This window comes from Micromonospora sp. NPDC047521, assembly GCF_055587305.1.
In genome coordinates, this window is the sequence record NZ_JBVJGN010000001.1 from 516107 (window position 1) to 572375 (window position 56269).

At 72.2% G+C, this 56269-nt stretch carries 57 protein-coding genes and 1 tRNA gene (2 of these 58 cut by a window edge); 23 read left to right on the forward strand and 35 right to left on the reverse strand.

What is annotated here, in order from left to right; all coding sequences use genetic code 11:
• From msrA to ACZ6N8_RS02420, 3 genes are all read left to right on the forward strand, one after another.
• Positions 1–630, forward strand: partial view of a peptide-methionine (S)-S-oxide reductase MsrA gene (gene msrA / locus ACZ6N8_RS02410; RefSeq protein WP_466006987.1) — the 3' portion only. 33 nt of this gene lie to the left of the window's left edge; only the last 630 of its 663 coding nucleotides appear in the window; its start codon lies beyond the left edge, outside the window; it ends in the stop codon at positions 628–630.
• A gap of 372 nt (positions 631–1002) precedes the next feature.
• Complete coding sequence (locus ACZ6N8_RS02415; protein WP_466006988.1) at positions 1003–1932, forward strand: ribonuclease Z; 930 nt, start codon at positions 1003–1005, stop codon at positions 1930–1932.
• Positions 1929–2438, forward strand: a complete 510-nt coding sequence (locus ACZ6N8_RS02420; protein WP_466006989.1) for a GNAT family N-acetyltransferase — start codon at positions 1929–1931, stop codon at positions 2436–2438. Before ACZ6N8_RS02415 ends, ACZ6N8_RS02420 begins: the two co-directional genes overlap by 4 nt.
• A gap of 217 nt (positions 2439–2655) precedes the next feature.
• Here ACZ6N8_RS02420 and ACZ6N8_RS02425 read toward each other — a convergent pair whose 3' ends face one another.
• Entirely contained in the window at positions 2656–4026 is a 1371-nt protein-coding gene (locus ACZ6N8_RS02425) for a cystathionine beta-synthase (protein WP_466006990.1), read from the reverse strand.
• A 72-nt stretch (positions 4027–4098) separates the two neighbouring features.
• Complete coding sequence (locus ACZ6N8_RS02430) at positions 4099–4455, reverse strand: YkvA family protein (RefSeq protein WP_139584153.1); 357 nt, start codon at positions 4453–4455, stop codon at positions 4099–4101.
• Between the two features lie 150 nt (positions 4456–4605).
• Between ACZ6N8_RS02430 and ACZ6N8_RS02435 the strand changes: the two genes are divergently transcribed.
• The 3 genes from ACZ6N8_RS02435 (at position 4606) to ACZ6N8_RS02445 (ending at position 7803) form a co-directional block, all read left to right on the forward strand.
• Positions 4606–5658: an SGNH/GDSL hydrolase family protein gene (locus ACZ6N8_RS02435; protein ID WP_466006991.1), complete on the forward strand. Its 1053-nt coding sequence runs from the start codon at positions 4606–4608 to the stop codon at positions 5656–5658.
• Complete coding sequence (locus ACZ6N8_RS02440) at positions 5655–6467, forward strand: SGNH/GDSL hydrolase family protein (RefSeq protein ID WP_466006992.1); 813 nt, start codon at positions 5655–5657, stop codon at positions 6465–6467. Before ACZ6N8_RS02435 ends, ACZ6N8_RS02440 begins: the two co-directional genes overlap by 4 nt.
• A gap of 73 nt (positions 6468–6540) precedes the next feature.
• A complete protein-coding gene (locus tag ACZ6N8_RS02445) occupies positions 6541–7803 on the forward strand; it encodes an acetyl-CoA C-acetyltransferase (protein WP_364367928.1) in 1263 nt (420 codons plus the stop codon).
• Positions 7804–7810: 7 nt separating this feature from the next.
• Here ACZ6N8_RS02445 and ACZ6N8_RS02450 read toward each other — a convergent pair whose 3' ends face one another.
• The 4 genes from ACZ6N8_RS02450 to ACZ6N8_RS02465 all read right to left on the reverse strand — a co-directional run bounded on the left by ACZ6N8_RS02450 (position 7811) and on the right by ACZ6N8_RS02465 (position 10079).
• Entirely contained in the window at positions 7811–8131 is a 321-nt protein-coding gene (locus ACZ6N8_RS02450; protein WP_466006993.1) for a hypothetical protein, read from the reverse strand.
• A 46-nt stretch (positions 8132–8177) separates the two neighbouring features.
• Positions 8178–8936: a Bax inhibitor-1/YccA family protein gene (locus tag ACZ6N8_RS02455; protein WP_466006994.1), complete on the reverse strand. Its 759-nt coding sequence runs from the start codon at positions 8934–8936 to the stop codon at positions 8178–8180.
• Positions 8937–9073: 137 nt separating this feature from the next.
• Positions 9074–9889: a Bax inhibitor-1/YccA family protein gene (locus tag ACZ6N8_RS02460; protein ID WP_364367937.1), complete on the reverse strand. Its 816-nt coding sequence runs from the start codon at positions 9887–9889 to the stop codon at positions 9074–9076.
• A gap of 106 nt (positions 9890–9995) precedes the next feature.
• A tRNA-Leu gene (locus ACZ6N8_RS02465) sits at positions 9996–10079 on the reverse strand.
• A gap of 101 nt (positions 10080–10180) precedes the next feature.
• Between ACZ6N8_RS02465 and ACZ6N8_RS02470 the strand changes: the two genes are divergently transcribed.
• Entirely contained in the window at positions 10181–12016 is a 1836-nt protein-coding gene (locus ACZ6N8_RS02470) for a hypothetical protein (RefSeq protein ID WP_466006995.1), read from the forward strand.
• Positions 12017–12133: 117 nt separating this feature from the next.
• Here the strand turns inward: ACZ6N8_RS02470 and ACZ6N8_RS02475 are convergent, their stop codons facing one another.
• From ACZ6N8_RS02475 to ACZ6N8_RS02535, 13 genes are all read right to left on the reverse strand, one after another.
• Positions 12134–13465 (reverse strand): NAD(P)/FAD-dependent oxidoreductase, encoded by a 1332-nt coding sequence (locus ACZ6N8_RS02475; protein ID WP_364367942.1) that lies wholly within the window; start codon positions 13463–13465, stop codon positions 12134–12136.
• 103 nt (positions 13466–13568) lie between these two features.
• Positions 13569–14129, reverse strand: coding sequence for a hypothetical protein (locus tag ACZ6N8_RS02480; protein ID WP_466006996.1), 561 nt, complete (start codon positions 14127–14129; stop codon positions 13569–13571).
• On the reverse strand, positions 14126–15547 hold the full coding sequence (locus ACZ6N8_RS02485; protein ID WP_466006997.1) for a DUF58 domain-containing protein: 1422 nt from the start codon (positions 15545–15547) through the stop codon (positions 14126–14128). The genes ACZ6N8_RS02480 and ACZ6N8_RS02485 overlap by 4 nt, the downstream gene beginning before the upstream one ends.
• Complete coding sequence (locus ACZ6N8_RS02490) at positions 15547–16554, reverse strand: AAA family ATPase (RefSeq protein WP_139584142.1); 1008 nt, start codon at positions 16552–16554, stop codon at positions 15547–15549. Before ACZ6N8_RS02490 ends, ACZ6N8_RS02485 begins: the two co-directional genes overlap by 1 nt.
• Positions 16554–17138 carry a hypothetical protein gene (locus tag ACZ6N8_RS02495; RefSeq protein ID WP_466006998.1) on the reverse strand — a complete coding sequence of 195 codons (585 nt, stop codon included), beginning with the start codon at positions 17136–17138 and terminating at the stop codon, positions 16554–16556. Before ACZ6N8_RS02495 ends, ACZ6N8_RS02490 begins: the two co-directional genes overlap by 1 nt.
• On the reverse strand, positions 17135–17920 hold the full coding sequence (locus ACZ6N8_RS02500) for a DUF4129 domain-containing protein (RefSeq protein ID WP_466006999.1): 786 nt from the start codon (positions 17918–17920) through the stop codon (positions 17135–17137). The genes ACZ6N8_RS02495 and ACZ6N8_RS02500 overlap by 4 nt, the downstream gene beginning before the upstream one ends.
• A 20-nt stretch (positions 17921–17940) precedes the next feature.
• Entirely contained in the window at positions 17941–18681 is a 741-nt protein-coding gene (locus ACZ6N8_RS02505) for a uracil-DNA glycosylase (RefSeq protein ID WP_466007000.1), read from the reverse strand.
• Positions 18674–19360, reverse strand: a complete 687-nt coding sequence (locus tag ACZ6N8_RS02510; protein ID WP_466007001.1) for a dienelactone hydrolase family protein — start codon at positions 19358–19360, stop codon at positions 18674–18676. The genes ACZ6N8_RS02505 and ACZ6N8_RS02510 overlap by 8 nt, the downstream gene beginning before the upstream one ends.
• Before the next feature lie 198 nt (positions 19361–19558).
• Positions 19559–20092: an LppU/SCO3897 family protein gene (locus tag ACZ6N8_RS02515; protein ID WP_466007002.1), complete on the reverse strand. Its 534-nt coding sequence runs from the start codon at positions 20090–20092 to the stop codon at positions 19559–19561.
• Between the two features lie 130 nt (positions 20093–20222).
• Positions 20223–21203, reverse strand: a complete 981-nt coding sequence (locus ACZ6N8_RS02520; RefSeq protein WP_466007003.1) for an HAAS signaling domain-containing protein — start codon at positions 21201–21203, stop codon at positions 20223–20225.
• Positions 21200–21532, reverse strand: a complete 333-nt coding sequence (locus tag ACZ6N8_RS02525) for a PadR family transcriptional regulator (RefSeq protein WP_089017691.1) — start codon at positions 21530–21532, stop codon at positions 21200–21202. Before ACZ6N8_RS02525 ends, ACZ6N8_RS02520 begins: the two co-directional genes overlap by 4 nt.
• A gap of 87 nt (positions 21533–21619) precedes the next feature.
• Positions 21620–22549: a Ppx/GppA phosphatase family protein gene (locus ACZ6N8_RS02530; RefSeq protein ID WP_466007289.1), complete on the reverse strand. Its 930-nt coding sequence runs from the start codon at positions 22547–22549 to the stop codon at positions 21620–21622.
• A 22-nt stretch (positions 22550–22571) separates the two neighbouring features.
• Positions 22572–23576, reverse strand: a complete 1005-nt coding sequence (locus ACZ6N8_RS02535; protein ID WP_466007004.1) for an ArsR/SmtB family transcription factor — start codon at positions 23574–23576, stop codon at positions 22572–22574.
• A 97-nt stretch (positions 23577–23673) separates the two neighbouring features.
• Here ACZ6N8_RS02535 and ACZ6N8_RS02540 point away from each other — a divergent pair, with 97 nt between their 5' ends.
• Entirely contained in the window at positions 23674–24564 is an 891-nt protein-coding gene (locus tag ACZ6N8_RS02540; RefSeq protein ID WP_466007005.1) for a CE1 family esterase, read from the forward strand.
• Between the two features lies 1 nt (position 24565).
• Here the strand turns inward: ACZ6N8_RS02540 and ACZ6N8_RS02545 are convergent, their stop codons facing one another.
• From ACZ6N8_RS02545 to eno, 4 genes are all read right to left on the reverse strand, one after another.
• The gene (locus tag ACZ6N8_RS02545) at positions 24566–25087 is read right to left on the reverse strand and encodes an amino-acid N-acetyltransferase (RefSeq protein WP_364367976.1); all 522 of its coding nucleotides are present in this window, start codon (positions 25085–25087) and stop codon (positions 24566–24568) included.
• A complete protein-coding gene (locus ACZ6N8_RS02550) occupies positions 25084–25641 on the reverse strand; it encodes a DUF501 domain-containing protein (RefSeq protein WP_466007006.1) in 558 nt (185 codons plus the stop codon). The genes ACZ6N8_RS02545 and ACZ6N8_RS02550 overlap by 4 nt, the downstream gene beginning before the upstream one ends.
• Before the next feature lie 32 nt (positions 25642–25673).
• Entirely contained in the window at positions 25674–26315 is a 642-nt protein-coding gene (locus tag ACZ6N8_RS02555) for an FtsB family cell division protein (RefSeq protein ID WP_466007007.1), read from the reverse strand.
• A 78-nt stretch (positions 26316–26393) separates the two neighbouring features.
• Positions 26394–27677: a phosphopyruvate hydratase gene (gene eno / locus ACZ6N8_RS02560; protein ID WP_364367985.1), complete on the reverse strand. Its 1284-nt coding sequence runs from the start codon at positions 27675–27677 to the stop codon at positions 26394–26396.
• 213 nt (positions 27678–27890) lie between these two features.
• On the opposite strand from eno, the gene ACZ6N8_RS02565 reads away from it, so the two are divergent.
• Positions 27891–28583: a hypothetical protein gene (locus ACZ6N8_RS02565; protein ID WP_466007008.1), complete on the forward strand. Its 693-nt coding sequence runs from the start codon at positions 27891–27893 to the stop codon at positions 28581–28583.
• Positions 28584–28599: 16 nt separating this feature from the next.
• On the opposite strand, the gene ACZ6N8_RS02570 is transcribed toward ACZ6N8_RS02565, so the two are convergent.
• A complete protein-coding gene (locus ACZ6N8_RS02570) occupies positions 28600–30219 on the reverse strand; it encodes a DUF885 domain-containing protein (protein ID WP_466007009.1) in 1620 nt (539 codons plus the stop codon).
• Between the two features lie 104 nt (positions 30220–30323).
• On the opposite strand from ACZ6N8_RS02570, the gene ACZ6N8_RS02575 reads away from it, so the two are divergent.
• The 5 genes from ACZ6N8_RS02575 (at position 30324) to ACZ6N8_RS02595 (ending at position 32659) form a co-directional block, all read left to right on the forward strand.
• Positions 30324–30791: a YbaB/EbfC family nucleoid-associated protein gene (locus tag ACZ6N8_RS02575; RefSeq protein WP_466007010.1), complete on the forward strand. Its 468-nt coding sequence runs from the start codon at positions 30324–30326 to the stop codon at positions 30789–30791.
• Positions 30788–31129 (forward strand): WXG100 family type VII secretion target, encoded by a 342-nt coding sequence (locus tag ACZ6N8_RS02580; protein WP_466007011.1) that lies wholly within the window; start codon positions 30788–30790, stop codon positions 31127–31129. Before ACZ6N8_RS02575 ends, ACZ6N8_RS02580 begins: the two co-directional genes overlap by 4 nt.
• A gap of 3 nt (positions 31130–31132) precedes the next feature.
• Positions 31133–31627 (forward strand): WXG100-like domain-containing protein, encoded by a 495-nt coding sequence (locus tag ACZ6N8_RS02585; protein WP_466007012.1) that lies wholly within the window; start codon positions 31133–31135, stop codon positions 31625–31627.
• A 175-nt stretch (positions 31628–31802) separates the two neighbouring features.
• Positions 31803–32213 carry a hypothetical protein gene (locus tag ACZ6N8_RS02590; protein WP_466007013.1) on the forward strand — a complete coding sequence of 137 codons (411 nt, stop codon included), beginning with the start codon at positions 31803–31805 and terminating at the stop codon, positions 32211–32213.
• On the forward strand, positions 32213–32659 hold the full coding sequence (locus ACZ6N8_RS02595; RefSeq protein ID WP_466007014.1) for an SUKH-3 domain-containing protein: 447 nt from the start codon (positions 32213–32215) through the stop codon (positions 32657–32659). The genes ACZ6N8_RS02590 and ACZ6N8_RS02595 overlap by 1 nt, the downstream gene beginning before the upstream one ends.
• 24 nt (positions 32660–32683) lie before the next feature.
• On the opposite strand, the gene ACZ6N8_RS02600 is transcribed toward ACZ6N8_RS02595, so the two are convergent.
• The 3 genes from ACZ6N8_RS02600 to mfd form a co-directional block, all read right to left on the reverse strand.
• Positions 32684–33655 carry a nucleoside triphosphate pyrophosphohydrolase gene (locus ACZ6N8_RS02600; protein WP_466007015.1) on the reverse strand — a complete coding sequence of 324 codons (972 nt, stop codon included), beginning with the start codon at positions 33653–33655 and terminating at the stop codon, positions 32684–32686.
• Between the two features lie 2 nt (positions 33656–33657).
• Positions 33658–34446: a SurA N-terminal domain-containing protein gene (locus tag ACZ6N8_RS02605; protein ID WP_387111805.1), complete on the reverse strand. Its 789-nt coding sequence runs from the start codon at positions 34444–34446 to the stop codon at positions 33658–33660.
• A 67-nt stretch (positions 34447–34513) separates the two neighbouring features.
• Complete coding sequence (gene mfd, locus ACZ6N8_RS02610) at positions 34514–38143, reverse strand: transcription-repair coupling factor (protein WP_466007016.1); 3630 nt, start codon at positions 38141–38143, stop codon at positions 34514–34516.
• A gap of 535 nt (positions 38144–38678) precedes the next feature.
• On the opposite strand from mfd, the gene ACZ6N8_RS02615 reads away from it, so the two are divergent.
• Together ACZ6N8_RS02615 and ACZ6N8_RS02620 are read left to right on the forward strand one after the other, a co-directional pair.
• Positions 38679–39590 carry a cyclase family protein gene (locus ACZ6N8_RS02615; protein WP_466007017.1) on the forward strand — a complete coding sequence of 304 codons (912 nt, stop codon included), beginning with the start codon at positions 38679–38681 and terminating at the stop codon, positions 39588–39590.
• A 108-nt stretch (positions 39591–39698) separates the two neighbouring features.
• Entirely contained in the window at positions 39699–40619 is a 921-nt protein-coding gene (locus ACZ6N8_RS02620) for a helix-turn-helix domain-containing protein (RefSeq protein ID WP_466007018.1), read from the forward strand.
• A 280-nt stretch (positions 40620–40899) separates the two neighbouring features.
• Here the strand turns inward: ACZ6N8_RS02620 and ACZ6N8_RS02625 are convergent, their stop codons facing one another.
• Positions 40900–41940, reverse strand: a complete 1041-nt coding sequence (locus ACZ6N8_RS02625; protein WP_466007019.1) for a S66 family peptidase — start codon at positions 41938–41940, stop codon at positions 40900–40902.
• Positions 41941–42010: 70 nt separating this feature from the next.
• Between ACZ6N8_RS02625 and ACZ6N8_RS02630 the strand changes: the two genes are divergently transcribed.
• On the forward strand, positions 42011–43039 hold the full coding sequence (locus ACZ6N8_RS02630) for a hypothetical protein (RefSeq protein WP_466007020.1): 1029 nt from the start codon (positions 42011–42013) through the stop codon (positions 43037–43039).
• Between the two features lie 128 nt (positions 43040–43167).
• Positions 43168–45954, forward strand: a complete 2787-nt coding sequence (gene ppc / locus ACZ6N8_RS02635) for a phosphoenolpyruvate carboxylase (RefSeq protein WP_466007021.1) — start codon at positions 43168–43170, stop codon at positions 45952–45954.
• 70 nt (positions 45955–46024) lie between these two features.
• On the opposite strand, the gene ACZ6N8_RS02640 is transcribed toward ppc, so the two are convergent.
• Positions 46025–46843 (reverse strand): hypothetical protein, encoded by an 819-nt coding sequence (locus ACZ6N8_RS02640; protein ID WP_466007022.1) that lies wholly within the window; start codon positions 46841–46843, stop codon positions 46025–46027.
• Between the two features lie 54 nt (positions 46844–46897).
• Between ACZ6N8_RS02640 and ACZ6N8_RS02645 the strand changes: the two genes are divergently transcribed.
• Entirely contained in the window at positions 46898–48076 is a 1179-nt protein-coding gene (locus tag ACZ6N8_RS02645) for a DNA recombination protein RmuC (protein ID WP_364368034.1), read from the forward strand.
• Between the two features lies 1 nt (position 48077).
• On the opposite strand, the gene ACZ6N8_RS02650 is transcribed toward ACZ6N8_RS02645, so the two are convergent.
• Positions 48078–48515, reverse strand: coding sequence for a hypothetical protein (locus ACZ6N8_RS02650; RefSeq protein ID WP_466007023.1), 438 nt, complete (start codon positions 48513–48515; stop codon positions 48078–48080).
• 45 nt (positions 48516–48560) lie between these two features.
• Positions 48561–49538, reverse strand: coding sequence for a 4-hydroxy-3-methylbut-2-enyl diphosphate reductase (locus ACZ6N8_RS02655; protein ID WP_466007024.1), 978 nt, complete (start codon positions 49536–49538; stop codon positions 48561–48563).
• Positions 49539–49652: 114 nt separating this feature from the next.
• Here ACZ6N8_RS02655 and xseA point away from each other — a divergent pair, with 114 nt between their 5' ends.
• The gene (gene xseA, locus ACZ6N8_RS02660; protein WP_466007025.1) at positions 49653–50867 is read left to right on the forward strand and encodes an exodeoxyribonuclease VII large subunit; all 1215 of its coding nucleotides are present in this window, start codon (positions 49653–49655) and stop codon (positions 50865–50867) included.
• A 47-nt stretch (positions 50868–50914) separates the two neighbouring features.
• Entirely contained in the window at positions 50915–51136 is a 222-nt protein-coding gene (locus ACZ6N8_RS02665; protein WP_364368042.1) for an exodeoxyribonuclease VII small subunit, read from the forward strand.
• A gap of 42 nt (positions 51137–51178) precedes the next feature.
• Here ACZ6N8_RS02665 and ACZ6N8_RS02670 read toward each other — a convergent pair whose 3' ends face one another.
• From ACZ6N8_RS02670 to ACZ6N8_RS02680, 3 genes are all read right to left on the reverse strand, one after another.
• Entirely contained in the window at positions 51179–52030 is an 852-nt protein-coding gene (locus tag ACZ6N8_RS02670; RefSeq protein ID WP_466007026.1) for a hypothetical protein, read from the reverse strand.
• Positions 52031–52266: 236 nt separating this feature from the next.
• A complete protein-coding gene (locus ACZ6N8_RS02675; protein ID WP_466007027.1) occupies positions 52267–53088 on the reverse strand; it encodes a hypothetical protein in 822 nt (273 codons plus the stop codon).
• Positions 53089–53205: 117 nt separating this feature from the next.
• Positions 53206–53949: a DUF4245 domain-containing protein gene (locus ACZ6N8_RS02680; protein WP_466007028.1), complete on the reverse strand. Its 744-nt coding sequence runs from the start codon at positions 53947–53949 to the stop codon at positions 53206–53208.
• A gap of 156 nt (positions 53950–54105) precedes the next feature.
• Here ACZ6N8_RS02680 and glpX point away from each other — a divergent pair, with 156 nt between their 5' ends.
• Positions 54106–55137: a class II fructose-bisphosphatase gene (glpX, locus tag ACZ6N8_RS02685; protein WP_357992627.1), complete on the forward strand. Its 1032-nt coding sequence runs from the start codon at positions 54106–54108 to the stop codon at positions 55135–55137.
• Positions 55134–56105: a DMT family transporter gene (locus ACZ6N8_RS02690; protein ID WP_466007029.1), complete on the forward strand. Its 972-nt coding sequence runs from the start codon at positions 55134–55136 to the stop codon at positions 56103–56105. Before glpX ends, ACZ6N8_RS02690 begins: the two co-directional genes overlap by 4 nt.
• 49 nt (positions 56106–56154) lie before the next feature.
• Here ACZ6N8_RS02690 and ACZ6N8_RS02695 read toward each other — a convergent pair whose 3' ends face one another.
• Positions 56155–56269: the 3' portion of a hypothetical protein gene (locus tag ACZ6N8_RS02695; protein ID WP_466007030.1), read on the reverse strand. 1577 nt of this gene lie beyond the right edge of the window; only the last 115 of its 1692 coding nucleotides appear in the window; the start codon falls outside the window, past its right edge; its stop codon occupies positions 56155–56157.

A 56269-nucleotide genomic window follows, 5' to 3' on the forward strand; every position in this document is an offset into this window, starting at 1 on the left:
TCGCCCGACCAGGCCCTGCCGGGCCGCCCGATCGCCATGCCTGTCGCCGACCGGCACGAGGTCCTGGGCACCCCGCTCAAGGGGCCCTTCCCTGAGGGCCTTCAGGTGGCCGTGTTCGGGATGGGCTGTTTCTGGGGCGCCGAGCGGCTGTTCTGGACGCTGCCCGGCGTGTACACCACCTCCGCCGGCTACGCCGGTGGCATCACGAAGAACCCGACCTACGAGGAGACGTGTTCCGGTCGGACCGGGCACGCCGAGGTCGTCCAGGTGGTTTACGACCCGAGCAAGATCACGTACGAGGACCTGCTGAAGGTCTTCTGGGAGAACCACGACCCGACCCAGGGCATGCGCCAGGGCAACGACGTGGGCACCCAGTACCGGTCGGCGATCTACACGACGACCGACGAGCAGCGGGCCATCGCGGAGTCGTCCCGGGACGCGTTCCAGCCGATCGTGACGCGCGCCGGCAAGGGTGAGATCACCACCGAGATCGCCCCGCTCGGCAGCTACTACTTCGCCGAGGACTACCACCAGCAGTACCTCGCCCAGACCAAGAACCCGAACGGGTACTGCAACCACGGCCCGAACGGGCTGAGCTGCCCGGTCGGCGTGGCCCGTACCGCCGGCTGACCGCCGTACGCCCGCACGACCTCGAATGCCCGGCCACCGAGAGGGTGGCCGGGCATTCCCGTTCGGCCCTGTGATCGAAATCCGTTGCCGAGCCCGCCGGGAACTCGATAGCGTGGCGGTACACGTGAAAGGAGGTGGTCCAGACTTGTATAGCAATCGGACTCGTGAGGTGGCTGTCCGCTAGCCGCTGTCCTCGACAGTGAACGGTTCGCCGACAGGCGGGCAATCAGCACCATCGTCGAGACCGTGTGGCAGCGGTGCGGCGAATTCCAGGCAGCCACCCGACCCCCGGGGCGCCGGCCCAGTCCAGCCGGCCCGCGCGACAGCGCGGAGCGCCCCGGGGGTCGCTTCATATCCGGAAGAGGCCCGTCGATGTCGATGCGCGAGTTGGTGGTGCTGGGGACGGCCAGCCAGGCGCCGACGCGGCTGCGCAACCACAACGGGTACGTGCTGCGCTGGGACGACGAGGTGATCCTCTTCGACCCGGGCGAGGGCAGCCAGCGGCAGCTCCTGCACACCACTGTCACCGCCACCGACCTGACCCGGATCTGTGTCACGCACTTCCACGGCGACCACTGCCTGGGGCTGCCGGGCACCATCCAGCGGCTCTCCCTGGACCGGGTGGCGCACCCGGTGGCCGTGCACTTCCCGGCCGGCGGCGCCGAGTACTTCGCCCGCCTGCGGCACGCCACCTCCTTCTACGAGACGGCCGAGCTGGCGGTGACCCCGATCGAGGCCGACGGGCAGCGGATCGCGCTGAGCTGCGGCTTTCTGGAGGCACGCCGGCTGCGGCACCCCATCGAGACGTACGGCTACCGGCTGGTCGAGCCGGACGGGCACCGGATGCTGCCGGAGAAGCTTGCCGCGTACGGCATCGCGGGGCCGGCCGTCGGCGAGCTGATCCGCGTCGGGCACCTCGACCTCGACGGGCGCCGCGTGACCCGGGACGAGGTGAGCGTGCCCCGGCCGGGGCAGCGGTTCGCCTTCGTGATGGACACCGGCCTCTGCGACGGCGTGTACGCCCTCGCCGAGCACGCCGACCTGCTGGTCATCGAGTCGACGTTCCTGGAGTCGGAGGCCGCGTTGGCCGCCGAGGTCGGGCACCTGACCGCGGCGCAGGCCGCCCGGGTGGCTACCGAGTCCGGGGTACGCCGGCTGGTGCTCACCCACTTCTCCCAGCGGTACCCCGACCCGCGCCGGTTCCACGACGAGGCGCGGGCCCACTTCGACGGTGAGCTGATCATCGCCGAGGACCTGACGACGGTGCAGGTGCCGCCGCGCCGGGTACCCTCGGTCGGATGACCATCACCCTCCGTCCCGCGACAGGTGACGACCTGATGGGGGTGGGTGCCCTGCACCAGCGTTCCCGGGTCGCCGCGTACTCCTCGTTCCTGCCGGCCGCGGCGCTTGCCGACCCGACGCCGGAGGCGATGGGTCGGTACTGGGTCGAGCGGTGGCAGTGGGAGCGGGACACCCACCGGATGACAGTGGCCGAGCGGGCCGGGAGGTTGGTCGGGTTCAGCCACCTGGGCCCGGACGACGAGGACGACCCGGCGACCGGGCTGCTCAACGCGATCCACCTCGACCCGGCCGAGCAGGGCCGCGGCGTCGGCCGCACCCTGATGGTGGACGCGCTGGACGCCATGCGCGCGCGGGGCTGGAGGCGTGCCGTGCTCTGGGTGCTCCGGGAGAACGCCCACGCCCGCGCCTTCTACGAGCGCGGCGGCTGGACCCCTACCGGAGCGGAGCGTGACGAGCACATCGGCACCGCCCTCACGCCCCAACTGCGCTACGCACGCCCCCTCTGAGCAATGGCCGGCAACAGCCCGACCACCCTCAGCGCAGCCCGGCAACAGCCCAGCCGGCCACCCCACCCACCTCACGCACGGCCTTTGCTCTGCTTCAGCGGAGGCAACAGTGACCGGGCATTTCTGTTGCGTGGGTTGAAGCAGAGCAAAGGCCGTGCGGGGTGTGCTGTGCCTCCGCAGCGGCAGCCTGCGGAGGCACTTCGCGGAGGCGTAGCAGCTAGTGGGCGCCGAGGTGGGACAGGAGGTCCTGGCGGGTCAGGACGCCCTTGGGCTTGCCGTCGACTAGGACCAGCGCCGCGTCGGACTTCTCCAGCAGGCCGACCGCCTCGCTGACCGGCTGACCCCCGCCGATCATCGGCAGCGGGTCGCCCATGTGCCGCTCGATGGTGTCGTGCAGGTGGGCCTGACCGGTGAACAGCGCGTCGAGCAGATCCCGCTCGGCGATCGAGCCGGCGACCTCACCGGTCACCACGGGCGGCTCGGCCTTGAGGACCGGCAGCTGCGAGACGCCGTACTCGCGCATGTAGTCGATCGCGTCGCGGACCGTCTCGGTCGGGTGCACGTGCACCAGCTCGGGGAGCCCGCCCGGCTTGCTGGCCAGCGCGTCGGCCACCGTCGGCTCCGCGCCGGAGTTGTCGAGGAAGCCGTACCGGGCCATCCACGAGTCGTTGAAGATCTTCGACAGGTAGCCCCGGCCGCCGTCCGGCAGCAGTACCACGATCACGTCGTCCGGACCGGCCTTGCGGGCCACCTCCAGCGCGGCGACCACTGCCATCCCGCAGGAGCCGCCGACCAGCAGCCCCTCCTCCCGGGCCAGCCGCCTGGTCATCTCGAAAGACGCCTTGTCCGACACCTCGACGATCTCGTCGGCCACGCCCCTGTCGTACGTCTCCGGCCAGAAGTCCTCGCCGACGCCCTCCACCAGGTACGGCCGGCCGGTGCCGCCGGAGTACACCGAACCCTCCGGGTCGGCCCCGATGACCTTCACCCGGCCCTCGGACGCCTCCTTCAGGTACCGGCCGATGCCGGAGATCGTGCCGCCGGTGCCGACACCTGTCACGAAGTGGGTGAGCCCGCCCTCGGTCTGCTTCCACAGCTCCGGACCGGTGGTCTCGTAGTGCGAACGCGGGTTGGCCGGGTTGCTGTACTGGTTGGGCTTCCAGGCGCCGGGGATCTCCCGGGTCAGCCGGTCGGAGACGTTGTAGTACGAGCGCGGGTCCTCCGGTGCGACAGCTGTCGGGCAGACCACCACCTCGGCGCCGTACGCCCGCAGCACGTCCTGCTTGTCCTGGCTGACCTTGTCGGGGCAGACGAAGACGCACCGGTAGCCCTTGAGCTGGGCCACCAGGGCCAACCCCACTCCGGTGTTGCCGCTGGTCGGCTCGACGATGGTGCCACCCGGCTTCAGCAGGCCGGCGGCCTCGGCGTCCTCGACCATCCGCAGCGCGATCCGGTCCTTCACCGAGCCGCCCGGGTTCACGTACTCCACCTTGGCGAGCACTGTGGCCTGGATGCCCTCGGTGACGTTACGCAGACGTACCAGCGGGGTGTTGCCGATCATGTCGACGACGTTGTCGTAGTACTGCACGGTGTGCCCTTCGTTGCGGCGCCGGCGACGGCGGCCGGGCAGACGTTTCCTCGCCGCCCAGCGTACGTGCCGTCAGGGCACCAGGCCCCCGGGGATGACCGAGCTGCGTCGGGCCTCCCACTCCAGGAAACGGTCGGTCTCGGCGAGCACGCTGCCGGCCAACCAGGTGATCATGACGGCGTCGTCGGCCAGCCCGAAGATCGCCAGCGGGATCTCCGGCAGCAGGTCGATGGGCGAGACGATGTACGCCGTCGCCGCCGTCATCAGGGCCAACCGGAGGCCACCGTCGTACTCGCCCCTGGTGGTGGCCCTGATCATCCTGGGCAGCGCCGCCAACCGGGTGCCCAGCGACGGGCCACCGCGCGCCCCGGCGGCCAGTGCCCGGGCCAGTGCCGTGAACGCCGCGCTGCGCTTGAGTGTCTTCCCCATCGTCGCGCTCCTCTCCGCCGGATCAGCGTGGCGGGTCGGCGCAAGTCGGCCGGCCACCCCCGTACTGGTACCCCGTCGCGTCGCTTTCCAGGCACCCGGGTGCCGTCACGACGACAGCGGCGTGTCGGGCCGGCGCGATAATGTCGCTGTATGGGGGTGGCTGGTTTCGTCGTACCCGTAGGTCCGCGCTGGCGACAAGCCCGGCGGGTCGCCCGCCTGGCGGCCATCTGGACGGGCGCCACCGCGGCGGCCGCGATGGCGACCGGCGGGGTGCTGCTCGGCCAGGCCCGGCAGGCCCGGCGCACCATCCCGATGGCCGAGGCGCCGCCGCCGCGCTGCGACGGGGTGTACGGCGCGAAGTTCCCCGGCCCCGCGCTCACCATGGTCGTGCTCGGCGACTCGTCGGCGGCCGGCTACGGGGGGCACCGCCGCCGGGAGACGCCTGGCGCGCTGCTCGCCACAGGCCTCTCGCGTCGGCTGCACCGACCTGTGCAACTGCACCGCTTCGCGGTGGTAGGTGCCATCTCGTCGGCGCTGCGCCACCAGGTGGAGGCGGCGCTGGAGCACCAGCCGGACATCGCGGTGATCCTCATCGGCGGCAACGACATCACCAACCGCACGCCTCGCGGGCTGGCCGTGCGTTACCTGGTCGAGGCGGTGCGCACCCTGCGCGACGCGGGGTGCGAGGTGGTCGTCGGCACCTGCCCCGACCTGGGCGCGATCCGGCCGATCCAGCCGCCGCTGCGCTGGCTGGCACACCGCTGGAGCCGCCAGCTCGCCGCCGCCCAGACGGTGGCGGTGGTCGAGGCGGGCGGCTGGACGGTCTCCCTCGGTGACCTGCTCGGTCCCCGGTTCGCCGCCGAGCCGGCCCGGATGTTCGCCTGGGACCGGTTCCATCCCTCCGCCGAGGGGTACGCGATGGCCGCCGCCGCCCTCCTGCCGACCATGCTCTCGGCACTCGGCACGGGGCCGGAACGACGGGCTACACAGGCGCGCGGCGAGGGCGTACGGTCGCTGCCTGAGGCCGCGCAGGAGGCGGCCCGGCACGCCGGCACCGAGGTCAGCGGCACCCAGGTCCGGGGCCACGACCGAGGACCGGCCGGTCGGTGGGCGCAGTTGCGCCGCCGGGCGTTCTTCGGTGTCGGCGCGGTGCCGCAGCGCGGCTCCGCCCCGGACACCTCGACAGTGGAGGGACTCGCATGAACGAGCGCAGCGGGCGGGACGTGACCGCCGGCCTCCCCGGCCGAGTGGGGCGGGCGGCGGCACTCTCGCTGCTCGCCGGCACGGTGGGCGGCGCCGCCGTCCTGGCCGGTGAGGCGTTCGTCGCCCGTCACCGGCGGTACGCCCAGCCGGAGCTGGGGCTGGCGTTGCGCGCCACGATCGGCCGGGCCGGTGCGCCGCCGCTGCGGCTGGTGCTGCTCGGCGACTCGTCGGCCCTGGGTGTGGGCGTGGACCGCCTGGAGGACACCATCGGGGGTCAGCTGGCTCACCTACTCGCCGAGGGTCCGGCCGGCCGACGGGTGCACCTGTCCAGCGTAGGAGTCTCCGGTTCCCGCTCGACGGATCTGGCCACCCAGGTGGCCCGTGCCCTGCTCGGCGAGCGGCCCGACGTCGCGTTGATCCTGATCGGCGCGAACGACGCCACAGCGATGCGCCGCCCCGCCGACGCGGCGGCGTACCTGGGTTCGGCGGTGCACCGGCTGCGCGAGGCGCGGGTCGAGGTGGTGGTGGGCACGTGCCCCGACCTCGGCGCGGTACGCGCCATCGCCCCACCGCTGCGTCAGGTCATCGGCTGGTCCGGCCGGCGGATGGCACGCGCGCAGACCACTGCCGTGCTGGACGCCGGCGGCAGCGTGGTCGACCTGGCCACCGAGACCGGGCCGGTGTTCCGGGCCGACGCGGGGACGCTCTGCCACGACGGTTTCCACCCCTCGGCTGACGGCTACCGGGTGTGGGCACACGCGCTGCTGCCCGCCATCGCGGCGGCGGCCGCGGTCGCCTCCCGGCGTTAGGCCCGGGACGGGGTGACATTTCCCGCCGCGCTCGCTTCTTCCCGCCATGTTACCGACCGGTTAACGTTGGTCCATGCCGATTGAGTCGTCCCGCGACGCCGTCATCGTCGCCACCGCCCGCTCCCCCATCGGCCGGGCGCACAAGGGGTCCCTGCGCGACGTCCGCTCCGACGACCTCGCCGCGACAATCGTCCAGGCCGCACTGGACAAGATCCCCCAGCTCGACCCGACCACCATCGACGACATCTACCTCGGGTGTGGCCTGCCCGGCGGTGAGCAGGGCTTCAACATGGCCCGCGTGGTGGCCACCCTGCTCGGGCTCGACACCGTGCCCGGCGCCACGCTGACCCGCTACTGCGCGTCCTCGTTGCAGACCACCCGGATGGCCCTGCACGCGATCCGCGCCGGCGAGGGGGACGTCTTCGTCTCCGCAGGTGTGGAGATGGTCTCCCGGTACGCGCGGGGCAGCTCCGACGGTCTGCCGCCGGAGGCGCAGGCCCTGGTCGGCGGCGGCTGGGAGAACCCGCGCTTCGCCGAGGCCGCCGAGCGCTCGAAGCGTCGCGCGCAGGGCGGCGCCGAGGTGTGGACCGACCCGCGCGAGGCCGGCGAACTGCCGGACATCTACCTGACCATGGGGCAGACCGCCGAGAACCTGGCCCAGGTGTACGACGTGACCCGCGCCGACATGGACGAGTTCGGCGTCCGCAGCCAGAACCTCGCCGAGAAGGCCATCGCCGACGGTTTCTGGGCCCGGGAGATCACCCCGGTCACCACGCCGGACGGCACTGTGGTGAGCACCGACGACGGCCCGCGCGCCGGCGTCACCCTGGACGCGGTCGCCGGGCTGAAGCCGGTGTTCCGCCCGGACGGCCGGATCACCGCCGGCAACTGCTGCCCGCTGAACGACGGTGCCGCCGCAGTGGTCGTGATGAGCGCCCAGCGGGCCGAGGAGCTGGGGCTGACCCCGCTGGCCCGGATCGTCTCGACGGGCGTCACCGCCCTGTCGCCGGAGATCATGGGCCTCGGGCCGGTCGAGGCGTCCCGGCAGGCGCTGAAGCGGGCCGGCATGACCATCGACGACGTCGACCTCGTGGAGATCAACGAGGCGTTCGCGGCCCAGGTCATCCCCTCCTACCGCCAGTTGGGCATCCCGGAGGAGAAGCTGAACGTGATGGGCGGCGCGATCGCCGTCGGCCACCCGTTCGGCATGACCGGCGCCCGGATCACCGGCACGCTGCTCAACGCGTTGGAGTGGCACGACAAGACCATCGGCCTGGAGACCATGTGCGTCGGCGGCGGGCAGGGCATGGCCATGGTGCTGGAGCGGCTGAGCTGAGCTGTTCTCAGAGCGCGCCGCGGGTCGCCGTCACCTCGGCGGCGGCCCGCGCCAGTACCTCGTCGCGGGGCCGGGCGGCCAGCAGGTCGGCCGTCACCACCCGTAGCTGGTCGGGCAGGGCCAGGTCGTTGTCGAGCCGCGGCACCACCCGGCGCGGCTGACCCTCGGCGTCGGCGGCCAGGTTGGCGACCTCCTGCACCAGCCGGTGCACCAGGTCGGCGCGGGGCACGTTGCCTGTGGTCGCGGTCGCCGCCCAGCGTGGCTGCTCCCAGTGCCCGACCTGGCCGACCAGCAGGCGTACGGTCTGATCCAACTCCGTTGCGCTCATCGGCGCCGAGTCTACGGCCGGCACTCGTCACACCGGGCCGGCCCGCTCAGCGACGCAGGTAGCTGATCAGCCGCAGCAACTGCCAGTACAGGAACACCAGCCCGGTGAGCAGCCCGAAAGCGCTCAGCCACGCGTACCGGCGGGGTCGGCCGTCGCGCACCGAGCGCTCGACGAGGTCGAAGTCGAGGATGAAGCTGAACGCCCCGGCGATGATCGCCACCACGGAGAAGGCGTACGGCAGCCAGCCGACCTGCCCGCTGGCGCTGTAGACCTCCAGCCCCGGCCGTCCCGAGATCAGATACGACACCAGGTTGACGACGCTGAGCACGGCGATACCGAGCAGTGTCCCGATCACCAGACGGGCCAGCCGGGGCGTCGCCCGGATGATCCGGGCACGGTAGAGCGCCGCCATGCCGATGAAGACACCGAAGGTGCCGGCCACCGCCTGCACCACGATGCCCGGATAGACCTGCTCGAAGGTCCGGCTGGCCACCCCCAGCAGCAGCCCCTGGAGAAGGGCGTAGCCGACGATCGGCACCGGGTTGGTGATCCGGCGCAGGGAGATGACGAGGACCAGCGCGATCGACGCCAGGGCGCTGCCGGCGAGCGCGGCACCCAGCCACACCGCGTCGGGGATCACCACCCAGGACACCGCGGCGGCCACCCCTGTGACGAGCAGCAACCCGACGGTACGGACCACCACGTCGTCGACGGTCATCGGCTCGACGTCGCGGGAGCCGAGCACCCGGGACTCCAACCGGCCGGTCTCGTCCAGCCGGTTGAGCACCGGGTTGTTGCTGCGCACCGCCGCCTCCTTCGCCCGCGTACCCCTCGCAGTCACTCTGCCCCGGGCGGACCGGCGGCGGCGGGCAAACGGCGCGGACGACGGCGCCCGCCCCCACCAGAGGCGGGAGCGGGCGCCGGTCGACAGTGCGGACGAGGTCAGTCGTCGCCCTGGAAGTAGCTCAGCAGGCGCAGGATCTCGATGTAGAGCCAGACCAGGCTGACCAGGATGCCGAACGCGGCCACCCAGGAGTAGCGCTGCGGCAGGCCCATCCGGACGCCGTCCTCGATCTCCTTGAAGCTGAGCACGAAGCTCAGCGACGCGACCACGATGCAGACCAGGCTGAAGCCGATGGCCAGCGGGCTGCCGTCGCGCAGGCCCGTGTTGACGCCGAACAGCGCCAGCACCAGGTTGATCATCATGACGGCGAAGAGACCGACCATCGCCGCGATCATGCCCTTGACGAAGGCCGGGGTGGCCCGGATGACCTTCGCCTTGTAGAGCATCGCCATCAGGAAGAAGATGCCGAAGCTCGCCACGGCGGCCTGGAGCACGATGCCGTCGTAGAGCGTCTCGAACGCCTTGCTGACCATGCCGACGAAAACACCCTCGACGACCGCGTACGCGATGACGAGCGCCGGGTTGGCCATCCGGGAGAACGAAATGATCAAGCCGAGGACCAGGCCGACCACCGCCGCGCCGATCCAGGCGGTGCTGACCAGCGCGTCGGGCACGAGCACCCAGGCCGCCGCGGCGGTGATGCCGAGGATGCCGAGCAGAGCGACCGTCTTGACGACCACGTCGTCGACAGTCATGGGTGCGACGGTCGGCGGAGCGGCCGGGTAACCGGCCTGGGAGGGGTACTGCTGGGGAATGCCGGGCTGTCCGTACGGCCCGGCCGGGGCGTACCCGGCGGAGCGCTCCCGCTCGGCCGCCTGGCCGAGCCGGGCGAGCACCGGGTTCGAGGTCTTCACTGTCTGGCCTCCCTCAGGGGGTCGTTTGCACGTGAACGTGCCCTCCAAGAGTAAACGGCGCAGCCAAGTCCCGGTGATCACGAATGAGGATGCGTATCGAGTCGACTGGTGCCCGGGGCGGGGGTCGAACCCGCACGCCTTGCGGCAGCCGCTTTTAAGGCGGCCGTGTCTGCCGTTCCACCACCCGGGCGGGTGGCACCGGCGCGTCGACACGCGCGGTGCAATGTCACCGTAGCGGGTCTGCGGCGACCCGACGTACCCCGACGGGTTTGCCACATTAGGGTCGATGCCGTGAGCAGCGCAGCCCCCACGGCCCCCGACGCCGCGCCTGAGCAGGCCCTGCGCCTCGCCGATCAGGCCAACCGCCGGCCATTGGCCGTCCGGCTGGTGGCTGCCGTCCGCCGCCGTCGGGCGGACCTGCCGGTCGTCCTTCTGTTCGTGGTGCTGGCCGGCTGGCTCACCCACGGGCTGTGGCCCGACCCGGGCGGGCGCACGCTCGCGCTCAACCCAGAGGACCAGGCCCTGTACGAGTGGTTCCTGGCCATCGACGCGCGAGCGCTGCTCGGCGACTTCAGCCTGCTCACCGACCGGCTCAACGCACCGGACGGGGTCAACCTGATGGCCAACACGACTGTCATCGCGCTGGGCGTCGTCTGCACGCCGGTCACCCTCCTGTTCGGCGCCCCGGTCACCTTCGCCCTGCTGGCCGCCGCCAACCTGGCGGGCACCGCGCTCGCCTGGTATCTGCTCTTCCACCGGACCCTGCGTGCCCGCCGGCTCGCCGCCGCGCTCGGCGGCGGGCTGTGCGGATTCGGCCCCGGGATGGTGTCGCAGACCAACAGTCACCTGCACATGACCGCCCAGTGGCTGGTGCCGGTGATCGTCTGGCTGGTGGTCCGGCTGCTGCGGGCGTCCGACCCGGGGGCGACGACGCTCGCCGGGCCGGACCGGCGGCGGGTCCTCACCTCCGCGGCCGGACTGGCCGCCGCGGTCACCGTGCAGGTCTTCGTGGGCGAGGAGGTGCTGTTCCTCGCCGCCATCACACTCTTCGTGATGGCGGTCAGCTACGCGGTGACGGACCGGGACCTGGCACGGCGGGCGTTGCCCAACTTCGCCGCCGGACTGGCGGTCGCCGCCGGACTGGCGCTGCTCGTGCTCGGCTATCCGCTGTGGTTCCAGTTCGCCGGGCCGCAGGGCGTCGCCGACGGCATGTTCAGCCCCGCGTACTTCTCCGCCGACCTGAGCAGCTGGTGGACGGTCTCCCCACTGTCGGTGCTCGGCAGCGACGAGTCCGCGCGGCTCACCACCGGCCCGGCCGAGTACAACACCTTCCTCGGGTGGCCACTGCTGCTGGCGGCCGTGGCCTGCGCCTGCTGGGCGGGGCGACGGCGACTGGTGCTGGCCTGCGTCGCCGGTGGACTCGTCATGGCGGCCCTGTCGCTCGGCCCGGAGGTGGTGCTCGGCGGCACCCGTACCGCGCTGCCCGGCCCGTACGCCCTGCTCGCCGGGCTGCCGGTGGTGGACGGCGCGCTGCCCATGCGGTTCGGCCTGGCGCTCCTGCCGATCGTCGCGACGCTGCTCGTCCTCGCGGTCGACCGGGCGTTGGGCAGCACCGGTCGGGTCCGACGGTTCGTGCCGCTGGCAGTGGTCGCGGCACTGCTGCCGATCTTCCCGACGCCGCTGCCGACCGCCGAGCGGCCCGCCGTTCCGGAGTTCATCACCGGCGGGGGGTGGCGGCAGTGCGTGAAACCGGGCGGGGTGCTGGTCCCGGTGCCGCTGCCCACGCCGAAGGACCCGTGGCCGATGCGCTGGGCGGCCGCCGCCGACGCCGGTTTCGGGATGCCCGAGGGGTTCTTCATCGGCCCGTACGGGCGGGGCGGCACCGCCGCGATGGGCACCTTCAAGCAGCCCACCTCTGCTCTGCTGGCGGACGTCGCACGGCGTGGGGACCAGCCGGCCATCGGCGACGAGCAGCGCCGACAGGCCGCGCGGGACGCCGACTTCTGGGGCGCGTCCTGCGTGGCGTTGGCCGACGACGCCCCGCACGCGGAGAGTCTGAAGGCGACCCTGGAGCAGCTCTACGGCCCGTCCACCCGGATCGCCGACGCCTGGACCTGGCGAGTCTGACCGGAACCCCACCCAAACTCCGCCGATCTTGCACTTTCTGCCGCGACAAACCCCTACTGAAGGGGCATAACGGCGAACGAAAGTGCAAGATCGGCGCGGATGACGGGTACGGGAGGGTCAGACGCGGGGGGCGCCTACCGGCTGGGAGGCCTCGACGAACTCCTCGCGCGGGTCGTGCAGCTGGCCCAGGGCGACCACCTCACGCTTGAGGAAGAACGCCAGCGACCAGTCGACCACGACCCGGACCTTGCGGTTGAACGACGGGATCCGGCTCATGTGGTACGTACGGTGCATGAACCACGCCGGCCAGCCGGTCATCTTGATGCCGTACACCTGGGCGACGCCCTTGTGCAGGCCGAGGCTCGCCACGCTGCCGACGTGCTTGTGCTTGTAGTTGACCGGCTCGCGACCCCGGATCACGTTCGCGATGTTGTCGGCCATCCGCGCCGCCTGGCGCACCGCGTGCTGGGCGCTCGGCGAGCAGAAGTTGCCCGGCTCCTTCGTGAGGTCGGGCACCGCGGCACAGTCGCCCGCACTCCACGCACCCTCGATCACCCGGTCACCGTCGACCACCTGGAGGGTGGGGATGCAGGTGACCCGCCGGCGCTCGTCACGCGGGAAGTCCGTGGCGTCGAGCATCGGCGACGGCTTCACGCCTGCGGTCCAGACGATCGTGTCCGAGCGGAAGCTGTCACCGTCGGACAGCTTGACCACGCCGTCGACGCAGGACTCCAGCCGGGTGTCCAGCCGGATGTCCATGTTCCGCTTGAGCAACTGCTGCACCGTGTAGGCGCCCATGTCCCGGTCCACCTCGGGCAGCACCCGCTGGGTCGCCTCGACGAGCACCCAGCGCATGTCCTCCGGCTTCAGCTCCGGGTAGTAGCGCAGCGCGTCGCGGGCCATGTCCTCCATCTCGGCGAGCGCCTCGATGCCGGCGTACCCACCACCGACGAAGGTGAAGGTCAGCGCCGAGCGGCGGACGTCCGGGTCCGGGGTGACGGCGGCGACGTCCAGCCGGTCCAGGACGTGGTTGCGGAGGTAGATCGCCTCGCCGATGGTCTTGAACCCGATGCCCTGCTCGTGCAGGCCGGGGATCGGCAGCGTCCGGGACACCGAGCCCGGCGCCACGATCACGTGGTCGTACGCGATCTCCCGGGCCGGGCCGATGATCGGCTGCACGGTGGCCACCTTGCGTTCGTGCTCGATGCGGGTGACCGTGCCGGCCACCACCTTGCACCGGCGCAACTCCCGCCGCAGCGGCACCACGGAGTGCCGCGGGGAGATGTTGCCCGCCGCAGCCTCGGGCAGGAACGGCTGGTAGGTCATGTGCGGCTGGGGGTCCACGACGATGACCTCAGCCTCACGGGAGCTGAGCTTCTTCGACAGGCGCAGGGCGGCGTAAAGACCGACGTGCCCGGCACCCACCACAAGGATCCGCTTCGGATTCACGTCATCTATCTTTCCCCGGCCTGCTCAGGTAATCCCGCTCGCGCCCCCCATCTGTGACGGAGCACAACCCCTGTGACCTGCGTAACCCTGCCGCCCCACAGGACTACCTGCGGCGCAGCAGCCAGCCGAGCAACGCGGACGTGCCCACCGCGACAAGCAGTCCGAGCACGGTTACCCACTGGTGGCCGGTCTCGCCGCCCAGGCCCCCCACCTGCACCAGCAGTACCGCGAGCACAGCGGAACCCAGCAGCACCGCGCCCGCCCGCAGCAGCCAACGGACGACCAGATCCGGGTCGACCACGGCGTCGTACGGCAGCAGCGCGGCAAGCGCGCACAGGGTGTGCCCCAGGTAGAGCAGCGCGGCGATTGCCAGCAGCCGCCACAGCGCCACCGGCCGGCCGTACCCGTCGGTGGCGAGCAGCCAGCCACCCACCGTGACCAGCGCCGCGAAGGTCGACCAGATACGGCGGGGCCCCACCGCCGGCAGCAGAGCGGCCACCGTCAGGAAGAGCAACGGCCGGCCGGGCAGCACCTCGGCGGGGAACGCCAGGGCGAACCCGGCCAGCACTGTGACGAAGATCCCGCCGCGAACCAGCAGCGGTACGAGACTGATCCGGCCGAAAGCGGCCTGGGCCGCCCGGACCCGGTCGGCGACGGCGTTCACCGGCCACCCACCCTCGGAGCCGTGGCCAGCCGCGCCACGTCACGCAACACCTGGTCCAGGCTGCCGGCGCCGGCCCACCGCACCACCGGGACACCGTGCTCCCGCAACTGGCCGATCATGGTCTCCCGGTCCAGTCGCCACAGCCGGTACGCCACCTCCGCCCAGCCCCTGTCCTTCGGCGGCGCCAGGTCGGTCGGCAGCGTGTCGACAGCCACCACGAACCGCCCGGCGCGGGCCAGCCGGGCCAACATCTGCGCCGAACGCTCGTCCAGCAACGGCGTGAGCACCACCACCAGCGCGTCCGAGGAGAGCAGCTGCGGGCCGAACACCTGGTCGTACGGCTCGTGCGGGGAGGAGTCGGCGCGGACGTCGAGCAGCCACTCCAGCACCGTCAGGTACTGCCGGCGACCGGCGGCGGGGCGCAACCGTCGCGCCCCAGGCCCGTACTCCAGCAACGACACCCGGTCGCCACGGTGCAGGTAGTGCTCGGCGATCGCGGCGGTGGCCCGCACGGTCGTGTCCAGCACCGAGGCGGCACCGCCCACCCCACCGGATCGGCCGGCCTCGGCGAGCACGTCGAGCAGCACCACCACCTCGGCGTCCCGGTCGGAGAGGGTGGCCGCCACGTGCAGTTGCCGGGCGCGCAGCGACACCCGCCAGTCGATGCGACGCAGCCGGTCACCGGGAGCGAAGATCCGTACGCCGGCCAGCTCACCGCCCTCGCCGGGCCGGCGGGAGTGGTGCGCCCCGACCAGGCCGGCGGCGCGGGGCATCGCCTCCACCGCCTCGAACGGCTCGGTGCGAGGGTAGACCCGCACCCCGACCGGCTCGGTGATCACCGCGCGGGAGACCAGCAGGCCGCCCGCCGTGGCGACCCGGGCTCCGGCCGGGCCGACCGGATGCCGGCCCCAGCGCAGGGCCCGGCCGGCGAGTTCCAGGTCGACGGCCGCCCCGGTGGGCACCGACGTCACGAACGGCCGGTCCGCGGCGGACCGAGCGGCGCCGCCCGCCGCCGCCGTGGCATCGGCCGCCGGCGCGTCGTCGACGGACCCGGCGAAGCCGGCCCGGTCGATCCGCAGCCACTGCGACACCCGGGACCGCACCACCACCAGGTCGTAGTCGACAGTGTCCGGGTTGCCGACGCTCACCGCCGCCGCCACGTCGCCGCCCTCGACCAGCGGCCCGTCGTCCCCGGGGTTGATCCAGACCTGCGGCAGCGCGGTGGGTCGGCGGCGCAGCGCGTACGCGGTGCCCAGCGCGAACGGAGCGGCCAGCACGATCAGGTCGACCCGCCCCAGCAGCACCCCCGCCACCAGCAGCAGACCGGCGAGCAGCACCGCCCGGCCGAGCGCCCGGGTGGGCGCCCAGCCGGCGGCCGGTTCCGGCTCGGCAGCGTGCGGCACCGTCGATCCGGTCATCAGCGCCGGGGCCCGCCGGCGGCGTAGCTCGGCAGCGCGCCGCTGGCCGGCGCGGGCGTGGCGTCCAGCACCTCGCCTACCACGAACGCCGGGTCGACGCGGCGCAGCCACATCTCCGGGCGCAGCGTGATCCGGTGCGCGAGCGCCGGCGCCGCCACCTCCTTGACGTCCTCCGGCACGACGTAGTCCCGGCCGCCGAACACCGCGCGGACCCGGGCCAGCAGCAGCAACGCCAGCGATCCACGGGGAGACGCCCCGACCAGCACCGACGGGTGCTCCCGGGTGGCCGCGGTGAGGGCCACGATGTACCTGCCGATGGAGTCCTCCACCACCACGTCCTCCAGGGCGGCCTGCATCGTGCGCAGGGTGGCCGCGTCGACCACAGGCTTGATGTCGGCCTCCTCGCGGCGGCGGCTCATCCGGCGACGCAGCACCTCCCACTCCTCGTCACCCTCCGGGTAGCCGAAGGAGACCCGCAGCAGGAAACGGTCCAGCTGCGCCTCGGGCAGCGGGTACGTGCCCTCGTACTCGATGGGGTTGGCGGTCGCCAGGACGTGGAACGGCTCGTCCAGCTTGTACGTCACCCCCTCCACCGAGACCTGCTTCTCCTGCATGGCCTCCAGCAGCGCGGACTGCGTCTTCGGCGGCGTCCGGTTGATCTCGTCGGCGAGGAGCAGGTTGGTGAAGACCGGCCCGGCCCGGAAGGTGAAGTCGCCGTTGCGCTGGTCGTACAGGAACGAACCTGTGACGTCGGCGGGCAGCAGGTCCGGGGTGAACTGGAGGCGGCGGAAGTCCAGCCCGAGCGCCTGGGCGAAGGAACGCGCGGTGAGCGTCTTGCCGAGACCCGGCAGGTCCTCCAGGAGCACGTGCCCACCGGCCAGGATGCCGGCGAGGACCAGCTCCAACGCGTCCCGCTTGCCGACCACGACGGTGCCGACCGCGTCCAGCACCGCCCGCGCCAGGTGGCCGACCTCGGCGGCGGGCATGGTCCGGTCCACGTCGTTCATCAGATCTTCTCCAGTTCGGCGACGATCGCCGCGACGTCGCGCGGCGACGGGGGGCGGCGGGAGGGGGTGGCGAGGAAGCTCCAGAGCTGGTCACCGAGCAGCGCCCGGGCGCGGGTCGGATCGGAGTCGCGGGTGAGGCCGTGCCGCTGGCGCAGCCGCTCGTCGGCCAGCTCGCCGAGGCGGGGCAGGATCCGTTCGGTGAACCGCTCGCGGTTGCCGGACGCCCAGTCCAGGGGCCGTTCCCAGCCGTTGATCGCGGCGCGCAGCGCGTCCCGGGAGGTCCAGCGGTAGCTGCCGTCCTCCTCGCCGGTGGCCATCCGGCCGGCGGGTGGCGGCGGGGGTGGCGGCGCGAGCAGGGCGGTGACCCGGCGGACCGCCAGCACGGCGAGCACCCCGGCGACCAGCACGGGAAGCGAGACCTGGAGCCCTACGGCGCGGAGGCCGACGAGCAGCACCGCGACCACGGCGGCGGCCACCGCGAGCGCACGCAGCACCGGGCGGGCCCGGGAGCCGCGCTCCTGCGGGCCGGCCGGCGTCGCCTCCTCCTCGAAGGCGAGCAGGTCGTCGATGCTGGTGCTGCTCATGAACCCACCACCGGCGTCAGTTCGCCGCGCAACCGGCGCAGCGCGGCGCGGGCCTGGTCGCGGGTGCGTTCGTCGACCGGGCGGGTGGCGTACCGGGCCTCCCGGTAGACGTAAGCCAACTCGGCCAGCACGTCGGCGCTGACGATCGCCGGCACGCCCGCGTCCGGGTCGCCGCGCAGCAGACGGCTGACCAGGTCGGTGGGGGTGTCGCCGGTACGCCTGGGAACACCGGCCGTGGCGGCTGCCTCCTCCAGACGCACCCAGCAGGCGATCACCGCGACCCGCGGGTCGGTGGCCTGGTCGTCGAGGTCCACCAGACCCGCGTCGAGAGCGGCGACGACCTCGCGGGCGGTGCCCTCGGCCGTACGCCGGGACCGTTGCGCGGGCAGCGCGCGGGTCGCCCGACGACGCCGCAGACCGCGCAGCAGGATCCAGCCCAGGTAGCTGAGCGCGGCGAGGATGGCCAACCCGAGCAGCACCATCGCCACCGTCGCGATCCACTGCGGGATCTGCGCCTGGGTGGCCTCTCCGGCGTCGCGCGGCTCCACCGGGATCGACGGTGGCGGCTCGGCCGTCGGGTACTCCGGAACCCACGGCACCTGTTCCACAGGTGGGATCCGGCTGGCCCCGATCGACGAGTTTCCGGAGGCCAGCGCGGCCCCGGCGAGCAGGAGGGCGATCACGCCGACCGGCCACCAGCGACGCAGCAGGCCGACAGCCGGACGCAGCACCCCTTGCTCGGCAACCGGGTACGGCGTGGGCGGGCGCGTACTGTCAGTCATTGCCACCGCCCCACGCGTTCTCAGTCCACTCCGGCCAACTGCTTGGCCCGGCCGAAGACATCGTCCAGCATCTCTGGTGTCAGCCGCCCGGTGAAGGTGTTCTGCTGGCTGACGTGGTAGCAGCCGAGCAGCTCCGGTGCGTCCGTTCCGGACCAGTGTGCCCCATGGCCGAACGCCGGTCGCGGGCTGGGCGGGCGCTGCCCGTACACCTGGCGCAGCACCGGCCACCACGCGGCCCACGCGAACGCGCCGAGCGCGACCACGACGCGCAGGGTGGGCCGGATCAGCGTGACCTCGCGGTGCAGCCAGGGTGCGCAGGTGTCCCGTTCGTCAGGCGTGGGCTTGTTGTCCGGCGGCGCGCACCGGACGGCCGAGAAGATCCGCAGGTCGCGCAGGGCCAACCCGTCGTCGGCGGCGACGCTCGTCGGCTGGTTGGCGAGCCCGGCACGGTGCAGCGCGGCGAACAGCACGTCGCCCGAGCGGTCACCTGTGAAGATCCGGCCGGTGCGGTTTCCGCCGTGCGCGGCGGGCGCCAGTCCGAGGATGGCGATCCGCGCGTCGGCGGTGCCGAAGCCCGGGACCGGACGACCCCAGTACTCCTGGTCGCGGAAGGAGGCACGGCGGGTACGCGCCACCTCCTCCCGCCACTGGACGAGCCGGGGGCAGGCGAAGCAGTCGCTCACCGCCGCGTCGAGGTCGGCCAGGTCGGTCGCCCGCGCTGCGCGGGCGACCACCTGCTCGGGGGTACGCGACTCAGCCAAGCTTGGCCCGGAAGAGTTCCAGGGTCCGGGCCCAGGCGCTGGCGGCGGCACGCTGGTCGAACGCCTCCGGCCGGTCGTCGTTGAAGAACGCGTGCGAGGTGCCCGGGTAGTCGTAGAGGTGGCAGGTGCCACCGGCCTCCTCGATGGCCCGGCGGGCGGTCTGTACGCCCTCGGCGGTGGAGGTGCCGTCCTCTTCGGAGCAGTGGATGACGGCGGCCTTGCCGGCGTAGTCGGCCCATTCGGGGCGCATCGACTCCCACGGCAGCACCGGGTAGAAGCCCGCGGCGGCGACGATCCGCTCGGAGATGGTGGCCGACCACAGGGCCAGGCTGCCACCGGCGCAGAAGCCGACGGCACCGACCTTGCCGGTGACCTCGGGCCGTCCGGCGAGGTAGTCGGCCGCGCCGGCGATGTCCTTCGCGGCCTCGTCCATCCGCATGGCCATCAGCAGCCGCTGCGCCTCGTCCGGCTCGCTTGTCGTCTCACCCTTGTAGAAGTCCGGGGCGAGCGCCACGAAGCCGGCCTCGGCGAACCGGTCCGCCACCGAGCGGATGTGCGGCACCAGGCCCCACCATTCCTGGATGACGATGACCGCGGGACTGGCCGTGCCGCTGGCGGGTATCGCGAGATACCCCTCGCTCGTGCCCCCGTTGCTGCGGTAGCGCACCATCTCGCCCATCGGCCGTCCTCCTAGCGGTCAGTCATCGTTGGCTGGTCGCCCAGTGGTCCTACGTGCCGGTAGCCTGCCACGCCGTGGGGGCCGTCGGGAAGACGCGCGAACAGTGGCATTCACCTCCTGTTCGACGGCCGGTGACTTTGGGTACGACGACGGCGGCGAGGATCTTTCCCCGCCGCCGTCGTCCGCGCCGATGTTTCGTCAGGCCTTCTTGGTCAGGCAGAGCACGTAGCCCGTCTTGCCCGGCTCGATGTTGTAGAAGACGTAGCCCTCGTCGCCCTCCTTGAGGAACTGCTCACACGAGGTGGGCGCCTTGGCCTGCGCCTCGGTCTGCCCGTCCACCCGGCCGACCACGTTGTACGCCGCCTCCGTGGAGGTGCAGGAGACGACCTTGGCGCCGTCGACCTCCTCCTCCTTGGTGCCGGTCACCTCGGGAAGCTCCGCGATGCAGTCACCGGCCTTGGCGTCGGCCGTCTCGTCCTTGTTCAGGAAGTTGCCGATGGCCGAGCCGATACCGAACTTCAGGCCGGCGATGACGAGGAACACGACGATCGCGCCGATGATCCCGAGCGCCTTCTTCGCACCTGACTTCTTCGCCTCCTGCTCGACCGGCGGGGGCGTCGGCGTCTCGACGGCGGGCTTCGCCGTCTCGTCGGTCGGCTGCTGCGGCGTCTGGTCGGTCGGCTGCTGCGGCGCCGAGTCGGGGGCGGAGGGCGGTGCGACCTGCTCTGGCACGGGGGTTCCTTCCGAGGGGTTGATGAGCAGACGACACCGTAACGATCATTGATTTACGGTGCCGTCCCGCTCGCCTCGTCCGTTCAGCTATTTCCCAGCTTTCCCCACATGATCCAGTTCACATGGTCGGTCAGCTCGTCGGGGTCGGCGTCGGAGGCGTAGCCGGCGTCGCCGGGGGCGTGGTGGTCGCCGTCGGGTTCGTCGACGGCGTCGAGGTGAGCTCCGGTGTGCCGGTGGGTGTCGGGACTACCGCGCCCGGCGCACGGTGGCCGAAGGGCGCCTGGTCGACGCAGTACGGGTATGGGCGCAGCAGCGGATTGCCGTACTCGTCGACAGGGCTGGAGCAGTCCGGGTAGCCCAGGCGGATCGGGTTGCCGTTCTGGTCGAACAGCCGGGCGTTCTCCACCAGGCGACCCTCGCTGTCGTAGACGAAGACGTCCCGGATCTGGCTGTACTGACTGTCGACCGAGGTCTGGTCGTAGTAGTAGTCGGTGTAGCCGAGCCGGTCCTCCGCGTTCGCCAGCGCGGCGAGCGCGAAGAGAACGAGCACCAGGCTGCCGGCGTGCATCGCCCAGCGTGGCCACCGGGTCAGCCGTTCGGAACGGCGGCCGAGCCAGATCGAGGCGAGCACGAGACCGACCAGCATGATCAGGCCGGCCAGCAGCTCGCCGCCGAACCGGGGCAGCAGACCGAAGTCGCCGCCGGTGCTCATCACGGTGATCAGCATCGCCGCCAGGTAGGCGCGCAGCACCCACCAACCGGGGCGCAGCAGCCGCAGGAATTCGCTCGCGTTCTCGTACCCGAGGAGGGGGCCGACCCGAAGGTCGACCGCGCGCAGCCGGGTGCGGACCCGGACCACCAGGGCGGCGACCTGCCGGTCGAGGTTGCGGCCGCCGTCCGGCGCGGCGCCGGCCGCGGCGCGCAGCTCGGCGGCGTACGTCTCGGGCTCGCCCAACCGCTCGACGAGGGCGCCGTCGGTCTCGGCGGCGAACTCGGCGAGATGGTCGGCCAGATCCTCGGTCAGCTCGTCGCGCTGGGTGGGCGGCAGGTCGGCCAGGGCGGCCCGGACCCGCGCCACGTAGTCGGTGATTTCCTGCTCCGTGACGGTCATGCCGCCATCCCCCGATCGTCGAGCAGACTGTCCATTGTGGTGGCGAACGAGCGCCAGAGCTTGCCGGAGCGGGTCAACTGGTCGCGCCCCGCGGCGTTGAGTGCGTAGTACTTGCGGTGCGGCCCGGATTCGCTCGGCACGACGTACGTGGTGAGCAGGCCGGCGGCGAAGAGGCGGCGCAGCGTGCCGTAGACCGAGGCGTCGCCGACCTCCTCCAGCCCTGCCTCGCGGAGCCGGCGCAGGATGTCGTAGCCGTAGCCGTCCTCCTCCCGGAGCACGGCGAGGACGGCGAGGTCGAGCACGCCCTTCAGCAACTGTGTGGTGTCCACGCAGTGCACACTACTGTGCAATGCGAAATACCGTCAACGATCCGGCCCCGACACACGGGATCCACGTCGATCAGGGCGGCGCGGGGCCTACCGGAGGCTCCAGGCGATGCCGTCGAGGATGTCGTGCTCCGAGGCGACCACCGACGGCATCCCGGCCCGCTCCATGATCACGCGGAGAACCAGCGCGCCGGCGCCGATCACGTCGGCCCGACCCGGGTGCATCACCGGGATCTCCAACCGCTGCGCGCTGGTCCGAGCCAGCAGATCGTCGGTCACCCCGGCCACCGCCTCGTACGACACCCGGGCGTGGTGGATGCGCTCCGGGTCGTACTCCTGGAGGCCCTGCGCGATGGCGACCACTGTCGTGACCGACCCGGCGAGGCCGACAAGCGTGGCGGCCTCCCGGCCGGGCACCACCGCGAGCGCCCGGTCCACGGCGGCCGCGATGTCGGCCTGCGCGGCCGCGACCTGCTCGGGCGTCGGCGGGTCACCCGCCAGGTGACGCTCGGTCATCCGGACACAGCCGATGTCCACCGAGATCGCCGCCCGCACCCCGGCGGCCCGGTCGCCCACCACGAACTCGGTCGACCCACCGCCGATGTCGACGACCAGGAACGGCTCCTTCGCGTCGGCCGGCAACCCGCGCACCGCGCCGGTGAACGACAGCCGGGCCTCCTCGTCGCCGGTGACCACCTCGGGCGCGACCCCGAGGGTGGCCCGCACCATGTCGGTGAAGTCCGCCGCGTTCGTCGCGTCCCGGGAGGCGGAGGTGGCACACATCCGCACCCGCTCGGCGCCCAACTTCTCGATATCGGCGGCGTACGACGCCAGCGCCACCCGCGTCCGTTCGATCGCCTCCGGCGCGAGCCGGCCCGTCCGGTCCACACCCTGCCCCAGCCGGACGATCTCCATCCGCCGGGTCAGGTCGGTCAACGGCGCCTGGGAGCCGGCCGACGCCTCGGGCAGATCGGCCACCAGCAGTCGGATCGAGTTGGTCCCGCAGTCGATGGCCGCCACACGCGTCGTCACGGCAGCAACCTTACGGCAGGCCACGCCCCGCACGGCCGTGCACCGGACCTCCCAGCACCTGCGCGCCAAGCGTGGTCAGGTGGTGCCGGACGGCCCCGCCGACCCGTTCGCTGGCGATCAGACCGGCCGCCCGCAGCGCGGTGGCGTGCTCCGAGGCCGACGACAGGCTGACCCCCACGGCCCGGGACAGCGCCGTGGTGGTCAGGCCGCCCTCGTCGGCGAGCCGCCGCAGCACCGACGCCCGGGTCGCACCCAGCAGCCGGCCGAGGGCGTCGTCCGCCGGCGAGCCGCCGCGCGGCGGCATCGGCACCGGGTAGACGAGCAGGACCGGGTGACCCGGCTCGACAAGCACGCGGGGACGGGGCCCGGCCAACGGGGACGGCAGCAGCATCACACCGTGGCCGGTGCCGCTCAGGTCCCCACTCCACCAGGTCCGCACCTCGAGCACCGGCTCCCGCCACCGGATCGCCGGATGCAGGCCCGCGAACAGCCCGGCCACGCCGTGCCGCGCCAGCCGCTCGCTGGCGCAGGTCACCTGCTGGCGGTACGCGGACACCAGATCGGCCCACTGCGGTGCGAGGACCGCGTCGAACCAGGTGCGCACCGCCCCGCCGAACAGCTCCAGCACCTCCGGATCCGCCGCCGCGAACCGTCGCCGCAGCGGGGTGACGGTCGTGTCGGCGTACGCCTCGATGACCTCGGCGCGGACCCGCCACGCCGGGGTGGCCCGGATGGCCTCCACACCGGCCTCCACCGACTCCAGCCCGCCGAAGGGGGTGACGAAGTCAGGCATTCGCCCCCGGTCGGGCAGCAGGTGCCGCAGGACGGCGGTGGCCGCCTGGGCCCCACCCGTACGCTCGACGGCCGCCGCCCGCTCGGCGAGCGCCGGCGCCATCGCCGCGACCGTCGGATCACGCAGCCACTGGCCGGCCAGCAGGGCCGTGCCCACCGGGTGCAACCGAGCGGCGAACCGCACCCGGCACAGGTCCGCCGGCCCGAGCTGGAGGCGAAGCATGGAAACAGCCTGCCTCCCTTCGCCCTGGACCGAAAGGGTTGATCCGCGTGTGCGACACCTCCAGTGTGGATGGCGGGGTCGACGGGGGGTGGCCGGCGTGCGGCGTACGAAGGCGGTGTTGACGGGGCTCTGCCTCATCGTGCTCGTCGCAGCCTGTGGTGAGCGGGGGCAACCCTCGTCGGCCCCGCCAGCGACATCCGCCGCACCGGCCCAGAGCCCGGCGCCGGGCGACCACCTGCTCACCCTCAAGCACAACGGGCAGGACCGCACCTACCTGCTGCACGCCCCGCCCGGGTACGACCCGAACCGGTCGTCAGCCCTCGTCATCGCGCTGCACTTCTATCCCGGTACCGGCGCCGCGATGCGCGAACTGGCCGGCCTCGACGCCAGGGCCGACAAGGACAACGTGCTCGTCGCCTACCCCGACGGCGTGGGTGGCGGCTTCAACGCGCTGGTCTGCTGCGGCACGCAGGACGACGTCGGCTTCCTCAACGCCCTCACCGACCACCTGGTGCAAACGTGGCGTGCCGACCCGAACCGGGTCTTCCTCACCGGCATCTCCAACGGCGGCGACATGAGCTTCCGGGCGGCGGTGGAGGGTGCGGGCCGGTTCGCCGCGATCGGCGTGGTCAGCGGCGGTTACAGCGGTTCCCTGACCACCGCCGAGTCGTACGTGCCGAAGAACCCGGTCTCCGTGATCACCTTCATCGGCGGGCAGGACAGGTACGCCTCGATCTTCCAGACCGGCGTCCGCACCTGGCAGCAGCGGCTCACCTGCCGGCCCGGCCCGAAGGCCTCCGGGGCGCCACGGGTCACCCGGACCGTGGCGGGCTGCGCGGACGGCAGCCAGGTCGACGTCTACACCATCACCGACATGGGCCACAGCTGGCCCGGGGCGACCTCCGGTCAGCTCGCCGCGCCCGCCGCCGGCCTGTCCGCCACCGACCTGATGTGGGAGTTCTTCGCCGCCCACCCCCGCCGGGCCTGACCTACAGGCGCAGCAGCATCCGGGTGTTGCCAAGCGTGTTCGGTTTGACCCGCTCCAGATCCAGGAACTCCGCGACACCCTCGTCGTACGAGCGCAGCAACTGCTCGTACACCGGCTGCGGCACCGGAGCGCCGTCGATCTCCCGGAAGCCGAACGAGCCGAAGAACCGCGTCTCGAAGGTGAGCACGAAGATCCGCGCCACGCCCAGCTCCCGGGCCGCGTCGATCAGCTCGCCCACCAGCCGGTGACCGATCCGCCGGCCCCGGCAGGACGGATCCACCGCCACCGTACGGATCTCGGCCAGGTCCTCCCACATCACGTGCAGCGCGCCACAGCCCACCACCACGCCGTCCTCGGCGCGCACCGCCACCCGGAACTCCTGCACGTCCTCGTACAGCGTGACGGTGGCCTTGCTGAGCAGACGCCTGTCGTCGGTGTACGTGTCGACCAGCCGCCGGATGCCCCGCACGTCGCCGGTGCGGGCCCGCCGCACCAGGATCTGACCCTCGACAGAAGCTGTCATCCGGCGGGAGGCACGTCCACGCACGGACCGGCCGCCCACCAGGGCTCGACCAGGTCCAGCGTCTCGTCGCCGAACGGGTTCACACCCGGCCCGGCGCCCAACGCGTGCCCCAGGTGCACGTGCAGGCACTTCACCCGACCCGGCATACCGCCGGCGGAGATGCCGGCGATCTCCGGCACCTCACCGATCGCCTCCCGGCGGGTGAGGTAGTCCTCGTGTGCCGCCCGGTAGTGGGCGGCCAGTTCCGGATCCGTCGTCAGCCGGTCCGCCATCTCCTTCATCAGCCCCGCCGACTCCAGCCGGCTGCACGCGGCGGTGGCCCGGGGGCAGGTCAGGTAGTACAGCGTCGGAAACGGGGTGCCGTCGGCGAGGCGCGGCGTCGTCTCCACCACGTCCGGCAGGCCGCACGGGCAACGGTGCGCCACCGCCCGGGTGCCCCGGGGCGGGCGGCCGAGCTGCGCGGCCACCGCGGCCAGGTCGGCCTCCGTGGCCGGTTCCCGCTTCGGCGGAGGTACGGAATCCGCCGCCGGCTCCGACGGTGGTACGACAGTCACGGTGCCCATCTCTCCTGAAGCTTGTCGGTCGGTCACTTGCCGGGCTGCTGGCTGTCCGCCGCCTGCACACTCGACCACAGCGTGTCGTACCAGGTGACCGGCCCCGCCGGGGCGGCCGGACCAGCCGACTTCCCGGCGTCGCGGGCGGCGCCCTCCGGATCGTGCAGGACAACCATCATCTTCTCGCCCGGTCGGCCCATGAAGAACCGTTCCCGGGCCTTGGTCTCGATGAACGCCTCGTCCTTCCACTTCGCTGCCTCGGCGGCGAGCTTGGCGATCTCCTCCTCCTGCACCGCCTGCGCGGCCTCCATCCGCTCGATGTCGGCCTGCTGGTCCAGGTAGACGCGCACCGGATAGGTGTACGCGAGGGCGAGCGCGATGAGCACCGCGAAGAGCACTGTTGCCCGACCGGTGAAGCGACGGGGATGGGGTGCGGCGAGCCGCTTGACGGCCCCACCGGCGGCGGTACGCCGAGCGGCGGCCGGCCGGTTCGCCGAGCGCACGCCGTCGGCGCCCCGGGCCGCGCCCGGCGCCCGGCCGGCCGTGCCCCGCGGTTCGGCGCGTACACCTGTCTCGCGGACCGACCCACGGGTGCCCCGGCCGCCGCCCGGCCGGCCGGACTGACCCGGCCGGCGGGCGGGACGCTGACCACCCGGTGTGCGCCGCTGCTGCATCGTCACACCCCTCCCCCGAGGCTTCATGCGTTACGGAGATTGCCGGGAAGCCCCGCGGTGGGGCTTCCCGACCACGTCTCAGGCCGAACGGTAGCGCGGGAAGGCGCCGGCGCCGGCGTAGCGCGCCGCGTCGGCCAGCTCCTCCTCGATCCGGAGCAGCTGGTTGTACTTGGCCACCCGGTCCGAGCGGGCCGGCGCGCCGGTCTTGATCTGACCGCAGCCGGTGGCCACCGCCAGGTCGGCGATGGTGGTGTCCTCGGTCTCGCCGGAACGGTGGCTCATCATGCACTTGAAGCCGGCCCGGTGGGCCAGGTCCACCGCGTCCAGGGTCTCGGTGAGCGAACCGATCTGGTTGACCTTGACGAGGACGGCGTTAGCCGCCTTCTCCGCGATGCCGCGGGCGATGCGCTGCGGGTTGGTCACGAACAGGTCGTCGCCGACGATCTGCACCCGGTCGCCGATCGAGGCGGTCAGCGTCTGCCAACCGCTCCAGTCGTCCTCGGCCAGCGGGTCCTCGATCGACACGATCGGGTACTCGTCGGCGAGCTTGGTGTAGTAGGTGCTCATCTCCTCGGCGGACTTGCCGGCGCCCTCGAACGTGTACGTGCCGTTCTCGAAGAACTCCGTCGCCGCCACGTCGAGCGCGAACACGATGTCGGTGCCGAGCCGGTAACCGGCCTTCTCGACCGCCTCGGCGATCAGGTCCAGGGCGGCGGCGTTCGTCGGCAGGTTCGGCGCGAAGCCACCCTCGTCGCCGAGCCCCGTCGACAGGCCCTTCTTCTTCAGCACCGACTTCAGCGCGTGGTAGACCTCCGCGCCCGAACGCAGCGCCTCACGGAACGTGGGCGCGCCGATCGGCGCGATCATGAATTCCTGGATGTCGACGTTCGAGTCGGCGTGCGCGCCACCGTTGAGGATGTTCATCATCGGCACCGGCAGCAGGTGCGCGTTCGGGCCGCCCAGGTAGCGGAAGAGGCTCAGCTCGGCGCTGCCGGCGGCGGCCTTCGCCACCGCCAGGGAGACCCCCAGGATCGCGTTCGCGCCCAGCTCCGACTTGCTGTCGGTGCCGTCGATGTCGAGCATCTTCTGGTCGATGAGCCGCTGCTCGCTGGCCTCGTACCCGATGATCTGGTCGACGATCTTGTCTTCGACGTTGGAGACCGCCTTCTCCACGCCCTTGCCCTGGTAGCGGTCGGCGTCACCGTCGCGCAGCTCGATCGCCTCGAACGCGCCGGTGGAGGCGCCGGAGGGCACCGCGGCGCGGGCCACCGTGCCGTCGTCCAGGCCGACCTCGACCTCGACCGTGGGGTTGCCCCGCGAGTCGAGAATCTCCCGGGCGACGATTCCCTCGATGGTTGCCACTGAGTCGCTCCTCGTTGTTGTGATCCGGTCCGTGGGTGGGCCGCGACGGTGCGGCTGAGGCAGGTGTTGAACGCAGCGTATCGGGCCACGGGAAAGGGCACGGCGTCGCCCGCGCACCCGAGCCGCCCCGCGCTGACGGACATTCCCGGATTTCCGGGCGTCAACCGGCAACTGGTTTGCGCTGCGCGGACCGGATCCACCAGGCTGGTCGTCATGCCCGCCGCCTCGACCACCCTCCGCATGCTCGCCGTGTCGGTCATCGCGTCGCTCACGGTCACCGGCTGTCAGACATTCGAGGACGCCGGAGTCGCCCTGGAACGCTCCGAACTCGTCAACGACCTCGCCACCCGCCTCGACCGGGCACTGGAGTTGACCTACTCGGCCGACTACCAGCTCCCCGGGGGCCGAAGCGCAGCGATCGTGCAGGCACAGGACCCGGCCCGCTCGTCGTACACCTACCCGGGTGGGCGGCTCACCGTCACCCCGGAGGCGGTCACCAGGTGCACGGGCACCGGCCCTCGCACCGAATGCACGCTCGTCGCACCTCCCACACCCGCCGGCAAGTCCACCGTGTCGCTGTTCACCGAGGCCAACCAGCAGGGCCTGGCCACCCCACCGGTGGTGGTGGGGCTGCTGACCGCCGCCGCGCTCGACCCGCAGGCGGTCATCAAGCAGACCGACACCACAATCGCCGGGCGGCACGCCACCTGCGTCGAGGTGCAACGGTCGGACGGCGACTTCACCGCCTGCGTGACCACCGAGGGTGTGCTGGGCAGCTTCACCGGGCCGGTCGACGGCAAGCCGATGGAACTGGCGTTGAGCCGCTACTCCGAGACGGTCCCGCAGGACGCGTTCGACCCGCCCGCGGGCGCGAACGTGGTGGACCGCCGCCCGGGTGGCGCGTGACCGGCGCGGAGGTCTCCTAGACCCCCAGCAGGGTGCGCAGGTGGCGCGGGGGCGGGCAGTCGTGGGCGAGCATCGCGTCGTGCCACTCGCGCGTCGACACGCCGTCCGGGCGGGCGGCGGCGATCTCGGCCACCTCGCTGTACCCGACGAAGTAGGTGGACAGCTGCGTGGAGGTGAGCAACGCCCGGCGCCACTTGCCGGCCGCCTCGCCCTCCTCCTGGAAGCCGCGCCCGGTCATCAGCGCCATCGCCTCGGCCTCGGGCAGATCCTCGGCGTGCACCAGCTGGTCGAGCAGCGCATTGATGGTCATCCGCAGCTGCATCTTGAGCTGCTGCAACCGCACCGGCAGCCCGCCGAAGCCCAACCCGGCCATCAGCTCCTCGGCGTACACCGCCCAGCCCTCGATGAACGGGCCGGACTCGGCAAGCGCCCGCACCCGCGTACCACCGACGTAGCGGCGGGCGTGGGCGAGCTGGAGGAAGTGCCCGGGCATCGCCTCGTGCACGGTCAGGTTGCGGATCATGTGGTCGTTGTATTCGCGGTAGAACGACTCGACCCGCTGCGCCGGCCAGTCCGACGGCGTGGGGGCGATGCAGTAGAAGGTGGGGACGTTCGCGGTCTCCAGCGGACCCGGCGAGTCGCAGTACGCCACGGCGACGCCCCTGGCGAACTCCGGCATCTCCTGGATGACGCACCTGTCGTCGACGAGGCTGACGAGGTCGTGGAGGCGGACGAAGTCGGTCGCCTCGTCGAGGGTGACGCCGGCCAGCTCGACGATCGTCGCGTCGTCGGGGTGTTCGGCGGCGAGCACGTCGAGCGCCCGGCGTACCGCCTCGTCGTCGGCCCGGCCACCGACCAGCTCGACCGCCGCCGCTCGGATCTCCTCGGTGACCCGGTCCAGGTTGGCCCAGGCGCGGCGTTGGATCTCGGCGGCGCCCAGCTCGGTGTCGAGGGTGTGCCAGAGCCGGGCCTCCCAGCGGCGACGGCCCAGCCGTGGGTCGCGGCCCGGTCCGGCGTCGGAGGCGAGGCCGGCGCGCAGCCAGGCGACGAACTCCTCAAGCGCCGCGATCGCGGCGGTGGCCGCCGGCTCCACCCGGTCGAGGCTGCCCGGCGCCTGGGCGATCAGCCCCGGCAGCTCGTCGCGGATCAGCGCGGCCGTGCCGGTGAACTGCCCGACCGCCGTCTCGGCGTGGATCCGCGGCATGTCCCGCAGGGTCGCGCGGGCCGTGGCGAGGGCGTCGGGTACGGCGGCGAGCCGGCCGGCCAGCTGGGTCAGCCGCACCTCGGCCGGGGCGTACGGGCGGGCCAGCAGCGGATGCAGCAGCGGCCCGGGGTTGTGCCGTAGCGGGTTCCACTCGTGGGAGCGGATCTCGGTCAGCTCGAACAGCTCCCGGTCGACGAACGAGGTGAGCAGCGCGTGGTCGATCTGCTCGTCGACGTCGAGCGAGTCGGGATCCAACTCGGACAGCGCGTTCGCCGCGTCGGAGAGCATCGCCCGGTCGGCGGCGAGCGCGTCGGCGGACAGGTCCGGTAGCCGATCGTCGTACCGATGGTCGCCGGCGGCGGTGGCGACCCCCGGCCGGCTCTCCAACAACGCCTCGACAACCCGTTCCGCCAGAACCCCGAACGCTTCCACCCCCCGACCCTACCGACTGCCCTTCCCGGTCGGCGCGAAACGGGCACACATGGGTTGAGCCTCATCGATACCATCGACCACCTCGGCGTCGGGGAGGTCTGGTCGTGGAAGACGAGAGCTTACGGGTTCGGCGGCTGGGTGGGCCCGGCCTCGGCACGGCGGAGTTCGACCAGCTCCTCCAGCAGACACGTGCGGCGCTGGCCTCGACCCGCCGGGCCAGCCGAGCCGCAGCCGAGACCCCGCCGGACGTCGTCGAGGCGGTGGGCGAGGCCCTCGACGGTCTGGTACGCGTCGTCGCGAACGGGGACGGCAGCCTGTCCGAGCTCACCCTGGACCCCCGGGTGCTGCGACTCCCGCTGACCGATGTGGCCGACGGCGTACGACAGGCGGTGAACGCGGCGGTGGCCGAGGCGCGGACCGCCGCGCAGCCGGAGGTGCCGGACGACGTACCCCAGGTCGACCTCGACGCCCTCGGGCAACGGATCGAACGGATCCAGTCCGAGAGCCTTCGGCAGATGGCGACGTTCTCCGAGACCGTCAACGACGTCCTCGACCGGATGCGACGCTCGTGAAGCCGCTGGACGTGGACCCGGACCTGCTGCGCCAGACCGGCGGTGAGCTCGACTCCGCCGTGGAACGGATGGACGCGCTGGTCCAACAGGTGAGCAGCCAACTCCCGACGCTCGGCGAGGTGTGGGGCGGCGACGACCTGGGCTTCCTCATCAGCGAGTGCTTCGGCGGCGCCTTCGAGTTGGCCGTCGACTGCTTCGAGGCCAACACCGACACCCTCGCGGAGTACGCCGAGCGGCTGCGCGGGATGGCCGAGGCGTACGAGCGGGTCGAGGAGACGAACACCCAGTCCCTGCTCGCCCTGGGACGGGCTCTCGACAGCGGCACCGGGAGGGCGTGAGCGATGGGCCTCCAACTCCCCGGCGAACTGGTGGAGGTGCTCGGCTGGCTGGGCTTCTCCTGGCCGGAGGCCGATGAGGAGCGGATGTTCGAGCTCGGCCAGCAGTGGCTGCGGTTGGCCGACGAGGTCGATGGTCCGGTCACCGCCGCGTCGACCGCCGCCGCCAACCTGTGGCAGAGCAACGCCGGCGCGGCGATCGACGCCTTCCGGGCCGCCTGGGCCGCGGAGAAGTCACCGGCCGGCAACCTGGAGAACGCCGGGCAGGGTGCGCGGATCCTGGGCCTGGCGATGATCGTCTGTGCCGGGATCGTGCTGGCGCTGAAGATCAATGTGATCGTGCAGCTGGCCCTTCTCGCCTTCCAGGTCGCCCAGGCCATCGCCACCGCGGTCGTCACCGCGGGCGCCTCCCTGCTCGAGATACCGATCTTCAAGGTGATCACTGAGCTGATCATCGACCAGTTGGTCGGCATGGCCCTGGAGATGATCCTCAGTGGGTAGGAAGGGCCGAGGTGGCGGCGGCCGGGGAGACCGCCGCGGCGGCGGTCGCGGAGGTCGCGGCATCGCCAGCCCCGCGAACGACTTCTTCGACTTCCCGCCGAACGCCGGCGGTCCCGGCGGTCCGGGCGGCCCCGGAGGCCCGGGCGGTCCGGGTTCACCGGGTCGGGACCGTGACATGACCCCGGCGGAACGGGACGAACGAGCCCGGGAGCTCGCCGCCGAGAACGCCGACCGCCGTCAGCGGGAGGGCCGGGAGGAGGGTGTGTCCGAGTCCGTCGTGACCGCCGACGGCCGTGAATACACCGCCAGCAGCTCGGACACCCCCTACCCGGTCCACGATCCGGACGTACGGGACGTGATCGATCGCGCGGACCCCCGCGCCGACTGGCACGGACACTGCGCCCTGCCCCGCGCCATCGAGGACGGGATCGTCCGCGACGGACTCACCCTTGAGGACTTCCGGGGAGCATCGGTCGGCTCGGCCCAGATCGGTCCGGAAGGCAGCCGCACCCACGGGCGTTACGTACCGCCATGTGATAGTTGTGAACCGCTGTTCGACGAGCTGGACCTGAGAAGGGCGATGTGATGGCCGAGGCACACGACTGGACGCCTGACGTCGTCGCGCACCTCACCACGGCCGGCTGGCAGCCAGGCCGCCGGATCGACCTCCGCGAGTGGGCACAGGAACTGGCCGACGGCAGCGACTTCCATCTACACCCGGCGGCAGCCGCCTTCCTGGCCGAGTTTGGCGGGCTCGACGTGCCCCGGATCCGTGGCCTCGGACGCGACGTCGCCTCGGTCGCCTTCGAGCTGGACCCCCGTAACGGCGAGGGCCGCCGGGACTGGTTCCGCCGTCTCGGCTGCCCGGCCCGGGGTGAGCTCTACCCCATCGGCGACGCCGGCGGCGGCCACGCCATCCTCGCGATCGACGAGGACTCCACCGTGTTCATGCTCTTCGGCAACGAGTGCCGGCGGGTCGGCTCCGGCCCCGAGGCCGTCGCCAATCTGGTGACCGGTCGACGGCCGACCTGACAGCCCCGACGCCGGCTTCGCCGGTCAGCGCGCCTCAGCGACGCGGACGGCTTCGGCGTACGCCAGGGTGGCACGGCGCAGGGCGGCTTCCGGGTCCAGGTCGGCCTGACGGGCCGCGGCGACCGTGGCCAGGAGGCTGGCACCGAGCCTTGCCTCCTCGTCCACCTGACTGGCGGCCAGTGGAGGCGGGACGGCCAGGCCGACGCGGGCAGCGCGGTCCAGGATCTGCGCGGCCAGTGCCAGCGCGGGCTGACTCAACGCCACACCGTCCAGTACCGAGTCGCGTGCCTTCTCAGCCCGCTTGATCCGCTCCCAGTTGGCGGTGATCTCCTCCAGTGTGCCCGCCTCCGCCCCGGCGAAGACGTGCGGATTGCGCCTGATCATCTTGTCGACCAGGCCACCGGCCACGTCGTCGATGGTCCACCGCTCACCCTCGGGCAGCTCCTCGGCCAGCCGGGCGTGCAACACCACCTGGAGAAGCACGTCGCCCAGCTCCTCGCGGAGCGCGTCGGTGTCGTCGGCGCCTATCGCGTCGTACGCCTCGTAGCTCTCCTCCAGCAGATACGGGGCAAGGCTACGGTGCGTCTGCGCCCGCTTCCACGGATCACCACCAGGCGAGGCCAGCCGGTCCATCACGGCAACCGCGTCCAGCAGGCGGGCACCCGGCGGGTCCCACGAGCCGTACATCAGCTCCATCTCGGCCAAACCCGGCTCCCGCGCCAGCCGCAGACCCAACTCCCGGGCCAGCGCCTCGTCGCCGGCCGGGCCGGCCAACCAGACCGCCGTACCGTGCGCCGCCACCGTGTCCAGCAGTCGCTGCGTCGCCGGGCCGTCCACCACCGTCACCTCGGCGCCCGCCTGGCGCACGGCCGTGACCAGCTCACTCTCCGCGCCGCACAGCACCGGATGCTGACGTACGACGTCCCAGGCGGCAGCCGTCAGCAGACCCGCGGGCAGCCGGGGCGAGGTGACGAGCAGGACGATCCGTGCCGTCATGCTCAGCTGGCCGTGCCCTCGGCGTCCGGGCTGCCACTCGACGGCACCGACTCCGGGGTGGAGATGTCCGTGACCGGGCCCTCCTCGTTGATGTACGGCAGCGAGTAGAACACCAACGACTGGCCGGTGCTCACCACCGACGGCACGCCCACCGCCCGGAAACGGGGGTTGATCGTGACGTCGACCCGGTCGGCCTCCTCCTCCAGGGCGGCGCTGAGCGCGGTAGCGCTGCGCACGAAACCGCCGTCGCCGAAGGCCCGCCGCACGTCGGCCACGGACATCCCGCCCTGGATCGCGCCGGTCTTCGTGAGGGCGTCGTAGACAGCCATCAACGAGTCGTCGCTCAGGTCGGCCGGCGGAAGCTGCTGGTTGAGCGCCTGGAGCAGGTCGATCCACTCACCCCAGAGCTTGGCGTACTCGGTGCTGGCCGGCACCCGCAGGTTCTGCTCCAACTGCTCCGGGCTGACCTCGTCGGGCACCTGGAGGTTCTTCGCCGACGCGACCCGCTTGCCCAGGTCCAGGCTGACCAGCAGGTTCACCACGTCCTGCCGGGTGACGGCGGAACGCAGCTGCTCGGGCGACGGCGACGCGCCCGCCTGGCCGGCCTCGCGGCGAACGGCTTCCCCGTACTTCGCCTGCACGTCGTCGTAGATCGCGTCGACCCGGTCCAGGGAGTACGTCGTGTCACCGACGTACGCGGCGACGTCCGGCGCGGACTTCCCGCAGGCAGCGAGGGAGAGGACACCCAGAGCCGCGACGCTGGCGGCGGCGATCACACGGCGAGCACGCATGCCCGTCACTCTCTCATGCCCTTCCGGTCGCTGTGACGGCCCCCACCACACCGCGCACGCCCCCACCTCACGTGGCGGCGACGGCGAGCGGGGCGGGAGCACCAAGCACATCGGAGAGCAACTGGGCGCACCACTGCAACAGCGCCTGGTCGCGCAGCGGCTCACCACCGACCCGGCGGGTCGTCGGCCGGGGCACACTGACCTGGTCGGTGGCCTGCTTGTAGACCGCGTCCGGGTGGTACCGCTTGAGCCGCAACTGCTTCGAATCCGGCAACGGCAACGGGCCGAACCGTACGTGCTTGCCCTGCATCGACACGTCCGTCAGGCCGTAGCGGCGGGCCAGCAGGCGGAACCGGGCCACCTCCACCAGGTTCTGCACCGGGGCCGGCGGCTCGCCGTACCTGTCGGTCATCTCGGCGACGACCTCGCGCAGCCGGTCCTCGTCGCGGGCCTCGGCGAGCTTGCGGTACATCTCCAGGCGCAACCGCTCCACGCCCACGTAGTCGTGTGGCAGGTGCGCGTCGACCGGCAGGTCGATCTTGACGTCGGTCTCCTCCTCCGGCCGTTCACCCTTGAACGCGGAGACCGCCTCGCCGACCATCCGCACGTACAGGTCGAAGCCGACGCCCTCGATGTGCCCGGACTGCTCGCCGCCGAGCAGGTTGCCGGCGCCCCGGATCTCCAGGTCCTTCATCGCCACGTACATGCCGGCGCCCAACTCGGTGTGCTGGGCGATGGTCGCCAACCGCTCGTGGGCGTGCTCGGTGAGCGGCTTCTCCGGCGGGTAGAGGAAGTAGGCGTACGCCCGCTCGCGGCCCCGGCCCACCCGACCACGGATCTGGTGCAGCTGGGCCAGGCCGAGCAGGTCGGCCCGCTCCACGATCAGGGTGTTGGCGTTCGGGATGTCGATGCCCGACTCGACGATCGTGGTGCAGACCAGGACGTCGAACTCCTTCTCCCAGAAGCCGACCATGACCTTCTCCAGGGCGTCCTCGCCCATCTGGCCGTGCGCCACCGCGACCCGCGCCTCGGGCACCAGCTCCCGCAGCCGCCGCGCCGCCCGGTCGATCGACTCGACCCGGTTGTGCAGGTAGAAGACCTGCCCGTCGCGGAGCAACTCGCGGTGGATGGACGCGGCCACCTGCCTGTCGTCCTGCGCGCCCACGAAGGTGAGCACCGGGTGCCGCTCCTCCGGCGGGGTGGCGATCGTGGACATCTCCCGGATGCCGGTGATCGCCATCTCCAGCGTCCGCGGGATCGGGGTGGCCGACATGCTCAGCACGTCCACCGACGCACGCAGCGTCTTCAGGTGCTCCTTGTGCTCGACGCCGAAGCGCTGCTCCTCGTCGACGATCACCAGACCCAGCTGCTTGAACCGGGTCGCCGTCTGCAACAGCCGGTGCGTACCGATGACGATGTCGACGGTGCCGTCGGCCACCATCTCCAGCGTCCGCTCGGTCTCCTTCGCGGTCTGGAACCGGGACAGCTGCCGGATCTGCACCGGGAACTGGCTCATCCGCTCGGCGAACGTGTTGTAGTGCTGCTGCACCAGCAGCGTCGTCGGCACAAGCACCGCCACCTGCTTACCGTCCTGCACCGCCTTGAACGCCGCCCGGACCGCGATCTCGGTCTTGCCGTAGCCGACGTCGCCACAGATCAGCCGGTCCATCGGGACGGTCTGCTCCATGTCCCGCTTGACCTCGTCGATAGCGGCGAGCTGGTCCGGCGTCTCCTGCCAGGGGAACGCGTCCTCCAGCTCCCGCTGCCAGGGCGTGTCCGGGCCGAACGAGTGACCCTTGGACGCCTTGCGGGCGGCGTACAGCTGGATGAGCTGCGCGGCGATCTCCCGGACCGCCTTGCGGGCCCGGGCCTTGGACTTCTGCCAGTCCGAGCCGCCCATCTTGTGCAGCGTCGGCTGCTCGCCGCCCACGTAGCGGGAGAGCTGGTCGAGCTGGTCGGTGGGCACGAACAGCCGGTCGCCGGGCTGGCCGCGCTTGCTCGCCGCGTACTCGATGACCAGGTATTCCCTGCTCGCGCCGTTCACCGTACGCTGCACCAACTCGACGTACCTGCCGATGCCGTGCTGCTCGTGCACCACGAAGTCGCCGGCCTTGAGCTCCAGCGGGTCGATCGTGTTGCGCCGCCGGCTCGGCATCTTGCGCATGTCCCGCGTCGAGGTGCCCCGACCGCCCGTCACGTCGTTGCCGGTCAGCACCACGAAACGGGACGACTCGTCGACGAACCCGCTGCTCAGCGCCCCACAGGTGACCACCAGGTCACCGGGGGCGGGGGCGGTCGGGACCTCCTCGGTCAACCGGGCGCCCAGCCCGGCGTCGCGCAGAACCTCCACCGCCCGCTGGGCGGGGCCGTGCCCCTCGAAGACCAGCGCGATCGACCAGCCCTCGCCGGCCCACCGCTTCAGGTCGTCGACGACCCGGCTGGTCTCGCCGTGGTAGAGCGGGGCCGGCTGGGCGGCGAGGGTCACCGCGATGGCGTCGTCGGGGGTGACCGACGCCTGCTCGGGCGCGTCCTCCCAGGGCTGGCGCGTCTCGGCGGTCCCCGCCTCCACCAGCCCGAACGGGGACAGCGTCCACCACGGCTGGCCGAGCCTGCCGGCGGCGGCGCGCACCTCGGCGAGGGTGCGGAAGGCGGCGGCGCCGACATCCACCGGGGCCTGGCCACCCACCGCGGCGGCGGCCCAGCTGGCCTGAAGGAACTCCTCCGAGGTACGCACCAGATCGTGCGCCCTCGTGCGGATGCGCTCCGGGTCGCACAGCAGCACGTGGGTGCCGGCCGGCATCGCGTCCAGCAGCAGCTCCAGCGAGTCGGGGCCGACCAGCACCGGGGCGAGAGACTCCATGCCCTCCACGGGGATGCCCTCGGCGAGCTTGTCGAGGATCTCCGCCAACTCCGGGTGCTGCTCGGCCAGCGCGGCGGCGCGCTCCCGGACCGCGGGGGTCAGCAGCAGCTCACGGCAGGGCGGCGCCCACAGCAGCGGAACCTGCTCGATGGTCCGCTGGTCGGCGACGGCGAAGGTGCGGATCTCCTCCACCTCGTCGCCCCAGAACTCGACCCGGGACGGGTGCTCGTCGGTGGGCGGGAAGACGTCGAGGATGCCGCCGCGTACCGCGAACTCGCCCCGCTTGGTGACCAGGTCCACGCGCGCGTACGCCATGTCCGTCAACCGGCGGGCGACCTCCTCCAGGTCCGCCTCCTCGCCGGCAGCGAGCTGCACCGGCTCCAGGTCGCCCAGGCCCTTGAGCTGCGGTTGGAGCAGCGAACGGACCGGCGCCACCACCACCCGCAGCGGCCCGGTGCCACCGTGCGCGTCGGTCGACTCGGGATGCGCCAACCGACGCAGAACAGCCAACCGCCGGCCGACGGTGTCCGAACGGGGCGACAGCCGCTCGTGGGGCAGCGTCTCCCAGGAGGGGAACACCACCACCTGCTCGGACGGCAGCAACCCACCCAGGGCGGCGGCCAGGTCGTCGGCCTCCCGGGTGGTGGCGGTCACCGCCAGCACGGGCCGCCCGGCCCCCTCGTTGTCGGCGGCGACCGCCGCGACGGCGAACGGGCGCAGCGCGGCAGGGGCGGTGATGTCGAGGCCGTCGACCTGGGCGGCACCGGAGCGCGCCAGGTCACGCGCCCGGGCCAGCCCCGGGTCGGCCAGGGCGGCGGAGAACAGACCGGTGAGCATGTGATCACTTCCAGGGGAGTCGACGCACACGACGGCTGCCCCTCGTCCGGTCGGACGGGGGGTGCACGACAACCAGACTAGCCCCGTCCACCGACAGCCACCCCCTTCCGCCCAGGTCCACCCCCGCGCCCCGCGCCCCGCACCCCGCGCCCCGCACCCCGCGCCCCGCGCCCCGCGCCCCGCGCCCCGCGCCCCGCGCCCCGCGCCAAGATCGTGCTCGATCCTGGAAGTAGTGGCCTCAGCCACGCACCGATGCCACTACTTCCTGGATCGGGCGCGATCTTGGCGTCGAGCGCCGCGCAAAGCCCACCCACCGGCCCGGGTGGCCGCTCCCCACCGCCGCCTCGCCCCAAGATCCGGACAACTTCCGGGAAAGTGCGGCATCACGGCGCGCTGAGGCAGCACTTTCCCCGAAGGTGCGCGGATCTCCACGGCGCAACGCGCAAGGAACCCGCCGCGCGGTGCACCTGGGCCTCCGCCTGCGCGGGACGTGCGGATCTTGACTGGGGCGGGGGGTCGTGATCGGGTTTGGGGCATGGATAGGCAGTGGCGGGTGCAGTTCGACGCGGAGGTGAGCTTCGCGAACGGCGGCGGGTTGCGCACCGAGGGGTTCCGGCTGGACATCCAGGGTCGGGAGATCAGTGACGAGGATCTGGCCGCGCTCTTCGTACGGCACCTCGGGCTGCTGATGGTCTCCGACGTACGGATCAGCGCCAAGACGATCATCGAGGAGCCGCACAAGGGGGGCCGGGGTGTGACCGGGGTGCCCGGCACCGGCCCCCGGCTCGTCGAGCTGAGCCATGTGATCAGCGACGGGATGGTGACGCTGCCCGGCTGGCCGGCGCCCCGGATCAGCGACTGGTTGACCTTCGCGGACTCCCGGGCGAACTACGCCCCGGGTACCGAGTTCCACGTGGCCCGGATCGACCTGCTCGCCAACACCGGTACGTACCTGGACACTCCGGCCCACCGGTGGGCCGGCGGCGACGACCTGACCGGGGTGCCGCTGGACCGGATCGCCGATCTGCCCGGGGTGGTGGTCCGGGTCCCCGCGGGCGCCCGGGCGGTGGACCGGCTGATGCTGGCGCCGTACGAGGTGGCGGGGCGCGCGGTGCTGCTGCACACGGGGTGGGATGCGCACTTCGGGACCGAGCGGTACGCCGCGCCGGAGGCGCCGTATCTCACCGGGGAGGCTGCCCGGGCGCTTGCCGACGCCGGTGCCGCCCTGGTCGGGATCGATTCGATCAACATCGACGACATGGGCCCGGCGGCCGGCGGCGAACGCCCCGCGCACAGTACGTTGCTGGCCGCCGGCATCCCGATCGTGGAGCATCTGACCGGCCTGGACGCGCTGCCGCCGAGCGGCTTCCGGTTCACGGCGGCACCGCCGAGGGTGGCCGGCATGGGTACCTTCCCGGTTCGCGCCTTCGCGGTGGTCGACGGCTGACGTCGCGAGGCCGGTCCGCAGAACGTGGGGGTGGACCGGGGGCGGGTGAGCCGACACCATCGGGGGAGGGCGAAAGATCGCCATGCCGGTCGTGAGCCAGGGGGGACGATGCCCGCAGAAGGCACCGGGAGTGACCCGCGCCGCCGCACCACTCCGGCGCGATGGCGGGTGCTGGGGCACCCGGACGGAATGTTGATCTATCAGGTGCACTGCATCGTCGAAAACCACGGCTGGACGGAGACCGTCGCCGAGGACCGCCACAAGATCGTGCTGGGCCGCTCCGGGGCGTACCGGCGTCGGCTCAACGGACGGGTCGGGCTCTCCGACGCCACCTCGGTCCTTGTGACCCGGCCCGGCGACGAGATGTCGGTAGCGCACCCGTTCGGCTGCGGCGACTCGTACACCTGCCTGGAGATCGATCCGGCGGTGCTGGCGGAACGCAAGGACGCCGAGCGCTGGCTGGACCAACGTGGCTGGGCCGGCACCTCGGACGCCACGCTGGACCTGGCGCACCGCCTGCTGGTGGCGGAGTTCCGGCGCGGGCTGGACGGGTTCGAGATGGCCGAACGGCTGCAACGGTTCCTGGCCCGTCTGCTGCACCACAGCGCCCTCAGCTCGGACGACGTTGGCGCAGAGGTGGAGCGGTCGGTACGGCGACGACCGGCGACACTGGCCGCGCACCGGCGGCTCGCCGACCGGGCCCGGGAGGTGCTGGCCAACTCCGGCTTCACGATGAGTCTGGACGAGGTGGCGCGCGAGGTGGGCAGCTCACCGCACCACCTGAGTCGGGTGTTCCAGCGCATGACGGGCAGCAGCCTGACCGCCTACCGGAACCGGCTGCGGGTGCGGGAGGTGCTGAACACCCTCGCCGAGCCGGACGGGCGCCCGCTCGGCGCGCTCGCCACCGAGTACGGCTTCGCCGACCAGGCACACCTGACCCGGGTGGTCCGCGAGCAGGTAGGTCATCCACCGGCCCGGCTGCGCCGGCTGCTCACCGCCGGCGGTGACGACGCGGGCGGAACGGCCTGACCGGCCGCACCGCAGACCCACGACGGCGGAACGATCGCGTGGAGGTGCCGCACGTGGGGTGTACGGCACCTCCACGGGCGCGCGCCGAGGCGGCCCGCCAAGGTCCGGTCGGGCGTCGGACCTCCCCGAACAGGTCCGCGTGCCGCGCTCCGCCAGCCGTCGCTGGTGGCTCCCGGACCGACACGGACCATCCTGCCGACGCGCGCCCACCCCGGTCTTGAACAAAATTGCTCACTCACCAGATCCCGGGCCGGGACGGGACAGCCCGAGCCGGCACCGGTCAGTAGCGCACCGCGATCCGGTGGTCGACGGCGTCGACCCGGATCTCCCCTCCGTACGGGATGATCAGCTGCGGGTCGGTGTGGCCAAGGTCGACGTCGAAGACCACCACGGCGTCCGGGTTGTAGGTGGCGAGGGCGCGAGTGATCGCGTCGCGTTGGGCCTCGCCCCACGCGAGCCGTTCCGGCACCGAGTGCGGTTTGTCGAAGTCCCACGCCTTGGGCCGGCCCACGACGACGGCCGGGAAGGCGGCGAGCAGTCCGCGTTCCCCCATGTTCCGCACGATCCGGAACACCTCCCGCGCGTCGGGCAGTTCGTTTGAGGTCTCGAAGACCAGTACGGATCCGGTCAGCTGGTCGGCGGTCGGCACCCGGTCGGTGGCCATCAGCCAGTGCAGGATCTCCAGGCAGCCGCCCCAGGTGCGTCCCTGCACCACCCGCGCCGGCCCGTGCCACCGCCAGCCGGATCCGGGCAGCATCTCCGGTTCGTACGCCAGCGCCTCGGGCTCGTGCCACGGGTTAGGCCGGTCTCCCCAGAGCGGCGCGGGGGTCAGGTCGTACCAGCCGGTGGTGAACAGCGCGGCGCGCAGCGAGTCGAAGGTCAGCGGGTGCGGCGCGCCCGGGCGGCCGAGGTGCACCAGCACCGAACCACCGTGGTACGCCACGATCCCCAGCCGGTACAGGTGGTTGAGCACGTTCGTGTTGTCGGAGTAGCCGAAGTAGGGCTTCGGGTTGGCCCGCAGCACGTCGTCGTCGAGGTGCGGGGTGACCGTGATCAGGTCGTCTCCGCCGACGGTGGCGAGCACGGCGGTGATGCCCGGGTCGGCGAAGGCGGCGGTCAGGTCACGGGCCCGGTCGCGCGGGTCCGCTCCCGCGGCGCGGGTGGTCGGGTACTCGACGGGCTCCAGGCCGAACTCCTCGCGCAGCCGGCGCAGCCCCAACTCGTACACGTGGGGGAAGACGGCCGGTAGGCCGGCGGAGGGCGAGACGACCGCGACCCGGTCGCCCGGCCGTGGTTTCGGCGGGTAACTCAGCGACACCATGCTCAGAAGCTAGCCGCCCGGCCAACCGGTTTTCCCCGGCGGAACCCCAACCGGGACATAGGCTGACAAGGTGGACCAGACGCCGCACGGTGGATCCCGCGACTGGGCGCCGCGCAGCATCGGGCTGCTCCTCGGCACCCTCGCGCTGGCCACCGCGTTCATCGCTGCCTACGTGGGGGCGCTGCACCAACCCACCCCTCGAGACCTGCCGGTCGGTGTCGCCGCTGGCGACCAGCGCGCCGAGGGGACGCTCGCCGCGGTGCGCGACCAGAGCACAATCATCAAACCCATCGGGTACGACGACCCGGACGCCGCCGAGCACGGCCTACTCAGCCGCTCGGTGTACGCGGTGCTCAGCAGCCGGGACAGCGGTCTGCTCCTCACCGTCGCCAGCGCGTCCGGCCCCTCCGCGACAAGCGCGATCCGTGAGGTGCTGACCACCGCTGCGGCCCGCTCCAACACGCCGCTCGAGGTCGTCGACGAGGTGCCGGTCCCCTCGGCCGACCCGCGCGGAGTGGTGCCCTTCTACCTGAACGTCGGGTTCGTGCTCGGCGGGTACCTCGCCTCCACAGTGCTCGGCATCTCCGCCGGCACCACCCCGCGTACGGCGCGTCGGGCCGGGCTGCGGATCGCCGCGCTCGCGGTCTACAGCGTGCTGCTCGGCATCGCCGGCGCGCTCGTGGTCGGCCCCGGCCTGGACATCTGGCACCACGACGTACCGACAATCGCCGCCATCGGCGCGCTCGCCGTCTTCGCCGCCGCGATGCTCGCCAGCGCCATCCAGGGGTGGCTCGGAGTCGCCGGCACCGCGCTCGTCATCCTGCTGCTCGTCGTGCTCGGCAATCCCGGCTCGGGCGGCATCTACGCGCCGGAGTTCCTGCCCGCGCTCCTGCGCGGCATGCACAGGTGGAACATCCCTGGACTCGCCAACGACCTCACCAAGGCGGCTGTGTACTTCGACTGGCGGTCGGCGGGCTGGCCGGCGGCAGCGCTCGCCCTCTGGGCGCTCCTCGGCACTGTCGGACTGGTCACCTCCAGCCTGGTCCGCGGCCACCGCGCCGGCGCCTCCCACCCCGCCTTGAGGCGGGACGGTGGTTGAGATCACGTCGGAATCGGCCCTTCCAGGACGGTAGATCCGGCGGGCCCTCTCCTGTCATCCGGGTCGGCACGGATACGATCCAGGAAGTCGGACAGCGCTGTCCTTCGTACCAACGTAAGGAGCGCATCGTGACCGACCAGCACGACCACGACGGCCCGGACGCCGCGCTGCGCGCCGACATCCGCCGGCTCGGCACCCTGCTCGGGCAGACCCTGGCCCGCCAGGAGGGCCGCCCGCTGCTCGACCTCGTCGAGGAGATCCGCGCCCAGGTCCGCAGCGACGCCCCGGCTGCCGCCCAGCGGCTCGGCGGGCTCGACGTGACCACAGGCACCAAGCTCGCGCGGGCCTTCTCCACCTACTTCCACCTGGCCAACATCACCGAGCAGGTGCACCGCGCCCGCGACCTGCGCCGCCGCCGCGCGGTACAGGGCGGCTGGCTGGACCAGGCCGCCAAGATGATCGCCGAGCGCGGCGTGCCGGCCGAGGAGATCGCCAACGCCGCCCGCCGGCTGGCCGTCCGACCGGTCTTCACCGCGCACCCCACCGAGGCGGCCCGCCGCTCGATCCTGTCCAAGTTGCGGGCCATCGCCGACGAGTTGGACACCGAGACCGCGAACGCGATCCTCTACGGCGCCAGCGACGAGGGCCCGGCGAACCGCCGCCTCGCCGAGCTGCTCGACCTGATGTGGCAGACCGACGAGCTGCGGCTGGACCGACCGGACCCGACCGACGAGGCCCGCAACGCCATCTACTACCTGCGCGACCTGTACGCCGAGGCCGCCCCGCAGGTCCTCGACGACCTGGCCGACACGCTGCGGACGCTCGGCGTGGAGACCTCGCCGACGGCCCGCCCGCTGAGCTTCGGCACCTGGATCGGCGGCGACCGGGACGGCAACCCGTTCGTCACCCCGGCTGTCACCCGCGAGGTGCTGACCATCCAGCACGAGCACGGCATCGCGGCCACCGAGAAGGCGATGGACCACCTGATCAACGAGGTGTCCGTCTCCCGCCGGCTGCGCGGGGTGTCGCTTGACCTCTCCGCCAGTCTCGCCGCCGACCTGGACGCGCTGCCCGAGGTGGCGCAACGCTTCCGCCGGGTCAACGCCGAGGAGCCGTACCGGCTCAAGGCGCGCTGCGTGAAGGCGAAGCTGGCCAACACCCGGCAGCGGCTGCGCATGGGCACCGCGCACGTCCCGGGACGGGACTACCGCGGTTCCGCCGAGCTGGTCGCCGACCTGGAGCTGCTGCGCGCCTCACTGGCCCGCAACTCCGGGCAGCTCACCGCCGTCGGCCGGCTGGCCTCCACCATCCGTACGGTGTCCGCGTTCGGCCTGCACCTGGCCACCATGGACGTCCGGGAGCACGCAGAGGCCCACCACGCGGTGCTCGCCCAGCTGTACGAGGCGGTCGGCGAGGTCGCCGACTACCCGGCGCTGACCCGGCTGGAACGCACCAAGCTGCTCGCCGACGAGCTGACCGGCCGCCGGCCGCTGTCCACCCTGGACACCCCGCTCACCGAGGCGACGCGCAAGACGTTCGACGTGTTCAGCACGATCCGTGAGGCACAGGACCGGTTCGGCAGCGAGGTCATCGAGTCGTACATCATCTCGATGACCCTGGGCGTGGACGACGTGCTTGCCGCGGTGGTGCTGGCCCGCGAGGCCGGGCTGGTGGACGTGCACAGCGGACGGGCCCGGATCGGCTTCGTGCCCCTGCTGGAGACCCCCGCCGAGCTGAACGCCGGAGGGGAACTCCTCGACGAGCTGCTGTCCCTGCCCGCGTACCGGTCGCTGGTGGCGGCCCGGGGTGACGTGCAGGAGGTCATGCTCGGCTACTCGGACTCCAACAAGGAGGCCGGAATCACCACCAGCCAGTGGTCGATCCACCGGGCACAGCGCGCGCTGCGGGACGTGGCCGCCCGGCACGGCGTGCACCTGCGGCTGTTCCACGGCCGGGGCGGCACTGTGGGGCGTGGCGGCGGGCCGACGCACGAGGCGATCCTCGCCCAGCCGTACGGCACGCTCGACGGCGCGATCAAGGTGACCGAGCAGGGCGAGGTGATCTCCGACAAGTACACGCTGCCCTCGCTGGCCCGGGAGAACCTCGAACTCACCCTCGCCGCGGTGCTCCAGGCGACGCTGCTGCACACCGCACCCCGGCAGCCGGCCGAGATGCTGGAACGCTGGGACGCGACGATGGACGTGGTGTCCGAGTCGGCCTTCCGGTCGTACCGGTCGCTGGTGGAGGATCCGGACCTGCCTGCGTACTTCTGGGCGTCCACGCCCACCGAGCTGCTCGGCGCGCTGAACATCGGCTCCCGGCCGGCGAAGCGCCCGAACACCGGCGCGGGGCTGTCCGGCCTGCGGGCCATCCCGTGGGTGTTCGGCTGGACGCAGACCCGGCAGATCGTGCCGGGCTGGTTCGGCGTCGGTTCGGGGCTGGCCGCCGCCCGGGAGGCCGGGCTGGCCGACGTGCTGGCCGAGATGCACCGCAACTGGCACTTCTTCCGCACGTTCCTGTCGAACGTCGAGATGATGGTGACCAAGACCGACCTGAGCATCGCCCGCCGGTACGTCGAGACGCTGGTCCCGAAGAAGCTGCACCCGATCTTCGAGCAGATCGAGCGGGAGTACGAGCTGACCAAGCGGGAGGTGCTGGCGGTGACCGCCTCCCCCGCCCTGCTGGAGAACTCGCCCGTGCTCCAGCGCACCCTCGCGGTCCGCGACACCTACCTGGAGCCGCTGCACCACCTCCAGGTGGCGTTGCTGCGGCAGTACCGCGACTCGGGTGCCGCCGGCCGGGCGGTGGCCACCGCGCCGGGCGGCCGTCGCGCGCCGAGCGACGGCACCGCCCTGGAACGCGCGCTGCTGACCACTGTGAACGGCATCGCCGCCGGTATGCGCAACACCGGCTGACCAGTCGGAACGACGAAACAGGCCCCGGTCACCACGACCGGGGCCTGTTTCGCATGTCACTCACCGACTGTCAGAAGTCGCCCCCGCCGAAGTCACCGCCACCGAAGTCGCCCCCACCGAAGCCTCCGCCGAAGTCACCGCCGGCGTAGTCGCCGCCACCGAAGTCACCGCCGGCGTCGCCACCCTGGTCACCGCCGAAGTCCTGGTCGCCGCCGTCCCCGCCCTGGTCGGCTCCGTCGCCGAAGCCCTCCTGGTAGCCCTCTTCGTACCCGTACCCCGGGTCGGCGAAGGCAGGCGAGAACAGCGCGTCGGCGATCAGGATGCCGCCCAGCACACCGGCGCCCGCGCCCAGCGCCGTCTTCCACCACGGCGTCGAATACCAGCCGGCCGGCACCGGACGGCCCTGGTAACGCCCACCCGGGTAGTAGTAGGGTGTTTCCCGACCCGGCTGCGGACCGGCCCGGAAGGTCTGGCCCTGCACGTCGACAGTGCGCTCCTTGGTGAGCTGCCCGACACCACGCGCGGCGGCAAGCGTCGGCAGCTCGGGCCCGGGGTCGATGCCCATCGCGGTACGCGCCGCCCGGATGTACGCCAGCCCCTCCAGCGCGGTCTCGCGGGCCAGCGCGAACTGGTGCGGCGTGGACGCCTGCTCCAGCTGCGAACCCGCCGCGTTGTACCGCTCGCCGGCGTCGGCGAGCGCCTGCCGGACCGCCGGCTCCCCGCCCTGGAGGTTCATCAACTGGCCGCCGAGGCGCTCGTACCAGCGGTGCGCCTCCGCGCGGGCGTCGCCCAGCTCGGTGCGTCGACGGGCGGTGGCCTGAGCGCGGATGAGCGCCCCGGCGCCCAGCGCGCCGACCAGCACAACCGCGAGGCAGAGCACAAGTTCCATGTCAACGAACGTACCCCCGGGTGTCACGTCGTACCCGTCTGGCAAGCTCCGGTGATGGACGTCTCGACGCTGCTGCTGGTGATCGTGTGCCTCGGCGTCGGCGGTGCGGTGGGTTGGCTCGCGGCCCGGTCCCGGTCGGTGGCCGACATCGCCCGCCTCGACGCCACCCTGGCCGCCACCCGTGAGGGCGAGGGGCGGCTGGAGCAGTCCATGCGGGCGTTGAGCTACGAGGCCACCGCGCAGTCCCAGGAGGCGGTGGCCCGGGCGGTCGCTCCGCTGCACGAGACCCTGCGGCGCTACGAGCAGCGGGTGGCCGAGCTGGAGCACGACCGGGTCGACGCGTATGCCGAGCTGCGGGAGCAGGTGCGCTCGATGAGCGCGGTCTCCGGCGAACTGCGGACGGAGACGAAACAGCTGGTGGCGGCGCTGCGCGCGCCGCAGGTGCGAGGCCGGTGGGGTGAGCACCAGCTACGCCGGATCGTCGAGGCGGCAGGCATGCTTGAGCACTGCGACTTCTCCGAGCAGGTCACGGCCGCCACCGACCAGCAGGTCGTCCGCCCGGATCTCGTGGTACGGCTGCACGGCGGGCGGTCGGTGGTGGTGGACGCGAAGGCGCCCTTCGACGCGTACCTGACGGCGATGGAGGCCCGCGACGAGCGCGGCCGGGACACCCACCTCGACGCGCACGCCCGGCACCTGCGTGGGCACGTGGACGCCCTGGCCGCAAAGTCGTACTGGTCGGCGTTCGACAACTCACCGGAGTTCGTGGTGCTGTTCGTGCCCGCCGACCCGTTCCTCGACGTCGCGTTGCAGCGTGACCCGTCGCTGCTGGAGCACGCCTTCGCCCGCAACGTTGTCCTCGCCACGCCGGCCACCCTTGTCGCACTGCTCCGCACTGTTGCCTACTCGTGGCGCCAGGAGGCGCTGGCCCGCAACGCGCTGGCGGTGCACACCCTGGCCCGGGAGCTGTACGGCCGGTTGTCCACGCTCGGCGACCACGTGGGCAAGCTCGGGTCGTCGCTGGCCGGGGCGGTGACCGCGTACAACCGGGCGGTCGGGTCGCTGGAGGCCCGGGTGCTTGTAAGCGCCCGCAAGCTCGCCGAGCTGGGTGTCTCCGACGAGGAGTTGGCCACGCCGGCGCAGGTCGAGTTGACGCCCCGGCAACCGCAGGCACCCGAGCTTGTCGACGCGGCCGACGACGGTGTGGCGGCCGGCGAGCCCACCCGACCCTGAGTCAGGCCGGCTGGGCGTTCTCCACCTGGAACGGGGTGCCCTGCTGGCAGGTGGTCATCACGCCCGCCTCCACCCGACCGGTGACGGTGACCTTCGCGCCGGGGCGCAGCACGTCCCGGGGGCCGCCCAGCAGCAGGTAGCCGTCGAGCAGCACACAGTTCGGCTCCACACCGGCGGTGACCGTGCCGGTGAGCGTGGTCGCGCCCACCGGCGGCGGCAGCGTGGGGCCACCGGGCTTCGGGCGTCCGGGCGGGGTCGGCGTGGTGGTCGCGCCCGGGCCGGGGGTCGCCGGCACGGCCGTGGACGGCGACGGCTCCGGACTGGGTTGGCCGGTCGCCGACGCGCTCGGGCCAGGGGTGGTGGGGTCGTTCGTTTCGCCGCAGGCGGCAAGTGCCGCGCACAGCACGAGTGCGGGTACGGCGAGCCGAGGAATCCTCATACCCGTATCCGACGTGCCGCGTCGCCGAGCCGTTCCCTCAGGCACTCAGCCGCGCGCCGCGGCGGCGGCCTTCATGTCCCGCTTGAGCTCCTGCGGCAGCGAGAAGGTGAGCCGCTCGTTGGCGGTGGTGATCTCCTCCACGTCGCCGAAGCCGCGCGCCGCGAGGTGGGCCAGCACGTCCTTGACCAGGTCCTCCGGGACGCTCGCGCCGGAGGTCAGGCCGACCGTGGTGGCGCCCTCCAGCCAGGCGTCGTCGATCTCGTGGGCGAAGTCGATCAGGTGACCGGCGCGGGCGCCGGCGTCCAGGGCGACCTCGACCAGGCGGACCGAGTTGGAGGAGTTCGTCGAGCCGACGACGAGCACCACGTCGCAGTCGGCGGCGATCTCCTTGACCACGTGCTGCCGGTTGGAGGTGGCGTAGCAGATGTCGTCGCTGGGCGGCGACTGGAGCAGGGGCAGCCGCTGCTTGAGCCGGGCCACCGTCTCCAGCGTCTCGTCCACCGAGAGCGTGGTCTGGGAGAGCCAGACCACCTTCTCCGGGTCGCGGACGGTGATCTTGTCGGCGTCGTCCGGGCCGTCCACGAGCTGGATGTGCGCGGGAGCCTCACCGGCGGTGCCGATGACCTCCTCGTGCCCCTCGTGGCCGATGAGCAGGATGTCGTAGTCCTCGGCGGCGAACCGCTTCGCCTCCTGGTGCACCTTTGTGACAAGCGGGCAGGTCGCGTCGATCGCCTTCAGCGAACGCGCCTTGGCCTGCTCGTACACCTCCGGCGCCACGCCGTGCGCGGAGAAGATGACAGTGGCGCCCTCGGGCACCTCCTCGTTCTCCTCCACGAAGATCGCACCCTGGGCCTCCAGGGTCTGCACGACGTGCTTGTTGTGCACGATCTGCTTGCGGACGTAGATCGGGGCGCCGTAGAGCTTGAGCGCCTCCTCGACGGTCTGCACGGCGCGGTCGACACCTGCGCAGTAGCCGCGGGGCTTGGCCAGGAGCACGCGCTTGCCGGTCCGGAGATCAGTCACCCGTCCATCCTACGTGCCGGTCCCCAGACCCGGCGATCAAGAGGTTTGCGTCGGAAACGCGCCCGGAACTGACGCGAATCTCTTGATCACCGGGCGGGTCCGTAGGGTGGGCGGGTGAGCGGGAGCGGGAGCAGCAGTGCTGAGGAACCCTGGCCGGTCCGGGTGGTCAGCCAGAAGGTGGGCGCCTGGATCGCCAAACTGGGCTGGGTCTGGGTTGACGGGCAGGTGGCGCAGATCAGCCGCCGGCCGGGTGCCAGCACTGTCTTTCTCACCCTGCGTGACCCGTCGGCCGACCTGAGCCTCACCGTCACCACAAACCGGGACGTGCTCGACATCGGTGCGCCTGAGCTGCGTGAGGGCGCCCGGGTGGTGCTGCACGCCAAGCCGGAGTTCTACGCTGCCCGGGGCACGCTGAGCCTGCGCGCCGACGAGATCCGCCAGGTCGGGCTCGGCGAGCTGCTGGCCCGGCTGGAGAAGCTCAAGAAGCTGCTCGCCGCCGAAGGGCTCTTCGACCGTGCCCGGAAGCGCCGGCTGCCGTTCCTGCCCGGCCGGGTCGGGCTGATCACCGGGCGCGCCTCGGCTGCCGAACGGGACGTGCTGACCAACGCCAGGCGTCGCTGGCCAGCGGTGGAGTTCCGGACGGTGAACGTGGCGGTGCAGGGCCCGTCCGCCGTCCCGCAGATCGTCGACGCGCTCAAGGTGCTGGACGCCGACCCGACCATCGACGTGATCATCATCGCCCGGGGCGGCGGCGGCATCGAGGACCTGCTGCCCTTCTCCGACGAGGCGCTGTGCCGGGCGGTGTTCGGCTGCCGTACGCCGGTGGTCAGCGCCATCGGCCACGAGACGGACGCGCCGCTGATCGACTACGTGGCCGACGTGAGGGCTTCCACCCCCACCGACGCGGCCAAGCGGGTGGTGCCCGATCTCACCGAGGAGGTACGCCTCATCGGTCAGGCCCGGCACCGGCTGCACCGGGCGGTGCGCAACCTGGTCGACCGGGAGGCCCACCGGCTCGACAGTCTGCGGTCCCGGCCGGTGTTGGCCCGACCCCAGGTGATGGTCGAGCAGCGGACGACCGACCTGGCCGCGCTGCGCCAACGGGCCGGACGCTGCCTGGACCACCGGCTGGCCGGTGCCGAGGACGAGCTGCGGCACACCCTGGCCCGGCTGCGCGCGCTGTCCCCCGCCGCCACCCTCGACCGGGGGTACGCGATCGTGCAGCGCGCCGACGGCCACGTGGTGCGCGCGGCGACCGAGGTCGGCAAGGGCGACCCGCTGCGGGTACGACTGGCCGACGGCGAACTGGCCGCCACGGTCGGCGGCTGAGTGGTGGGGCGCGATGAGACCAACGCGGTGTGCTGAGATGGGACGCGATGACTGACGACACGAAGGCGGGGCCGGACGAGCGGCTCAGCTACGAGCAGGCCCGCGCCGAGCTGGCGTCGGTGGTCGAGCGGCTGGAGGCCGGCGGCACGTCCCTGGAGGAGTCGCTGGCGCTCTGGGAGCGCGGTGAGGCCCTGGCGGTGATCTGTCAGCGCTGGCTTGACGGCGCCCGGGCGCGGATCGACTCCGCCCGGCAGGAGCAGGCTTCCTGAGCGTCGGGTGGGATGGCCGGAGCCACCCCACCCGTACGAGCGTCAGTTGAACAGGCTGTACAGCTCGGCCGGCGCCTCGACGACCTGGTCCGCCGGCGGCTTCTGCGCGGCGGTGGCGGTGCCGTAGTCGGAGTACGTCATCTTGATCTCCTGGGCGGCGGTCTGCCCGGCGGCCGGGAGCTGCAACACCAGCTCGCTGAGCCGGCCCTGCGGGTCCACCTTCGCGGTGAACGGGACGGTCTTCGCCTGGGTGCCCAGCGCGGCGATCGTGGCGGCGTTCAGCGAGCCGGCCTCGGCGGCCTTGGTGACGTCGATGGTGCCCGCGTACGCGCCGGTGCCGGTGCTGCGTACCTCGGTGATGCCCTGGGTCAGCACGGCGCTGCCGGCCGGGTCGACCTTGTCGAAGTCGAAGCCGAGGTTGCGGTTGCCCTTGATGCGGGCCTGGTCGAGGTGCTGGTACTTGCCCAGGTTGAGCTGCTTGATGGCGGGCAGGCTGTTGGCGGTGGGGCCGGTCAGCTCCAGCTTGACCCAGCTGTCCGGCTTGAAGTGGATCACGTCGAGCTTCATCGCCAGGTCGGACGAGGGGCCGCCGATGGCGATCTTCATGGCCGCGCTCTGGCTCGGCTGGTGCACCTGCCCCTCGGCGGTGGAGCCGGCGGCGGTGAGGGTGAACCGGAAGTTGCCGTTGCTGATCTCCTTGGTGGAGTCGAGCAGCGCCTGCTTGGCGTCACCCGCCACAGGTGCTCCGCCGGACGGGCTCGCCGAGCCGGACGCGCTCATGGTCGGGGACGCCGTCGATCCGGCGGTGCCGGTGCCGCCGCTGGCGCAGGCGGCCAGGGCGGGCGTGAACAGGGCGGCGGCTACCAGGCCTGCGCCGAGTCGTCGAACAGTCATGCGTGTCTCCCAAGAGGGTCACCCGACGACCTGGACGGCGCCGGAAACCGGGCGGCGCAGCAGCACCGTCGGCTGCGCCGCGCGACCCGGGCCGAGCAACGTGCCCAGGGTCACCCCCTCTCTGTTCCCTGCCGGCCCGTCGGACAATCACCCTTCTGTCCGGTTGCTCGAAAGGGTGAGGTCCGGAAAGGCGGAACCGGGGCGGCCAACGGCCACCCCGGTTCCGTGGATCAGACCTACTTGAACATCTCGTACGTCTCGGCAGGAGCCTCGACGACCTTGTCCGCCGGCGGCTTCTTCGCGCCGGTGCCGGCCCCGTAGCCGGTGTAACCGATCTTGACCTCGTGTGCGGCGGTCTCGCCGGCGGCCGGAACCGAGATGACCAGCTCGGTGAGCCGGCCCTGCGGGTCCAGCTTGGCGGTGAACGGCAGCGCCTTGGCCTGGGCACCCAGGGCGGTCACGACCTCCTCGTCGAGGGCGGCCGAGTCGGTGGCGGCGGCGGTGATGTCGATCTTGCCGGCGTAGGCACCCTCGCCGGTCTTCTGCACCTCGGTCATGCCCTTGACCAGCGCGTCGCTGGCCAGCGGGTCAAGCGTCTCCGGGTCCAGCTGGAGATCCTTGATGTCCTTGACCTTGGTCTTGTCGAGGTGCTGGTACTTGCCCTTGTTCTTCGTCGCGCCGGGGATGGCGGCGGCCATGGCACCGCCCATGTCCATCTTCACCCAGCTCTCCGAGTCGATGTAGATCATGTCCATCTCGATCGACACGTCCTCGGACGCGTCACCGAACTTCACTGTGAACTGCGCGCTGTTGCTCGGCTTGTGCACCAGACCGCCGCCGGTCGTGTCGGCGCCGGCCAGGGTGAAGGTGAAGTCGCCCTTGCCGAGCTCCTTGGTGGAGGCGAGCAGCGCCTCCTTGGGGTCGGCCGGGACCGCCGGGGCGGACGGGGACGAACCCGAGGCCGTCGGCTTGTCGTCCGTGTCGGAGCCGCACGCAGCGAGAGCCGGCACGAGCAGGGTGGCGGCGAGGAAGCCGTAGCTCCACCGTCGAATGTTCACGAAGATTCCACTCCAAAACAGGGGAAAATATCCGGCGCGACATCTGCCGGATCTGAGCCGTGGGAGCGTAACGGATCTTCGCTGCCGTCCGGGTTCCGCCGATCGGCGGAATCCGGTTCAGCGCAGGGCGGTGGCGAGTTCGCGTAGCTCGTTGTCCCGGGCGTCGCCGATGACCAGCACCGTACGGGTGGGCTCCAGCAGAACGAGTGCCTGCTGGTTGCCGCGCGCGGTGTAGCGCTGCCAGGTCCGCCCGGCCAGCTCGGTCGGACCCTGCGGCTGACCCTGGTCGGTCAGCTCGGCGGGCAGCAGCCGCTCCGCCGGCACGCTGCTCTGCACCAGTTGGACGCCCCGCCCCTCCGGTGTGAGGTAGCCGATACGGAGGTTCGCGCCCCCGTCGACCGTCTGGTAGCGGGCGCTCACGGTGCGCCAGTCGGAGCCGAGCCCCTGCGGTTGGCTCACCGGGAACACGTTCGCCGAGCGGGCCTGCTCGATCGCCGGGGCCGGGTCGACGGTGGTGGCCTGGTCGCCGCCGAGGAACCCCCGGTAGAACGCCAGCAGCAGCGCGATCGGGACCAGCAGCACCAGCAGCGAGATCGCCATGTCCTTCGGCGACCGCTCGGATCTGGCAGACTCCCGTCGTGGCGGCGGCGCCGGCCACTCACCGGTCTCGGTGGCGGCGTCGCCCCGGGCCGGTTCGGCGGTGGGCCCGGGCTCGACAAGCGCCGGCTCGCCGTCCGGCGGGGACGTCGGGACTGTCGCGGCAGGCTCACCACCGGGGCCGGCGGGGACGCCGGCCGGCGGCTGGCCCTCCGGCGGCGTGCGGTCGGCGGGTACGCGGTCAGCTGGCTGTGCGGGTTCCACCCCATCATCTTCGCAGCCGCCCGACCGGCGGTATCCGGGCCATCACCGCCCCGCGCCGACGCCCGGTCGGCCATCGTGTGAGGATCAGCGACAAAGCCGGCGGCGGGGAACACCCTGCCACCGGTCGTCCCCGCACCGTCGCGAGGAGGAGCCGTCATGACGAACACCAGGACGCGGATCCCACAGGATCTCGACCGCAACCTTGCCCTCGACCTGGTCCGGGTCACCGAGGCCGCGGCGATGGCCGCCGGCCGCTGGGTCGGCCGGGGCGACAAGGAGGGCGGCGACGGAGCCGCCGTCGACGCCATGCGCAAGCTGATCAACTCGATCCAGATGCGCGGTGTCGTGGTGATCGGCGAGGGCGAGAAGGACAACGCGCCGATGCTCTTCAACGGCGAACACGTAGGCGACGGCACCGGTCCGGAGGTGGACGTCGCCGTCGACCCGGTGGACGGCACCACGCTGATGAGCAAGGGGATGCCGAACGCCCTCGCGGTGCTCGCCGTCTCCGAGCGGGGCGCGATGTTCGATCCGAGCGCTGTCTTCTACATGGAGAAGCTCGCGGTCGGCCCGGCGTACGCCGACGTGATCGACATCAACGCCGGGGTGGCCGAGAACCTGCGCCGGATCGCGAAGGTCAAGGGCACCGACGTCTCCGAGGTGACGGTCTGTGTGCTGGACCGCAGCCGCCACGACGACCTCGTCACGCAGATCCGCCGGGCCGGGGCGGGCATCCGCTTCATCTCCGACGGCGACATCGCCGGTTCGATCGCCGCCGCGCGGGGAGAGTCCGACGTCGACGTGCTCATGGGCATCGGCGGCACCCCGGAGGGCATCATCTCCGCCTGCGCGTTGAAGTGCATGGGCGGGGCGATGCAGGCCAAGCTCTGGCCGCGCGACGCCGAGGAGCGGGAGAAGGCGCTCGCCGCCGGGCACGACCTGGACCGGGTGCTGGGCACCGACGACCTCGTCACCGGGGACAACTGCTTCTTCGTGGCCACCGGCGTCACCTCCGGCGACCTGCTGCGCGGGGTGCGCTACCGGGCCGGCGGCGCGTACACCCAGTCGATCGTGATGCGCTCCAAGAGCGGCACGATCCGGGTGATCGACTCGTACCACCGTCTGGAGAAACTGGCGCTCTACTCAGCCGTCGACTTCGACGGCCGACCGCTGGCCGAGCAGGAGTGATCGACACCGGCACCGCGACACCGCAGGCCCTCTCCGCGACGCGCCGGATCGCCGGCGTCGCGCTGGCGTCGTTCTCCGGGGTCGCGGTGGCGGTGCAGTCCCGCATCAACGGCGAGTTGGGTGTACGTCTGGCCGACGGGTTCGCCGCGGCGGTGGTGTCGTTCGGGCTGGGTCTGCTGGTGCTGCTGGTGCTCGTGCCCGCCACCCCCGGCGGGCGGCGTGGCCTGGTCGCGCTGCGGCGGGCGGTCGCCACGGGGACGCTCCGGCCGTGGCAGTGCCTCGGTGGCATGTGCGGGGCGTTCCTGGTCGCCTCCCAGGGGCTGACCATCGGCTCGCTGGGGGTTGCCGTCTTCACCGTGGCCGTGGTCGCCGGGCAGAGCGGCAGCAGCCTCGCCGTGGACCGGGCCGGCATCGGTCCGACCGGTCGACAGCCGGTCACCCGGCAACGGCTGGCCGGTGCGGTGCTCACCGTGCTCGCGGTCGTCCTGGCGGTCGGTGACCGGCTGGGTGCACCGGGCACGCTGCTGCTGGCCCTCCTTCCGCTGCTCGCCGGGGTGGGCACCGCCTGGCAGCAGGCGGTCAACGGCCGGGTCCGGGCGGCGGCCGGGAACGCGCTGACCGCCACCCTCGTCAACTTCGCCGTCGGCACGACAGTCCTGCTCGTCGCGTTCGCGATCGACATCGCGGTACGCGGCTGGCCGACCGGTCACCTGCCGAGCGAGCCGTGGCTCTACCTGGGCGGCCCGATCGGCATCGTGTTCATCGCGATCGCCGCCGCGATAGTGCGTTTCACAGGTGTCCTGCTGCTCGGTCTGGCCACCATCGCCGGTCAGATCGTCGGGGCGGTCCTGCTGGACCTGGTGCTGCCCACGGCTGCGTCGCACCCGGGGCCGAACACCCTGCTCGGCGCCGGGCTGACCATGGTGGCCGTCCTGGTCGCCGCGCTGGCGCCTCCCGCCCGCCGCTGACCGGGCCGCCCCCGGACCGCACGACGCAGCAGCCCGCCGGACGACCTGCTCAGCGCGGTGGCAGCTGCGACGGGTAGGGCGGATCCGGCACCGCCGGTGGGTCCGCAGGGTGCGGCGGATGAGGAGAGGGCGGATAGGCGTACGGCGCGTTCGGACAGGGCAGG

Bases quoted from the DNA above. Each gene is read 5' to 3' on its own strand.
- ACZ6N8_RS02415 (WP_466006988.1), top strand. From the start codon at position 1,003: ATGTCGATGCGCGAGTTGGTGGTGCTGGGGACGGCCAGCCAGGCGCCG.
- ACZ6N8_RS02420 (WP_466006989.1), top strand. From the start codon at position 1,929: ATGACCATCACCCTCCGTCCCGCGACAGGTGACGACCTGATGGGGGTG.
- ACZ6N8_RS02430 (WP_139584153.1), bottom strand. From the start codon at position 4,455: ATGGGGAAGACACTCAAGCGCAGCGCGGCGTTCACGGCACTGGCCCGG.
- ACZ6N8_RS02435 (WP_466006991.1), top strand. From the start codon at position 4,606: ATGGGGGTGGCTGGTTTCGTCGTACCCGTAGGTCCGCGCTGGCGACAA.
- ACZ6N8_RS02440 (WP_466006992.1), top strand. From the start codon at position 5,655: ATGAACGAGCGCAGCGGGCGGGACGTGACCGCCGGCCTCCCCGGCCGA.
- ACZ6N8_RS02445 (WP_364367928.1), top strand. From the start codon at position 6,541: ATGCCGATTGAGTCGTCCCGCGACGCCGTCATCGTCGCCACCGCCCGC.
- ACZ6N8_RS02450 (WP_466006993.1), bottom strand. From the start codon at position 8,131: ATGAGCGCAACGGAGTTGGATCAGACCGTACGCCTGCTGGTCGGCCAG.
- ACZ6N8_RS02485 (WP_466006997.1), bottom strand. From the start codon at position 15,547: ATGACCGGATCGACGGTGCCGCACGCTGCCGAGCCGGAACCGGCCGCC.
- ACZ6N8_RS02490 (WP_139584142.1), bottom strand. From the start codon at position 16,554: ATGAACGACGTGGACCGGACCATGCCCGCCGCCGAGGTCGGCCACCTG.
- ACZ6N8_RS02495 (WP_466006998.1), bottom strand. From the start codon at position 17,138: ATGAGCAGCACCAGCATCGACGACCTGCTCGCCTTCGAGGAGGAGGCG.
- ACZ6N8_RS02500 (WP_466006999.1), bottom strand. From the start codon at position 17,920: ATGACTGACAGTACGCGCCCGCCCACGCCGTACCCGGTTGCCGAGCAA.
- ACZ6N8_RS02510 (WP_466007001.1), bottom strand. From the start codon at position 19,360: ATGGGCGAGATGGTGCGCTACCGCAGCAACGGGGGCACGAGCGAGGGG.
- ACZ6N8_RS02520 (WP_466007003.1), bottom strand. From the start codon at position 21,203: ATGACCGTCACGGAGCAGGAAATCACCGACTACGTGGCGCGGGTCCGG.
- ACZ6N8_RS02535 (WP_466007004.1), bottom strand. From the start codon at position 23,576: ATGCTTCGCCTCCAGCTCGGGCCGGCGGACCTGTGCCGGGTGCGGTTC.
- ACZ6N8_RS02545 (WP_364367976.1), bottom strand. From the start codon at position 25,087: ATGACAGCTTCTGTCGAGGGTCAGATCCTGGTGCGGCGGGCCCGCACC.
- ACZ6N8_RS02555 (WP_466007007.1), bottom strand. From the start codon at position 26,315: ATGCAGCAGCGGCGCACACCGGGTGGTCAGCGTCCCGCCCGCCGGCCG.
- ACZ6N8_RS02565 (WP_466007008.1), top strand. From the start codon at position 27,891: ATGCCCGCCGCCTCGACCACCCTCCGCATGCTCGCCGTGTCGGTCATC.
- ACZ6N8_RS02585 (WP_466007012.1), top strand. From the start codon at position 31,133: ATGGGCCTCCAACTCCCCGGCGAACTGGTGGAGGTGCTCGGCTGGCTG.
- ACZ6N8_RS02590 (WP_466007013.1), top strand. From the start codon at position 31,803: ATGACCCCGGCGGAACGGGACGAACGAGCCCGGGAGCTCGCCGCCGAG.
- ACZ6N8_RS02595 (WP_466007014.1), top strand. From the start codon at position 32,213: ATGGCCGAGGCACACGACTGGACGCCTGACGTCGTCGCGCACCTCACC.
- ACZ6N8_RS02600 (WP_466007015.1), bottom strand. From the start codon at position 33,655: ATGACGGCACGGATCGTCCTGCTCGTCACCTCGCCCCGGCTGCCCGCG.
- ACZ6N8_RS02605 (WP_387111805.1), bottom strand. From the start codon at position 34,446: ATGCGTGCTCGCCGTGTGATCGCCGCCGCCAGCGTCGCGGCTCTGGGT.
- mfd (WP_466007016.1), bottom strand. From the start codon at position 38,143: ATGCTCACCGGTCTGTTCTCCGCCGCCCTGGCCGACCCGGGGCTGGCC.
- ACZ6N8_RS02615 (WP_466007017.1), top strand. From the start codon at position 38,679: ATGGATAGGCAGTGGCGGGTGCAGTTCGACGCGGAGGTGAGCTTCGCG.
- ACZ6N8_RS02620 (WP_466007018.1), top strand. From the start codon at position 39,699: ATGCCCGCAGAAGGCACCGGGAGTGACCCGCGCCGCCGCACCACTCCG.
- ACZ6N8_RS02625 (WP_466007019.1), bottom strand. From the start codon at position 41,940: ATGGTGTCGCTGAGTTACCCGCCGAAACCACGGCCGGGCGACCGGGTC.
- ACZ6N8_RS02640 (WP_466007022.1), bottom strand. From the start codon at position 46,843: ATGGAACTTGTGCTCTGCCTCGCGGTTGTGCTGGTCGGCGCGCTGGGC.
- ACZ6N8_RS02645 (WP_364368034.1), top strand. From the start codon at position 46,898: ATGGACGTCTCGACGCTGCTGCTGGTGATCGTGTGCCTCGGCGTCGGC.
- ACZ6N8_RS02650 (WP_466007023.1), bottom strand. From the start codon at position 48,515: ATGAGGATTCCTCGGCTCGCCGTACCCGCACTCGTGCTGTGCGCGGCA.
- ACZ6N8_RS02665 (WP_364368042.1), top strand. From the start codon at position 50,915: ATGACTGACGACACGAAGGCGGGGCCGGACGAGCGGCTCAGCTACGAG.
- ACZ6N8_RS02670 (WP_466007026.1), bottom strand. From the start codon at position 52,030: ATGACTGTTCGACGACTCGGCGCAGGCCTGGTAGCCGCCGCCCTGTTC.
- glpX (WP_357992627.1), top strand. From the start codon at position 54,106: ATGACGAACACCAGGACGCGGATCCCACAGGATCTCGACCGCAACCTT.